Below are 57,671 nucleotides of genomic sequence, written 5' to 3'. Positions count from 1 at the left end.
GAATTAATCATTTCGATATTGTGAATGTGCAGGAGGATTTTAATTATAACGAATTTCTATATGCCGACAATTCGCATCCATACCGTACGGAAGCTATGGGAACAATTCCCTTTAGTGACGGACTTAGCACCTTGTCTAAATATCCTATCGTTGCGATCGAACGCGTAGCGTGGAAGGACTGCAGTGGCGCCGATTGTTTGACCCCCAAAGGATTTAGTTATACACGTATGGAGCTTAGTAAAGGCGTGTTCTTGGACGTCTATAACATACATGCCACAGCCCAGGATAACAAAGATGCAATTGTAGCGCGAAAGCAGAATCTTCTTCAATTTGCCGCTTATGTGAAGCAGCATTCCGAAGGGGAGGCTGTACTGATTATGGGAGACTTCAACGCCCATTATACTTTTTCTGAGGATAATATCCGTGATTTCAAAAAAGAAACGGGAATGATAGATGGTTGGGTTGAAGTTAGGAACAGGGGAGAAATACCCGAAGTTGTGTCCGGATTTAAAGCACGATTAGCTTTGGATGTTGATGAAGCCTGTGAAAGTATAGATAAAATATACTTTCGTGGCAGTTCGAAACTAAGTATGATTCCAGAAGGCTATCGGGTAGAAAAAGAACTCTTTCAAACTAAAGAGGGAGTGGCGCTTTCAGACCATTGTGCCATTTCAATGGCTTTTCGATGGGAGATAATAGAAAAGCAAGATGAGTGTTCTTCACCCGATGTGTCGCCACTCCATGCTGCGAGAGAACAAACATATGCTGACGCCAAATTATAGATAAATGACTGTACTATTAATTATTGTAGGTTTAGTAATCGCTTTCTTGTTTGTTTTTAACAACTTAAAAAACAAACTCATATCGGTTGATTTTCCTCACGAAAAACAAGAAGAGGATGCTTCGGTAATCAAGGGCGAATTTAGTGTCCTTACATATAATATAGCCGGATTACCTCAAGGAATCTCTGCCGCCAAAACCATCAGAAGAGAAGCTATCGCTGAGATTGGAGAAAAAATAAAGTCTTTTGACATCGTGAATGTGCAAGAAGATTTTAATTATAATAACTCCTTCTACTCCCGCAATGAACATGAATATAAAACCAATCATAAAGGTAAAATACCGATTGGAGACGGTTTGAATACTCTATCCCATTTTCCCATTTTATCCTATCACCGCATCCCATGGCGCCATTGTTCTGGTCCCGATTGTTGGACAGTCAAAGGCTTTAGTTTTACACAAATTCAATTGGCACCGGGGATTATTGTTGATGTTTATAATGTTCATGCAAACTCTAGTGATGTCGCTCGTGCAACGAGAGCTCGCCGAGAGAATTTTAGGCAGCTGGCGAAGTACATTAATGAACACTCTGAAGGGAAACCGTTGATAGTAATGGGCGACTTTAATGCACATTATGCATACAAACGTGATAACCTCTATGAATTCATTGAGTCGACCGGTCTGACCGATGGATGGGTGAATTTCCTACGGAAGAACGTATTCCCAGAAATCATTCCGAAATTTGTTGCACAGCATATGCTCTCGCTGAATAATGACACAGAAAGTCTAGACAAGATTTTCTTTAGAGATAGCGAGCATCTGAAATTTTTGCCTAAGGATTATCAGGTCGAAAGTGTCTTGTTTACCAATGCAAACAATCAGGCATTATCGGATCATTTAGCAGTCTCTATGCAATTCGATTGGGAATGGAGCATGGAACGTTCTGTTCCTGCACATGAGTCTAAGCCGTTAATTGAGCAAAAGGTATTGGCAACAGCCTAACGATTTCTAAGCAGCTATACATAAAAAAGGGCTATCCGATTTGGATAGCCCTTTCTATGTTTCGTTGTTTGCTTAGTCGATATATTCAAAACCAACGTAAGGAACTAATACCTCAGGAATCTTTATTCCCTTTTCTGTTTGATTATTTTCCAATAGTGTAGCAACGATACGCGGCAGTGCTAGTGCAGAACCATTCAGTGTATGTGCGAGTTGCGTTTTGCCTTCATCATTCTTGAAACGAACTTTTAAGCGATTCGCTTGATAGGTTTCAAAGTTAGACACGGAAGACACTTCCAACCATCGTTTCTGTGCAGCACTGTAAGTTTCCATATCATAAGTCATAGCCGATGTAAAGCTCATGTCGCCGCCACAAAGACGTAACACACGATACGGAAGTCCCAATTTCTGCAACAATGATTGAACATAGGTGCTCATTTCCTCTAAAGTAGCATAGGATTGATCCGGATGAACAATTTGTACTAACTCTACTTTATCAAATTGATGAAGACGATTCAACCCACGTACATGCGCTCCATAGGAACCCGCTTCACGACGAAAACATGGCGTATAACCACAATGTTTTATCGGAAAATCCTCCGCTTTTACAATTGTATCTCTATAGATATTCGTAATAGGCACTTCCGCTGTTGGAATTAAATAAAGATCATCATTTACCACATGGTACATTTGACCTTCTTTATCTGGTAACTGACCGGTAGCATATGCTGACGCTTCGTTCACCACAATCGGCACTTGAACTTCGCGGTATCCCATTTTGCTGGCTTCATCTAAGAAGAAGTTGATTAAACCTCGCTGCAATCTTGCCCCTTTACCTTTGTAAACAGGGAAACCAGCGCCAGTAACTTTGGTTCCAAGTTCGAAATCGATGATGTCATATTTTGCAGCAAGCTCCCAATGCGGTAATGCGTCTTCGGCAAGCGCAGGTTTATCACCATTTTCCAATACAACCTCATTTTCCTCAGGAGTAATTCCCTTTGGAACTAAAGTGTGAGGAAGATTTGGGAGTTGAATTAATTTATTATGTAGCTCAATTTCAACTCGTTCCAGCTCTTCTGTAAATTCTTTTAGTTGTTCCTTATATGATGCGGATTGCGATTTGATAGCTTCAGCTTCTTCTTTTTTGCCCTGGCGCATTAAATCGCCAATCTGTTTTGCCGACGAATTAGCTTCCGCAGCAATAGAGTCAGACTGGTTTTGGATTTTACGACGTTGTTCATCCAATGCTATGATCTGGTCTACCAAATCAGCGTCGTTGAAATTCTTAATAGCAAGTCTTTCAACTACCTTATCCCTGTTTTCACGGATGTAATTTAATTGCAACATATAACTTTACTTTGGTTAAAATAAAGCACAAAGATAAGAAGACCTAGGTAATTAATGAAGTCGAAATTGCGGCATGACATTTTTAGAATCCTAGCAATTTTGTATCATTGCATCATGAAAAAGCTGTTCGCTCTATTGTTGTTTATTAGCTTAACCCAATTGCTATGGCAAAATGTGTGGGCTCAGCAATCTAATATCGTAGATTTTGATGTAAAAGAAAATCTATCCCAAAACGGAAAACTCGCAATTATTGCTGTGGATAGCTTGGATAAGACTAATAACAATATACAGGGAAGCTATAAATTCACGATAAACGGCTTCCAACAAGATCTTCAATTCAATGACGGCGTAGCAGTAACGGCAAACCCGATAGAATCATCTACTTTTGTGTTTTTTAAGCACAATAGTCCTGCAAAGGAAATCGGAAAATTGTATTTTTTGCGAGTTACAGAAAAGGGTATCAGTCCTTTTAAGATTTCAGGGTTCTTGCTTATCGCACTTCCGCTACTTATCTTATTTATTGCATACAAGTTTAAGCGCTTCCTAATTACGCTTTTGATTCTTGCGGCGATCTACATGTATCTTAATTACAGTAAAGGTTTAGACGTGAAACAACTGATTGAGAGTAGTATTATGGGGCTTAAAGATTTGATTTAGAACGGCATTCCAACCCCGAAGTTATATTGCAAAAAGTTATAACGGTCGGGCTTATGGGCATCATAATAGACCTGTTTGAATTCACTTGCATTAAATAGTCTTCGGATTACCCACTGCTCCTTTCCCTTAAATTGGGGGTCCTTGACTTTCAAGCCGGCATCTAAACGAATGATAAAGTAATCCATATCTACCCGTAGACCAAAACCCGTCCCTATGGCTATTTGGGATAAGAACTTGTTGAATTTAAATTCGCCATCCAGGTTAATCGTGTTTTCTCTGAGGTTCCAGATGTTACCGGCATCAACGAACGTGGCTCCATTTAACTTGGCGCCAAAGAAATTGTTCAATAACCTGAATCGATACTCTGCATTGCTTTCGATTTTAATCTCGCCCAATTGGTCTAGATTTCTTAAGTTAACCCTCAGTTCTTCACGTACCACTTCTCGATTATAGCCTCCAGGGCCTAAAGTTCTTGCCTGCCATGCTCGTATTCCATTCATACCCCCGGCAAAGAAACTCTTTTCAAAAATCATTAATCTGGAATTATTACCATAAGGAACTGCGACTCCAGAATTGAATCGAAAAACGAACTGTTTATTTCCTCCAAGAAATTTATAGCATCGGTAGTCAACTTCACCCTTAATGTATTGTAGGAATGGGACCCCGAAAATTAGTTTTTCGCCACTTTCGTTCTGTTTGAAATTGACAACATTTCCAAGCAATCCCAGTAAGTTCCCTGAGATATCCACACCACCACGGAAATAATTGAAGGTCTCTTTGCGTGTCAATTTCGGAGAATTGAAAGTATAGGCGTATTGTGCCCCTAATCCGAAATATTGTCGGTGATTACTTTCTACATATAATTGATAGCCCTCTTCCAGTAATTGCTGTCTAAAAGCATCATTCAGTCGCCCATCTCTATACTCAATTACCACCGGCGTCAAACTGTGTAAGCTATTGCTTGATTGATACCACATGTAATTCAAACTGTTTATCCAGTATCGATTCGCGTAAGTTTGATCTTGGAAGAAGAGTTGTAGGCTCGAAGAGAATGTCGTTCGTGGAATTCCGTATCGTCCGACACTACGAACGCCAAATGGAGTTAATAGCCGCGGAAAAGAAAGGTTGACACCAAATTGTAGATCGTTGTTGAATATTTTATCCGTCAGATTGCCCGGCAACCGCGTATCGAAGAGCACCCCATAGCGCAGTTTCACCTCAATGGTTTCCGACCCGCCGAATACGTTGCGGTGGGAGAACGTATTCCCAATATTAAAACCGCTCATCCCCGAAGAGAATGTAAATTCACCTTCAATCTGATTGCTCATTGCGGAGCGAGGAATTAAGTTATAATAGACATCTAATTTCGAAGAGTCTTTTTTCTCATAATTGATCTTTACCGATCTGAATCCGTTAGTCTCATATAAACGATCATAGGAGAGTTCTTCGTTATCGCTATTGTAGATTTGTCCGCTGCGAAGATAGGCGTATCGAGCAAGCGGCCTTAATTTGAAACGTTCTGTTTCATCAGTGAAATTAATTTGGGTTAGCGTGTCGAATTCGGCGGCCTCGTTGCGCTTTAACCCCTCTTCGGGAGCTTCAATACGAAAATGAACTTCATCAATCGTGTAAATCTGATGTTTCGTTGAATCCGAAGGATCACTGATTTGCAATTTTATATCGGTGCTGAATGATTTGCTTAATGTGTCAAGTCCGACGCGCATATATTGTCGTAGATAGTCGTAATAACCATTCTCTCGCATTTGCGTATACATGTTTTCGCGTTCAGCATAGAAATCTGCAGCATCGTATTGCTTCCCCCTCTGAATGCTCGATTTCGGCACGACTTTGCTCTCATATAATTCACGGACCTTCGGGTCATTTACAGTTCGGGTAATATCATTGACCAAATAGGGAGTACCTAAGACTGCATTAAAATCAATATGTGCTTTTTTCTTGTTGATCGTTATGGAAGGCGTTACGGAAGCATTGAAATAACCTTTTGTCTGCAGATAACGTTGAATCTGGTTAGCAGAAAGTTCAACCATAGCGGAGTCGAGGATGCGCGGTGCTTCACCGACATTCTTTATCTTTTCAGTTTTATAACGTCCGTCTCTGGTATTGAACAGGTTATAAATCGTGAGATAGAGCGGAGAATTTGGTCTGATTTCATTGGCGACATACATTTGCGTATTTTCTTTCAGCTCCGGAGTAACGCCGTTTATATCGATATCAGTGACCAAGGCTTGTTGATCTTCCAAGTACTTTGCCGAACGACAGGAAGCAAAAAATAGCAACAAAAATGTTATACTTGCAAAAAATAAAATACTTCGTTTTTTAGTCATTCACCCTATGTTGTCAAAAGCACAAATCAGTCTAATCGCATCATTACAGCATAAAAAATTCCGAAATCAACAGCAGATGTTTGTTGTAGAAGGAATAAAATCAGTCTTAGAGTTTGTACACTCTAATTACAAGATACAAAAAATCTATGCTACAGCAGATGCTCTTGCAAAATTGGGTAAAATCCCTCAAAATATAAAACTCGAAGAGCTGAATGAGACCGAATTAGGTAAGATTAGTCAGTTGAAGAATCCCCAGGGCGCTTTAGCATTAGTTCAATTGCCAAATGATGCTGAACTGGATGCAAAAGCCTTGGAAACTAAACATAGCCTTGTGTTAGACGATGTGCAAGATCCAGGAAATCTAGGTACGATAATTCGTACAGCAGAATGGTTCGGTATTGAGCATATCATCTGTTCCATCGGAACGGTAGATTGTTATAACCCAAAAGTAGTACAAGCGACGATGGGCTCCCTGTCCCGTGTTAAAATCTATTATATTGATATTGAACAATTCCTTCAAGAATCATCGCTTCCTGTATTCGGCGCTTTGCTTGATGGCGAATCGATCTATGAAACGAACTTTTCTGATGCAGGATTGATTCTTATGGGAAATGAGGGTAATGGTATTCGCAAAAGCTTGTTAAGCCGAATCGACCATGCCGTTACAATACCTCGAATCGGTAAAGCAGAATCCTTAAATGTAGCGATCGCGACAACACTTTTTTGTTCAGAAGTCGCTAGGCAAGGACTTTTGAAACGATAATAAAAATGGAAGTCCCCGAAGATCAAAAATTATATACCCTCCAATTTGGCTTGCTTTGCTTAAGCTCCCTGCTGTTTTCAGCGAGCTTTAATATGATCATTCCTGAGCTACCAGACTATTTATCATCATTGGGAGGCGCGGAGCATAAAGGCCTTATCATTTCACTGTTTACACTGACTGCTGGGATTTCACGACCCTTTTCGGGACGATTAACCGACAAATGGGGACGAGTGCCCGTAATGGCAATCGGCTCAATTGTCTGTGTTTTATGTGGGTTCTTTTATCCGATTTTAACAAGTATATCCGGCTTTTTTCTCTTACGATTAGTCCACGGATTTTCTACAGGTTTTAAACCGACAGCGACCTCTGCCTATATTGCAGACATAATCCCCTCCACCCGTTGGGGCGAAGCCCTTGGGATGCATGGATTATGCTTTAGTATAGGAGGTGCGATCGGACCGGCAATCGGGTCTTACATCGCGATGGATTACGGTTTAAATAGCATGTTTTATGCATCTTCGGCTTTTGCATTCTTTTCGATCATCATCGTTATGAATATGAAAGAAACATTGAATACACGACAGCGCTTTTCCCCTAAGATGCTCAAGATATCCAGAAGCGATATTATCGAGGTCCGTGTAATTCCCGCGGCAATCGTGACTATGTTGTCATATACCGCATATGGAGTAATACTTACCTTGATTCCCGATTGGAGCGATCATCTCGGCATCGCGAATAAGGGGATGTTCTTTCTGGCTTATACGCTAGCGTCCATTGCTATTCGATTTGTGTCAGGAAAGGTTGCTGATCGATACGGAAGAATAGCCGTGATGAAAGTGGGTTTAGTCATTATCACGATTTCTATTTTTTACATAGGTTATAGCGATAACATCTTAAATTTAGTTATCGGGGCATGTTTATATGGTATAGGTACAGGAATCTTTTCACCAGCAGTAAATGCTTGGACAATTGATCTTTCCCTTCCACAATATCGGGGTAAGGCTATGGCTACCATGTACATCGCGCTTGAGGCCGGAATCGGAGCTGGCGCATTATTTGCAGGTTACATTTTCCATGATCATATAACGCGAATTCCTTATATCATGTATGCTGATGCCATCATCGTTTTCTTGGCCTTCGCGTATGTGCTTTACTGGGACAAAAAACGTAAAAACACATTCATTTACTAATAAAACTTTATGGAAAACAGCTCGCCGAAGAGACCTTATTCGTTTGAACTTGCAGCCTCATTATTTGCCACTGTCCTGATTATAGGACTGATGTATGTGACACAAGGGGTGCTATTGCCTTTGCTTTTTGCGATATTATTAGCGATTTCTCTTTTTCCGCTTGCTCGATTTTTCGAGAGACTACGTTTAGGAAAGGCTTTCTCTTCGATACTAGCGGTTATTGTCGCGATAGCGATCATCTCCGGGCTAATTTGGTTCATCGTGCATGAAAGTATTATTATCGGAAAAGATGCTAGCGCAATTACAGATAAAGTTTTGTCTGTTTTAGAGCGCGGGCAAGAGTGGATCGAGAAGCAGTTTGGAATTCAACGCTCTGAAGTAATGGAGCAACTGCGTGACCAAGGAAATAAGGCATTGGAAAATGCGGGAGGTATGGTTACTGGCATGTTTGGTTCTATCGGTAATATGCTGGCAAGCGCTATTCTAGTGCCATTATACGTGTTTTTTCTATTGTACTATAGAGATTTCTTCCGTGAATTTTTCTTCAAAGCATTCCGTAAATCACCTCAACACAAGGTAAATGAGGTCTTGAATAAAATATACGAGGTTGTGCAAAGCTATCTTGTAGGCTTGGTTACAGTAATGGGGATTGTCGCGGTGCTGAATACAGGCGGCTTGATGCTTATGGGAATCGACTATGCTTGGTTTTTCGGGTCGCTAGCCTCACTTTTAATGCTCCTGCCTTATATCGGAATTGCTATAGGATCTATACTTCCGGCATTGTTTGCTCTTGCAGTAAAAGATAATGCATGGTATGCCGTAGGCGTGGTTGCTTGGTTTCAGGTCGTTCAATTCTTAGAAGGTAACATCATCACCCCGAATATCGTTGGAAGTAAGGTTAGTATTAATCCCCTCATGGCGATTATCGGTATCTTACTTGGAGGTATGTTATTCGGGCTAGCAGGTTTAATCCTCGCTTTACCATTTATAGCAACTTTGAAAGTAATCTTCGATGCTTCACCAGGCATGTCGGCAGTTGGATTTTTAATTGGGGAGCCCGAGAAGATGCACCTCAAACGGAACTCAACGCAAGAATTGCTGATGAAATGGGGTATCGTGCGGCTTCCAAAAAACAAGAAGAAAGTTGAAATGGACGTGCAGGTGAAAACCGACGAAAAAACAAATGAGCCGAAAACGGAGATTTCCTATAAAGAAGTAAACGAATCTGAAGAGTTACCATTAGATAAAGACGATCAGACCGAAGAAAAATAACGGTTTTCCCACCTTCTTATTTCTTGAGATTTCTTTTCTCAATGTTTTTAACGATGTTTAACAGCAGATCAATCCCAGGATTTCTGCTGTTGTCATTCCAAAGCAGCGAGAGTGTCGTTCGTTGTGGGATATGCTGTAATTCAAGGAAATCGACGTGCGTATGGTAGCCTTTTTTTAAGGATGAAGGAACGATTGCAACGCCTAAACCCTGGGAGACTAAATTAAAGATACTTAATGCATTTACCGTTTTCAAAGCAACGTGAGGCTGAAATCCCTGGTCTTGGAAAATGCTCATCACAAGTTCGTAATAGGAATTACTATATTCTTTAGAAAAAAGGATAAAAGATTCATCTTTGAAATCCTGCAGATTCACTTTCTTCGATTTCCCTAAAGGATGCGTTTTAGGTACGACAAGCGCGAAATGATCCGTCAAAATCGGGATAGAGCGCAGACCGATAGGAGTATCCTTTATTCTTACAAATCCGAAATCTAGTTCATTTCTTAAAAGCATGTCTAACTGTGCTTCATTAGTGAGTTCATTTAGGGTAATATCAATGAGTGGCTGCTGCTGTTTGAGCTCGACTAACAGCTGTGGTAAAATTGCTTGGACGGCAGAACCGATGAAACCCAATTTTAGAGACGTTAGCTTCCCTTCGGCGATTTTCTCAATCTGCGTTTTAATAATTCCCATCTGGTTAAATAGCAGATCGACTTCCGTCTTGAGATATTCACCAGCGACAGTTAATGCGACGTTTCTTTTATCCCGTATAAATAGTGGCGCCCGATAATATTCTTCCAATTGTTTTATCTGTCTCGATAGTCCCGGCTGAGCAATATATAAGCGCTCCGCCGCTCGACGAAAGTGGAGCTCTTCAGCGAGTACCTTGAAATATTGCAGATGTCTTAGCTCTATTTGATAATTCATAGTTATCAGTCGATGATAAAATTGATATTACTAATTATCAAATATAGGGGCTAAATTTGGATATAAAGCATTTTATGATGAAATCATTTAATTACGGACAAGATATATTGAGCAGTGCTATTGCTGTTTCAATTGCAAAAGGTGAAACGAAAGGCATTTTAACCGAAGAAGTTACGACTGGCATAAACCGGAGTGCACAATATGTGCAGGAAATTGTTGATGCCGGAAAGGTAGTTTATGGTATCAATACGGGTTTTGGCCCCCTTTGCACGAGTTTAATCGGTGCGAATGATACGAAGAAGCTTCAGGAAAATATCCTTAAAAGCCATGCGGTAGGCGTAGGCGAGCCAATCGACGCCGAATTAAGTAAGCTGATGTTGATATTAAAAGTTCAAGCCTTGGCGAAAGGCTATTCGGGCGTTCAATTAACAACAGTCGAACGAATTATTTGGCATATTGAAAACGATGTCATACCGGTTGTTCCTAAGCAGGGTTCTGTTGGTGCATCAGGCGATTTAGCGCCACTCTCACACCTGTTTTTACCATTAATTGGACTTGGTAAGGTTTGGTATCAGGGAAAAATAAGTGCGACGCAGGATGTCTTAGATCAATATGGAATGGAGGCGATTCACTTAGGTGCTAAAGAGGGATTAGCATTAATCAATGGTACGCAGTTTATGGCGGCTCATGGCGTTAAGGCTGTAGTAGAAATGAAACGATTAATGGACAATGCCGACTTAATTGCCACCCTGATGATCGAAGGGTTAAATGGATCGATCAAACCTTTCTTTAGCGAATTACATCAGTTAAGACCATATAAGGGCAATGTATTTGTTGCTTCAACGATATTCAACTTATTAAAGGGCTCTGAGGTATTGGAGTCACATAAAAACTGTTCTCGTGTGCAAGACCCGTATTCGCTGCGTTGTATTCCGCAGGTGCATGGGGCTTCAAGGAACGCTTGGTTGCATTTTAAAGAAATCATTGAAACAGAAATCAACTCGGTGACTGACAATCCAATTATTATCAATAGTGAATTGACAATCTCAGGGGGTTCGTTCCATGGGCAGCCGATCGCTCTTCCCTTAGATTATGCAACTCTCGCGGTTTCCGAACTAGGGAATATATCTGATAGAAGGGTTTACTTATCCCTTGAAGGCGAAACCAACGGGGTTCCTAAATTACTCATGAAATCTACGGGTCTAAACTCCGGATTTATGATTCTTCAATATAGTACGGCAGCAATTGCAAGCGAAAATAAAGGACTTTGCTTCCCGGCAAGTGCGGATAGCATTCCTACTTCCTTAGGGCAAGAAGACCATGTAAGCATGGGGTCGATCTCCGGAAGGAAATTGCTGCAAGTATTGGATAACGTGGACAAGATTTTAAGTATAGAACTACTTTGTGCTGCACAGGCCAAGGATTACCATCAACCTTTGAAATCAACTGCTGTTATCGAAGCGATACATCAGCATATCAGGGAGTCAATTCCACATATTGAAGAGGATCAACCGATGACGGATCTCCTTGATGCGGCGCTGGAGCTTGTTAAATCAGGCGCACTTGTTGAGGTAGCGAATAAGGTTGCTAGTCAACATGGAGTTGAATATTTAGGAACAGGTGCTTCATATTTTGAATGTTAAACATGGAAAAGCAAGGTATATTAATTGGGCCCTTTAAGCAGTTGGTCAGTATGGCTGAACTTCCGTTAAAAGGCGCGCTGAAGGATTCGCAACTAGAAGTGATTCCGGGAGCAGGTATTTGGATAGAAGGCGAGTTGATTAAGGAAGTTTCTGATTATGATACGCTCAAACACAAGTTAAGAAACGATGTGGAGCTTATCGAATTGGATGGAGACTTTGTTGCGCTTCCAGGTTATATCGACTGCCACACGCATATTGCTTTCGGCGGCAACAGGGCCAATGATTTTGCGATGCGCAATGCTGGAAGTTCATATCTAGAAATCGCAGAAGCGGGCGGAGGTATATGGAGTACGGTGAAACATACGCGTGCATGCTCTCAAGAGGAGTTAAAACAGCTGACGATAGAGCGTGCGAATTACCTGCTTGCTCAGGGGATTACAACTGTTGAAGTGAAGAGCGGATATGGTTTAACTGTTGAAGAAGAGTTAAAAACGCTGCGCGCCATTGCCGATGCCGATCATGAAACAAAGGCTGATTTGTTGAGCACATGTTTAGCGGCTCATATGTTGCCAAAAGACTTCGAAGGAAGTGCCGAGGAATATCTCCAGATGATCGCCAAAGTATTATTCCCCATTCTTAAAGATGAGCACTTGACAACACGTGTAGATGCCTTTGTTGAAAGAAGTGCATTTTCCGCGGAGCAGGCTAAGCCATATTATGAACAAGCAAAAGCTTTAGGTTTTGACCTTACGGTTCATGCTGATCAGTTTACGACTTCAGGCTCCAAGTTGGCTGTAGAGCTGTCCGCGGTTTCAGCAGATCATTTAGAAGCTTCAACAGAAGAAGAAATTCGACTGTTGGCCGAATCCGATGTGGTCGCAGTTGCCCTGCCGGCAGCTTCCTTAGGTATAGGCTGTGCATTTACACCCGCTAGACGTCTTTTAGATGCGGGAGCATCTTTAGCCATAGCAACGGATTGGAACCCCGGATCTGCGCCGATGGGCAAACTAATCAGCAGTGCTAGTATATTAGCGAGTATGGAGAAACTGAGCAATGCTGAGGTGTTTGCCGCTATCACCTTCCGTGCTGCTCAAGCCTTAAACTTAAGTGATAGAGGGCGACTGGTAGCAGGTTTGCTCGCTGATTTCAATATCTATCAGACGGATAATTATCAAAATATAACCTATCTGCAAGGGCGCCTTGAACCATATGCTGTCTGGAAGAGAGGTCAATTAGCAAGCTCAAACAATGATTAATTATGGAAAACTTAAATTTTAAAGAAGTCTTGCTCGAGGGAATTCCGGCAGAATTGCCTCAAGCAGCGATATACGATCAGACAGTAAGCCACGCCCCAAAGCGTAAAGCCATATTGACGAAGGAAGAGGAAAAGCTAGCTATCCGTAATGCCCTGCGCTATTTTCCAAAAGAATGGCATAAGGTCTTAGCTCCTGAATTTTTAGAGGAATTACACACATACGGGCGTATTTATATGTATAGATTTCGTCCGTCATACGCCATGTATGCTCGCCCAATTGAGGAATATCCAGCAAATTCTATTCATGCGGCATCAATTATGTTGATGATTCAGAATAATCTGGATCCCGCTGTTGCACAGCATCCGCATGAGCTCATTACCTATGGAGGAAATGGTGCAGTTTTTCAGAATTGGGCGCAATATCTGCTCACGATGAAGTTTCTGGCAACGATGAATGACGATCAAACCCTGCATATGTATAGTGGCCATCCGATGGGCTTATTCCCCTCGTCCAGCTTTGCACCCCGCGTGGTGGTCAGCAATGGTATGATGATTCCGAACTATTCCAAGCCGGATGATTGGGAAAGGTACAATGCCTTAGGTGTCACCCAATACGGTCAAATGACGGCGGGTTCTTATATGTATATCGGCCCGCAAGGTATTGTTCATGGTACCACAATCACAGTAATGAATGCCTTTAGAAAGCAACTCTCAAACACCGAAACTGCGGCAGGAAAAGTGTTTTTGACCTCCGGTTTGGGAGGAATGAGCGGCGCGCAGCCAAAGGCTGGAAACATTGCTGGTTGTATTACCGTTTGTGCCGAGGTGAACCCTGCTGCTGCTCGTAAGCGTCATGAGCAAGGATGGGTAGACCTGCTCATTGAGGATATGGACGAATTGATTGCTCGTGTTAAAGCCGCAATAACGAATAAAGAAATCGTGTCAATAGCCTATTTAGGAAATATTGTTGACGTGTGGGAGCAATTCGATTTCGCCAATCTTCCGATTACCGTAGGATCGGATCAAACATCATTACATAATCCATGGTCCGGGGGATACTATCCGGTCGGGGTCAGTTTCGAAGAAGCGAATCACATGATCGCGAATGCGCCTGAAGTTTTTAAAGAAAAAGTACAAGCGTCTTTGAGAAGGCATGCCGCAGCAATAAATAAGCATGTTGCTAAAGGAACCTATTTTTTCGATTATGGTAATGCTTTCCTGCTTGAGTGCTCTCGTGCGAAAGCTGACGTCATGGCGGAGGACAATATAAATTTCCGGTATCCATCCTATGTTCAGGATATATTAGGGCCGATGTGTTTCGACTACGGATTTGGTCCATTCCGCTGGGTCTGCACCTCTGGGAAGGAGAGTGATCTTGAACTGACCGATAACTTGGCCTTACAAGTATTAGAACATTTAAAGAAGGAGGCTTCTGAAGAGATTTCTCAACAGATGGATGATAATATTAAGTGGATTAGAGATGCGAAGCAGAATAAGCTCGTCGTGGGATCACAAGCTCGCATTTTATATGCCGACGCTTTGGGCCGCACGAAAATTGCGATAGCATTTAATGATGCCGTGCGCGATGGCCGATTATCCGCTCCGGTTGTTCTCGGTCGAGATCATCACGATGTCTCAGGAACGGATTCACCGTATCGCGAAACCAGCAATATATACGATGGTTCCCGCTATACCGCAGACATGGCTATACATAATGTTATTGGCGATAGCTTCCGCGGAGCTACCTGGGTATCCATTCATAATGGAGGTGGAGTAGGATGGGGAGAGGTGATCAATGGCGGTTTTGGTATGCTGCTGGACGGCTCCGCCCAAAGCGAGGCGAAACTCCGACAAATGTTGTTCTTCGATGTTAATAATGGTATTGCACGACGTGCTTGGGCCAGAAACAAAGAAGCAAAAAGCGCTTTGGAAACGGAGTTGGCAAGAACAGCAAACTTTAAAGTAACAGAATCTGTTATGGTAGATGATCAACTTATTGATCAATTATTCAATTAATATATGGCGATACTTGATAATGCATATTATCAGCCTGGCGATCAGCAGAACTGGCAGGGAAGAATTGATGGCACAGAGCAAGCATTCCTACGTTGGCATCAGGTCGTTGATGCAATTGATTTATCTAAACAGCAATCCTTGGATGGCGCCTTTGTCATATTGGGGTTTTGCTGCGAGGAAGGAGTAAGGAGAAATCAAGGCCGAATTGGCGCAAAAGAAGGCCCAGCGGCCTTCCGAAAGGTCTTGGCTGGACTACCGGTCCATTTTTCGAATACGACGCGTCTCATCGATGCAGGAGATGTTATTTGCGCTAATGAAAAATTGGAAGAAGCACAAGGCTGTCTGCATGCTGCAGTGAATAAAATCATTTCTATGGGCGGATTTCCAGTGCTGCTTGGCGGTGGCCATGAAATCACCTACCCACATTATCTAGGTCTCCAAACAGCGACAAAACAATCTGTGGGCATCATCAACATTGATGCACACTTGGATATCCGTCCATTAATTGCGGGTAAAGGCAATTCCGGAACTGGATTCTATCAAATTGCACAGCACGTTGAAAAAGAAAATCTTCCCTTTCATTATTTAGCGATCGGAATTCAGGAAATATCCAATACAAAGGCCCTGTTCGACTATGCCGATGCCAAGGGGGTGGAAATCATACAAGCAAAGGATATCTATACCGAGAGGCTAGGAGAGATCATTGATCAGATTATAGATTTTGGAAAGAAGGTGGATCAAGTTTATTTGACGATAGACTTAGATGCATTCGCTGCATCTTATGCTCCGGGAGTTTCTGCTTTGGCATTCAACGGCATTGTACCGGACCACAATTTCCATTTGCTATTCGAAACAATCATTCAACTTTCTAATCTTGTTTCCATCGATATTGCTGAGCTGAATCCGCTCTTTGATATTGACAATAGGACGACCAAGCTTGGTGCCGATTTGCTATTCAAGCTGTTGCAGAAGTAGACAGAATTTGGGTATCTTTATACTTAAATCACATTATAGGAGGAAGCATGTCAAATATTGATTTCATCAGAGAAGAAACAGCAGCAGATATAGGTAATTTTTTAGTGGGAAGGTTATTGCCATTCCGTCAGAAACGTTCTATTGGTCCGTTTGTATTTATCGACCATATGGGACCAGCGTGTCTTGCCGATCATGAAAATTTGGATGTTGGTCTACACCCTCATATCGGATTATCGACGCTGACCTATCTGTTTGAGGGATCCATCTTTCATCGTGATAGCTTGGGCACCGCCATGGAAATAAAACCGGGAGCTGTCAATTGGATGACCGCTGGAAAAGGAGTTGTCCATTCTGAGCGTACGCCAGAATATCTACGACAAAAAGATAAGTTCTTGCATGGCCTACAAATATGGGTGGCTTTGCCCAAAGAATTAGAGTTTCAGGAGCCCGAATTCCACCATGTAGAAGCCGACGCTATCCCTGCATGGGAAGCAGATGGAGTGTCTTATAAGCTGATCGCCGGTGAGGCTTTTGGAAAAAAATCACCGGTACCTGTCCATAGCAAACTCTATATGATAGAGATCAAAACAACGAAGGATGCATTAATTGATATTCGTGGAGAATTGTATGGTGAGAGCGGTTTGTACATTCTCGAAGGAGAAATCGAAAGCAATGGCTATACCTACGGTCCGAAACAGATTCTGATCACCTTAGACGCGCACTTATGCTCGTTTGAGATGAAGGCAGGAACAACGGTTTATATCTTTGGTGGAGAACCCTTCCCAGAAGAACGATTTATCTATTGGAACTTTGTTGCCACGAGTAAAGAAATAATTGAGGAGGCGAAACAGAAATGGATAAACCATGAGTTTCCTAAAGTCCCCGGCGACGATGGCTATGTACCATTGCCGGCAGCAAGAAAATAGTAAGCAAAAAAGGGATAATCGACAGACTATCCCTTTTTTTTATCATGTTCTAAATATTTTGATCTACAATTGTATCGGGGTCTGAACCCCATTCCGACCAAGAACCATCATATACCCGGATATGGGGGTATCCTAACTCATAAGCACCTAATGCTAAAATCGATGCGGTAATGCCCGATCCACATGTAAAAATATTTTGTCCCGAAGAAAAAGATTTGTCAGCATATAGAGGGGCTATCTGCTCGTTAGACCTAAAATATGCTCCATCAAGGACCTGATCAAAAGGAATATTCTTCGATCCCGGAATATGTCCGGATTTTAGTCCCGGACGAGGTTCCGGTGCAGCACCCGAGAAGCGCCCCGCACTTCGAGCATCTGTAATATGCACGTCTGCTTCTCCGACTAGTTCCTTTAATTCATCAATTTTAATGATCCACTCGCTATTCGGCTTTGCTATAAAGTTTCCGGTCTGTTCCACTGCTGCATAAGAATCAACTGTAGGAAGATCCGCAGATTTCCATGCAGGTAGGCCTCCATTGATTACATATACTTGATCGAAGCCCATATATTTAAACATCCACCAAGCACGCGGACTGGAATATACGCCCCAACGATCATAAAGTAATATGATAGAATCTTCGTTGATACCTAGTTTTCTTGCTTCGTTCTCAAAGGTAGACGCATCAACCATCGTGTGTGGCAGGTTAATAGCTTTGTCTGAAAAAGCGTTTTCAATATCGAAAAAATGTGAATTCGGAATAAGCTCTAAATTATTATTGTCAAGCTTCTGTCCGACTTTATCAATGCTGGCATCTAGAATGATGACACGGTCAGCGTGCTCTTTGATAAAATTTTGTACTTGTTCTATGTCGATTAATGCTCTGTTCATCTTCTGATTCTTTTTACTAATGTAGGCATTAAAATCAAAAAAGCCCGATCCATTGGATCGGGCTTTAGAAGTTATTTCGAAAAATCTAATTATTTAGATTTCTTTTCGTTGTCTTCCATTTGCTCTTTTAATTGAGCTAAAACGTCAAGATCACCTAATGTTGATTTTTCAACATTGTCTTTCACTTTTCTTACTGCAGATGATGCAGCTTTAGCTTCTTTCTTACGAGCGTTGAACTCTTCAATACGAGCTTCAGCTTTAGCATCTTCCCAAATACGAGAGTGAGAGATAACTAAACGTTTGTTTTCTTTGTTGAATTCGATGATTTTGAATTCAGCAACTTCGTCAACTTTCAATGAAGAACCGTCTTCTTTTACAGAGTGTTTGTTAGGGCAGAAGCCTTCAACACCGTATTGTAAAGCTACGATATCACCTTTGTCACCAACTTTGATAACTGTACCTTCGTGAACTGAACCTTCAGTGAAGATCGTTTCGAAAGTATCCCAAGGGTTTTCTTCTAATTGTTTGTGACCTAAAGAAAGTTTGCGGTTTTCTTCGTCTAATTCTAAAACCACTACGTCTAAACGCTCACCAACTTTAGTGAATTCGTTAGGGTGGTTAACTTTCTTAGACCATGAAAGGTCAGAAATGTGAATTAATCCGTCGATTCCGTCTTCTAATTCTACGAATACACCGAAGTTAGTCATGTTCTTAACAACCGCTGATTGTTTTGAACCTACTGGGTAACGTTCAGTGATGTTTTGCCAAGGATCTGGAGTCAATTGTTTGATACCTAAGCTCATTTTACGCTCTTCGCGATCTAGAGTTAAGATAACAGCTTCGATTTCATCACCTACTTTTAAGAACTCTTGTGGAGAACGTAAGTTTTGAGACCATGACATTTCAGATACGTGGATTAAACCTTCAACACCAGGGATGATTTCTAAGAAAGCACCGTAATCAGCAACTGTTACGATTTTACCTTTTACTTTAGAACCAATTTCTAAACCTGTATCTAGAGATTCCCAAGGGTGCTCTGATAATTGTTTTAAACCTAATGCGATACGTTTTTTCTCGTCGTCGAAGTCTAATACTACAACGTTGATAGTTTGGTCTAATGCTAACACCTCTTTTGGATGCTCGATACGGCCCCAAGAGATATCAGTAATGTGAAGTAAACCGTCAACACCACCTAAGTCGATGAACACACCGAAGTCAGTGATATTTTTAACAGTACCTTCTAATACTTGACCTTTTTCTAATTTAGCAACGATCTCTGATTTTTGGTTTTCTAAATCGTCTTCGATCAATACTTTATGAGAAACAACTACGTTCTTGAACTCATGGTTGATTTTAACAACTTTGAATTCCATTGTTTTACCAACATATACGTCGTAGTCACGGATAGGCTTGATGTCGATTTGAGAACCTGGTAAGAATGCCTCAACACCTTTGATATCAACGATTAAACCACCTTTAGTGCGTGATTTAACAAAACCATCGATAATTGCATCGTTTTCCAATGCAGCATTGATTTCTTCCCAAGATTTTTGTGTTTTAGCACGTTTGCGTGATAATACTAACTGACCGTTTGCATCCTCTTGCGATTCAACAAATACGTCAACCGTATCACCAACTTTTAAGTCAGGTAAGTCACGGAACTCAGATAATGCTACAAGACCGTCTGATTTGAAACCGATGTTCAATACAACATCTTTGTTATTGATAGATACAACGATACCTTCAATAATTTCACCTTGATTAATTTGGTTAAATGTTCCAGCGTATTGCTCTTCCAATTTAACGCGCTCAGCTTCGCTATAATTACCGAAAGCTTTCTCATCAAGATCCCAGTCGAAGTCTCCTGATGGAGTACTCCAAGTGTTAGATTTAATCTCATCGATTAAATTTGAATCTGCTTCAGACTCAATCTTTTCAGTGTCTTTCACAACTTTTGTGTCAGCACCTTGTAGCTCTGCGTTTTTCGCCGCTAACTCTTTTTCTGCTTCTTGTTTTTTTGCCATTAATTAATTATCTCCTTTTCCCTACGATGTAGGGACTGCAAAGATACGAAAAACTTTTATTTACAAGAGATTAGAAGAAAAAAAATTATTTGCTATCCCTCTTGCTGGATTTCATCCGAGTCTTCAAAGATCGGATACAAGGTTTTTAAGATGACCTCCGTTAGCTTCTTTTCATTGAACGGCTTGATCAGGATGCCATCAAATTTCATCCTTCTGATTCCTTCCTGCTTCTTAACTTGTTCATTATCAGAGGATGTAGCGATTATTTTAACGCGCTCGTAGGCAGGGTTTTGACGAACCTTAACCAGCAGTTCGTCTCCGGTCATCACTGGCATATTAATATCCGTAACAATGACATCAACGGCTTTTGTTTCCATTAAGTTCAGCGCTTCCAGACCGTTGGTAGCTGTGTAAACCTGCTCGTGTAACAAGAAAAACTGCTTCAGATAGAGCAAATTTAAAGCATTATCATCTACAATTAGCCAAGAAAGATTCTTCGGAAGATCCCTAACTTGATGAATATTAAGGGTATTCTTACGGCGGAATTTTGGGCGTGGAATAGGAATTTCTACCGTAAAAGTAGTTCCCTGATTGGCTCTAGACTGAAAGGAAATCTTGCCCTTTAATAGGGTAACGATATTTTTTGTGATGTAAAGTCCCAATCCAACGCCACCTTCAACCTTATTCGTCTTATTCTCCGTATAATATTTCTTGAAGATGTTCTTTTTGAGGTTCTCGGGGATGCCATTTCCCTCATCGGATACCTTAATGACCAAATTGCTATGATTGTTCACATACATCTTGGTCGTAACTGTTCCCTGAGACGAATACTTGATCGCATTACTAACTAAGTTGCTCACCACTTGACGTACCTTTAGCTCATCCGTAAAGATAATAGTCGGTTTGCTCTCGTCTAGCGAATGGTTTAAGGTGATTTTTTTAAGACTCGCCTGATTCCTATAATTGTCGAGGATTTCCAATAGCATATCATGGAAGTCAAAATGATTCGGCTCTATGGTATCATGTTTGTCGATCTTGCTCAGATTAAGAATATCGTTGATGGTTTTCGATGTCGCTGTAATATTCGAATATGCCGTCTCTAGCAAGAGAATGTCCTTCGGTTGATAGAGGTCGTTCCGACTTCGCAACAAGTCGACAATTCCTATCATTGAGTTAATCGGTGTGCGGATTTCATGCGTTATCTCAGCGAGGATATCGGTTTTCTGCTCGGCAAGTTTAGACGCATAGATCTTTTCGTCCATCAGCATCTGTTCATAATAGTTTGTGAAGAACTGGTAATACACTAAAATACAGATAACGATAAACACAAAAGTCAAGGAAACAATAATTTGCCATTTAAAGGTGTCGGTATTTGCCAACAGCACGTTCAACTCCTGGTCAGACTTCTCTCGCTGGAATTTTATCCGTTGATCATAGACGAATCGGATTTGCTGATTGGTTTTATGGAGCAAGGTGAAGTTGTCGGCGAGCATCAATCGCTCCTTCTGGCGCAGATCCGTGAGTTGCAGTTTGATTTCATCCAGCTTGCCCTGTGCTCGCGCGTCAGACTCCGAACGGATTCTCGAAAAACTCTGATGGAGCATGTTGCGCGTATCCTGAGAGAGCAGGTCACTTCCTAAAGTTAGGGTGTCAGGCTTGGGTTGGAATATGCGTTGCAGCAAGGGTTTGCGATTGATGATAACACTCGGTGTCGATCGGCTGAGATCCGAATTGGCGATAGAATTCTCCTGTGGCAGATTGAACATCGAGTTGTTTATTGCCGTGCGGTGGAACTCGTCCAAGGTTCGCGCAGATTGCATTAGCGAATCGATATTGGCTGCGAGGTCAATATACATGGGCAGAAGTCTCGAATAATCGATCGAGTCACTGCGGTATTTTTGGTCAACAATTTCCTCTACCTCTCGGACCTTTCGCAAGGAGTCAACCGAGGCTCTCAATAGCATGAGGTTCTTATTATATTCCAGGAAATCGGTACTGTCGTAGTTGAGCGAATATTGGCGGAAGTGATTTTCGGCGTCGTTGAATTTAGTCAGAAGGGTTACAAAGCTGGTTTGGTCCGTATTGATGCTGCTATAGATTCGCTCAATTCTGGATTGAATAGACCGATATTGAATAAAAGAAGATATAAAGAAAATTAGGAATGCTACAAAAAGGCCAATAGTAGACAATAACAAGATATTTCGAATACTCTTGTTTCGCTTTGTCCTATCGACTAGATATTTGTCCTCTTGTTGCATTGTGTTTCTAAGCTAATTGTACACAAAAACAGTGGTTTGCCCTATTCAGCTTGGTTTGCTTTAAAAGAATTGTAAACTCTTGGTTTTACAATTTTAATACTTTGTTTTGAAAGTGCAATGCTCGCATTCAATTCATACCCGATAATCAATATCAGCGCATTCATATACATCCAAATCATCACCACAATAAGGGTTCCAATGGAACCGTATAACTTATTGTATGCTCCGAAATTATTAATATAAAAAGTAAATAACGAAAACGACAACATTGCCAGTAGGGTCGCCAATGTCGCACCCGGGGTAAAGAGTTTCCAACGTGATGATGATGGACCAAATTTATAGATTAGGCTTACCGTGAAAAAGTAAATCGAAAATAAAATAAGCCATTGTGCGGTCTTGATCAGGAAAGACCAAAACCACGAAAGGTCATAATCAATATGTGTTTTCAAGTAATTGATTAAAAAATTGGATCCCATGTACAAAACAATCCCGCAAATTAATGCGAAAACAATGGAAAATGAGAGTACCAGCGCAACGATACGACGCTGAAACCAGGTTCTGGATTCCTTCGACAGGGAAGACTTGTTGAAGGTCATCATCAAAGTGGTCATACCATTCGTCGCAAAGAATGTACAAAGCACAAAACCGGCCGACAATAATCCTCCGTTTTGACGGATAATAATATCCTTCAATGTATTTTCTAAAACTTGATACGCATTATCTGGCAAAGCAAGCTGTATAAGATCCATCAGCTGCTCTTGGAAATTATCGATAGGGATGTACGGAATTAACGTGAAAAGGAAGATAATACCCGGAAAAATAGCCAACATAAAGTTATAGGCTAAGGATGACGCTTTATTAATAATCGACTCGCGGGAAATCTCTTGGAAAAAGAATACAAACACCGTATATAATGGCAATTTGCCAAATCCCGGTAGGGTGGCACTCTTCGACCATTCAATCAATCGATCATAAGGCTGTAAGTGAAGAAGTGTCTGATGTACTTTTTTCATTTATTCTCCAAAAAATGGAGCCATTTTCTCTTGGAATATCGCCGGAGGTCTACACGGTCTATTACGTTCCATGTCCACAAAAACAAGCTGCGTGGACCCCGTATTTAGTAACTCGCCCTCTTCGTTAAATAGCTCATACTCAAATTTAATCCTAATGCCTGGCTTTTCCCTAATATAAATATTTATAGTGATTAAATCATCATACTTCGCCGCTTTAATATATTGGCAATGCAACTCAATGACCGGTAGCATCACGCCCATATCCTCTAGCTCCTTATAGGAGATACCCGTGCTACGCAACATTTCGGTACGTGCTACCTCGTAGTAAGCAGCATAGTTGCCGTAATATACATAGCCCATATTGTCCGTTTCGGCATAACGGACGCGGACTTGATGTTTATAGGAAAACATAATTATTTCTTGATATTTCTTGCGTCAAGCGCCTGCTGAAACTTCCTAGCATTAACTTGATGCTCAGCAACGGTCTTCGCAAAATTGTGGTAACCCGAGAAATCATCCTTTGCACACATATAAATGTACTCATGCTGATTATAATTTAATACAGCATCGATGGAAGCAATACTTGGCATCATAATCGGCCCCGGAGGCAATCCTTTATAACGGTATGTATTATAGGGATTATCAATGGTTAAATGGCGATTTAAAACTCGTCGAATAGTAAAATCATTGTTCGCAAAAATAACGGTAGGGTCAGCCTGTAATAACATACCACGCTTCAAACGATTAATGTATAAGCCGGCAATCTCTGGCATTTCATCCACGTGCAATGCTTCTCCTTTAACAATTGACGCTAATACACTCACCTCTTCAGGCGTCATGTTCAATGCTGCAGCCTTCGCCTTGCGGTCAGCATTCCAAAATTTTGCATATTCTTTCGAAAAACGGTCGATGATCTCTTCTGGTTTCGTGTTCCAATAAATCTCATACGTGTTCGGAATGAACATCAAGAAGAAGTTATCCTTATTAAATCCGTACTTCTCAGCTAAAGCTTCATTGTTCAACAGATTTAAGAACGTCGTTGAATCGGCTTCAAAGTTTTTACCCAAAGCACCTGCGAAATTCTCTTTTAAGCGCAAGTTCTGAAAACGGAAGGGAACCGCCTCCTGATAACCACCACGTAGATTACCAATAAAACGACGATTGCTCAAATCTTTCGAAAGTTTGTATCGACCCGGCTTGATTCCAGTCTGCAAATCCATTGCTCTCGCTACATAGTTGAAGTAGCTCGGGTTCTTAACAATACCCTCATCCTCAATACGTTTAATTACGCTTTCATAGGGCTCGTCGGTATGTACATAAAAGTACTCTTCGGAGGTCGCGATGCTCGGTGCTATAAATGCCCGATAGCCAATCCATGCCACAGCAAGACCCACAACTAAAATAATAATCAATATAACCTTTAAGGCGCTATTCTTCTTTCTGTTTTCTGACATGTTCTTAGTTTTGAGGCGTTGTAGGATTCACAGGAGTTGCTGGTGCAGCCGTTGGCATCGCCAAGGTCACGTGGACTGCACTTCCGATGGAGATTACATGCGTGCTGGTGTCGGGACTTTGGCTCACAATACGTGCGTTTAACGTATCGCGGGAGTTATCCGAGAAGGAGATTGAGCCTAATGTTAATCCTAAACCTGCCAATGCGAATTTCGCTTCTTCTACGGATTGTCCGACAAGATTAGGAATATCAACTTCAGAATCGCCACGTCCATTGCCTAATACCAAACTGATTCTTGACCCCTTTGGAACCATACGTCCAGGTTGGATCACCTGACCTGAGAATTTAACCTCTAAAACGACATCACGAGCGATATCGTTGATATATGTAGTGTCTGCGATTTTTAAAGAGTGGTTCTTCAAGATGGCAGATGCTTCAATAAATGTCTTGTCAACAATCTCGGGAAACGCAATTTCTGGCGCAGACTGCGTAATGATCGTCAAATAGATCGTTCTACCACCCTTAACATGGGATTTAGGATCCGGATCCTGATCGATTACTAAGCCTGGTTTGGCATCCATCTGATAGATCGAGTCAACCTCGTATTCCAACCCTGCATTGTCCAAAATCTTCAAGGCCTCATTAATATGCAATCCCTTTAAAACAGGAACTTCCTGAGAATCTCCATGTTTAGTGTATATTTTCAATCCGAAATAAACGACCACAAAAAGAACGACAATAAAAATCAAGGCGGCAATTAAGTTTTTTCGAAACGTACTCGTCCTTAAGTATAAAAAGAATTTAGACATCAATCTGTTGCTTTAAATGTTTTGCTATCACAATATTAATTCCACTTTTCAGAATCCCGGGAAATATCATCGATAATTAAGGCAAAAATATTCGTTTTTCCTCGTATCTCAAATTATATTTGCTTCTTGATAATATATTATGAAAACAAAAGTTGCTTTAGTAAAAGGTGGATATACTGGTGAAGCCGAGGTTTCATTTAAAAGTGCCGCCTTCGTATATAGTCAAATCGATAAGGACAAATATGATGTATATCCCATTACTATCTCTTTAGATAGCTGGTTTTATGAGGATGAGCAAGGGGCGAAACATGAGATCGATCGACAGGATTTTTCGCTGGAACTTGCTGGCAATAAAGTCACGTTCGACGTCGCCTTTATCATTATTCACGGTGTACCGGGAGAAGATGGCCGCTTGCAAGGATATTTCGACATGATCGGCCTGCCATATACATCTTGTACAGCTCTAACATCGGCTTTAACAATGAATAAAGGCTATACTAAAGCAATAGTACAAGATATTCCAGAGCTCAATGTCGCGAAGTCCGTGTTGTTGTTCAAAGAGCACCGTCCAGTTTCCGTCGATATGGTAACAGAAAAACTGAGCTTACCCATTTTTGTTAAACCGAATGCCGGCGGCAGCAGCATCGGCATGAGCAAAGTCTCCGAATGGAGCGCGCTGAAGCAGGCACTCGACAATGCTTACGACGCGGAAAACACAGGCTACCAGGTATTGGTGGAAGAGTTTGTAAACGGAAGGGAATTCTCCCAAGGAATCTACCGCGATGCCAAAGGTGAACTGCAGGTATTGCCGGCCACCGAAGTGAGAACAACACGAGAATTCTTCGATTACGAAGCTAAATATACCCCAGGCTTAACGGAGGAAATTACACCAGCCGACTTAAATACGGAACAAAAAGAACGCGCAGATCGATTAATCAAAGAAATCTATATCCGCCTAAATTGTAAAGGAATGGTTCGTATCGACTTCTTTATTGAAAACAATACGGATAAATTCTTCTTCATCGAAATCAATACCGTACCAGGCCAAACGGCACAATCCTTTATCCCTCAACAAGTCCGCGCATCTGGAAGAACAGAAACCGCATTTTACGGCGAGCTGATCGAAGCGGCAATGGGAGAGTAGTAGTTAGTATTGTTTAGATATTAGACATCAGATTTTAGATATTAGAAATGTAGGGCGCCCCAGTAGGCGCCCTTTTTGTAGTTTATTTTTTGAGAAAAGTTTGTTTTGAAATGAAGGAAAGGAAGGAGAGTTTGTTTTGAACCATGAAAGGAAGGATTTAAGGATTGGCAGGATCGGGTCTAATGTCTGTTGTCTGTTGTCTAATATCTAGTCTGAACCAGGAAAGGAAGGATTTAAGGAATGGCAGGATCAATGTATTCGTCACTAATAAATAGGACGCCAATGCATAGAGACGTTTCACTAAACGTCTCCAATATTACCTGAGACCGCTGATCCTGTTCATCCTTGCATCTTTCCTTTCTTGGTTCAAAACAGACATTGGACAATAGATGTTAGATATTAGACCCGATCCTGCCAATCCTTGCATCCTTCCTTTCCTGGTATTCTAGGTTTTTGACATATGCAAATTTTCTTTAATATTTTTTCTATCACGCTGCATAATGATAATCTTCCCGATACATCTCCTGTCGTCCGATCAAGGAAAACATGATCAGAATCAGCTTGAATTTCACATTGTTCAAGACCAACGGGTAAGCTTTGGTTGTGAGCTTCCGTTGCGTATATTCTCGGAGCGTCTTGTCATGTGTAATGGCAATCTTTGCCGCTTGGTTCAACTCCTGCTTGATGGCCTTGTTGGCCATATGCGAGACTCGCTTTCGACCGCGAATACTGGTCCCGGAAGTGTGCTCAAATGGTATCACACCGGCATAGACAGCGTATTTTCGGGGATCGGTAAAAGCCTTGAAATTCTCCGTATAAACGATCGTCATCCAGGCATTGACCGGGCCTATCCCTTTGACGCTTTTGAGGATCTGATAGTTCCTGTTGAGCGATTCATCGCTTTCGATGAGCTGTAAGATTTCTCGTTCTACTCTGTAGATCTCTTTCTTATAAACATCTATCATTGTTTTACTGACCTTCAGGATCGCCTTCCCTGCGTCTTTCCCGTACATCGCCTTGCGCTCAGAGCTGCTCGCTTTGTAACCGGCCATCTCTCTCACTAGACGTTTACGAAAGGAGATCAGCTGCTTAAGATCAAATATTGTAGAATTCAATTTACCGCTTGGTTCGAGCATATAAGCCTTTTCTTCCCCATACTGGGCAATCCTAAAGGAGTCTTGCTTATCGCTCTTGCCACGGACCATGCCCATCGACTTCTTGATCTCTAGACCAGATTTGCGTGTATACGAAAGACCTTTTGACTCGCAATACTGCAGGAATCTGTATTCATATCCACCAGTATATTCCATGATAAAGAAGACTTGGCTTGATACAAAACCTTTCCCTCGCATCCACTTTGCCAATTGCTTAAATCCCGAACTGTTGTTCTCGATCTTAATGAAATCATGTGTGCCCCAATGGCAGATGTCCAATGTCTTCTTAGACACGTCGACACCTAAGGTAATACGATCTTTTTTCATGATCTAAACTTTTTAATGTAAATGATTGAAAAATTGCCCGTTACCTAGTACCTTTGAAGTACCTTTGATAATAAAACTATTCTAGTTTGGCCTTAGGCAATGAATAAGGTAGGCACAGATACCAGGAAAAGTCCTCGTTGACTACTTCAAAATAATGTTCAACCTGCCTTATTCATCCTAACGCTTCCGTTAGGTAATACCTTACATCTTCTATTAAGTATTTATTCATCAATTACTCTCTGTTTAAACCAAAGGTTCAAAACAGACATTAGACAATAGATGTTAGATATTAGACCTGATCCTGTTCATCCTTGCATCCTTCCTTTCTTGGTTCAAAACAGACATTAGACAATAGATGTTAGATATTAGACCAAATCCTGCCAATCCTTGCATCCTTCCTTTCTTGGTTCAGAGACATTTTATTCATAGCTTAATCACTCCTCATTCACTCCCATATCATAGCCCTTTCGGAGCGGTTATGAAAGGGGAGTGAATGGGTTATGAAAGGGCTTTACAAGGGTTTTGAGTAAACGAAGGTTCGTATTGTCTTGAACCAGGAAAGGAAGGATGCAAGGATTATCAAGATCTGGCAGAATGCAAATAAGTTTCTACCCGATCCTGTCAATCCTCAAATCCTTCCTTTCCTGGTATTCTAGGTTTTTGACATATGCAAATTTTCTTTAATATTTTTTCTATCACGCTGCATAATGATAATCTTCCCGATACATCTCTTGTCGTCCGATCAAGGAAAACATGATCAAAATCAGCTTGAATTTCACATTGTTCAAGACCAGCGGGTAAGCTTTGGTTGTGAGCTTCCGTTGCGCATATTCTCGGAGCGTCTTGTCATGGGTAATGGCAATCTTTGCCGCTTGGTTCAACTCCTGCTTTATGGCCTTGTTGGCCATATGCGAGACTCGCTTTCGACCGCGAATACTGGTCCCGGAAGTGTGTTCAAATGGTATCACACCGGCATAGACAGCGTATTTTCGGGGATCGGTAAAGGCCTTGAAATTCTCCGTATAAACGATCGTCATCCAGGCATTGATAGGGCCTATCCCTTTAACGCTTTTGAGGATCTGATAGTTCCTGTTGAGCGATTCATCGCTTTCGATGAGCTGTAAGATTTCTCGTTCTACTTTGTAGATCTCTTTCTTACAAACATCTATCATTGTTTTACTGACCTGCTGGATCACCTTCCCGGCGTCCTTCCCGTACATCGCCTTGCGCTCAGAGCTGCTCGCTTTGTAACCGGCCATCGCTCTCACTAAACGTTTACGAAAGGAGATTAGCTGCTTAAGATCAAATATTGCAGAGTTCAATTTCCCGCTTGGTTCGAGCATATAAGCCTTTTCTTCCCCATACTGGGCAATCCTAAAGGAGTCTTGCTTATCGCTCTTGCCACGGACCATGCCCATCGACTTCTTGATCTCTAGACCAGATTTGCGTGTATACGAAAGACCTTTTGACTCGCAATACTGCAGGAATCTATATTCATATCCACCAGTATATTCCATGATGAAGAAGACCTGGCTTGATACAAAACCTTTCCCTCGCATCCACTTTGCCAATTGCTTAAATCCCGAACTGTTGTTCTCGATCTTAATGAAATCATGGGTGCCCCAATGGCAGATGTCCAATGTCTTCTTTGAAACGTCGACACCTAAGGTAATACGATCTTTTTTCATGATCTAAACTTTTTAATGTAAATGATTGAAAAATTGCCCGTTACCTAGTACCTTTGAAGTACCTTTGATAATAAAACTATTCTAGTTTGGCCTTAGGCAATGAATAAGGTAGGCACAGATACCAGGAAAAGTCCTCATTGACTACTTCAAAATAATGTTCAACCTGCCTTATTCATCCTAACGCTTCCGTTAGGTAATACCTTATATCTGCTATTAAGTATTTATTCATCAATTACTCTCTGTTTAAACCAAAGCTACTTCAAAATAATGTTCAACCTGCCTTATTCATCCTAACGCTTCCGTTAGGTAATACCTTATATCTTCTATTAAGTATTTATTCATCAATTACTCTCTGTTTAAACCAAAGGTTCAAAACAACCTTTCCTTCCGTTCATAGTTCAAAACAAAAATCCCTTCCTGTTTTAAAATAAGATTCAGTAAAATAGGCAACAACGCTCTAATATCTCACATCTAATACAATTGATTAAACAAAAACTTAAATGTTCCGTGGGTTTGTGCGCGGAAGGTGATATCGTTGCCGAAGCATACGAGTTTTCCTTTTCCGATTTTGGCGTCGAAGGCTAGGACGGCATCTTTTAGATACTTTTCGCCCCATGACCAACCGCTCTTCAGGACTTGGTCGCTATCAAACCAGATTAGCGGTTTTATTTGTTGGTCGTTGATTTTGAATAGTGCTGAGTTGCTGTAGTAAACGTCGATATCCTCGTCGTATCCCCAAGTGTCGGGGAGATTCGTTGCAACTTTTGCTTGGAGCACGGAGCCTGGAGTATAGAAATCCTCTCGTCTGAGTGGTTTATTATCTGCATCGACGAGTGCATCTGTTATTCCCAAATTGAAGTGTTTCGCGATATCAAAGCTGTTGCCAATGGATACGATTGTTCCACCTTTTTCCATAAAGTCGCGCAGGACAGGTATGGATTTCTCAGCCGTCAATCGGCCCCATCTTTCACGGTATGGCGAAGGGATATTTTCAGGTGCGGCGTTATTGAAGTTTGGCCCATAGCCTAATCCGGCACCGATTTGCAGGCGTGGGATGGAACCGCCCGGTAAGATGATAACGTCGAATTTATCATTAAGATTACCTTTATCGATATCCGGCGGGAAGACTACCGTTGCGTTATAATCGAATTGTTCCATGAGGAACCTGATCCATCCTGATGGCATACTGCCGCCATAGCTGTCCCATAAAGCGATACGCAAAGTTTTTAAGGCTTTGGCGCTTTTTGGGATCGCGTTTACTGCGGTGCTCGGGATGTTTAGTGATAAATTGTTTGTATTTGCGATATAGAAATTTCCATTGTCTTGATCTCGCCAAACCTTTTGTTTATTGTTCAATAACGAGTTGACAATTTGATAGCTATCGTTGTTTGCTGCTGGCAGGCTTAAGAACTTGCTTTTCGCTGATGCATTCTTTTCTAAGATGATTTGCTCACCGATTGGAAGTTTTTGAAAAGGTCCGCTGATATCATCGAGGAAGCGGTCGAACTTGACGTTCATAATATAGGCCAATGTCCATCCTGCGGCATCATAGGGTGGAATAGGAGGGCCTCCAGGATATTCAAAATCATCCGGGTGATCCTGTGGTTCGAACATATCAAGGATATGCGGACGGAAGGCCTGATTGGTTTTGACGATATAAGAGCCTTCCGGGTATGATTTGCCGGCAGCTGTAAAGTCGGCTGTTGCTTTCATCACTTCGATACCGTTGCCAATTAATGCATTTAAGAATTTAACGGCAGTATTAAATTCAGCTTGGTTGGCCGGGATAACGTATGCTCTAGGATCGCGAAGTGCTTTGTCTTCGTATAGCTTATTTACCAAATTGGCGTCCGGAAAGCGTTCATTTGGATTTGCTTTCCGCGCATTCTGAACGGCCTGTTCAACAATCGCGACTTTGCTAGGCGATAGGGACCAGGTGTCTTTGTTGCCCTTTTCGATCGAGTTGCGCCCCATGCGATAAATATTGTAGAGTACCTCATCTCGGTATCTCGCTGCATAACCCAATACGGCGTAATTCAAGGAGATCGAGTAGTCGATGGACTGTCTGAAATGCCAACGTTGGGGCAGCACTGGATTTTGTGTATTACTTGAAGGAATCAAGCGCGATGGAACCAATGGGATGTCATAGGGCGTCGGGTTTCCGATGATTTCTGTTAGTAGACCGATCATATTGTGGAAATAGGTCGTTGTTCTCAATCCACCATTGTACCAAGTGGAAAATACCGAGCCACCTTTGGCGGTATAGCCAGGCTTGTTTTCTGCATTTAGGCGGGAAGACATAGCGGCACCTAAGGCATCGATACCCGACATCAGAAGTGGGTCGAATACATAATTGAACGGATCGCGATAAGGGGCACCGGCAACTACGGCACCTGCAGGTGCTGTTTGGTGATGGTTGTACATTATCTGAGGAACCCACTCAACGAAGAGTTGGCGAGCCATATTTTGACTTTCCTTTAGGTTCAACATAAAGAAATCGCGGTTATTATCGTGTCCCGCGTATTTCTGATATAGAACCGGCACTAAGCTTGTCGATCTTTTTGTTGCTTCCTTTTCGCGCATATACCAATTGGAAACAAGGTCTTGTCCGTCTGGGTTTGCATGAACCAGCAGGATGATGCTGTTCTGCAGGATATGTTCTGTCTCGGCGTCGGTCGCTGAAGCTAAGAGGTAGGCCGTTTGTATAAGTTGGTGCATACCCACCACTTCGGTGGAGTGCAGACCACCGTCGATCCATACCACACTCTTTCCTTCTTTGGATAAGTTGCGGGCTTCCTGCTCCGTAATCTCTGCGCGAGCGAGCTGTGATGATATTTGCTTGTACTTTTCTAAGTCTTTTAGGTTTTCAGGAGAACTGATAATGAGCATACATTGTTCGCGTCCTTCTTCCGTTTTACCGATTGGCTGGTAGATAACACGGTCTGACTGCTCACTCAGTTTCTTAAAATATTTTTCCGTCTGTTCAAAGTTTGCAAGTTGATAATCATCGCCGATTTCGAAGCCGAAATGTGTTTTAGGCGAGCTGATCTGTTGTGCGCGAGATTGCACCGACATCCCAACAAGCAGAAGTAAAAGCCATAGGGAAGCTTTCAGATGTTTCATAATTAGAGGTTTTTTGTTATTTAAAACTAAATATAGCTAATTGGGCGGAATAGAAAAGTGTTGGCCATCAGAATCGCTTGTTTCACGAGAATATTACAAGGTAGGGAAGGGATCTTTTTCTGAAATTGTTTAGGGCAACAAAAAACTTCTATCCTTGTTTGTTGTTCAATGGAAAGATGAATGATTTGTTGGGATTAGGAGGGTCAATTTTCGTTGATTATTCGAAATTTGTATATTTGGAAGAGATGAAATTACGTAATATATGATTTTAGTTGCAGATAGTGGTTCATCACGATCAGATTGGATGTTGCATCTTCCCGATAGTAAACCCTTACAATTTCGTACCAAAGGCCTAAATCCATTTTTTGTAAACGAGAAGGAGATTGCGTCCGTTCTTGGTCAGGTCCAAGAAATTATTCCCTATATCAAAGAAATCAATGAGGTTTACTTTTTTGGCGCCGGTTGTACAACACCGGATCGCCGAGAGTTGGTTTCCAATGCATTAACGGAGATTTTTCCTAATTCTTTTATATCTGTGGAAAGTGATTTGGTGGGTTCTGCCTACGCGACTTTCGGTAATAATCAAGGCTTGATCTGTAATATAGGGACCGGCTCGGATATCAGTTTCTACAATGGCGATACGTTGGAGCAAGGGGTACATGGGATTGGATATGTGCTGGGGGATGAGGGGTCAGGTGCTTGGTTTGGTAAGCAGTTGATTACAGCATACCTGTATGAGCAGATGCCCCGAGATTTGATGCGCATTTTCAAAGAGGCACATCCGATTACAAAAGATATTATCATTAAAAATGTTTATCAACGGGATCGTCCGAATGCCTATTTAGCTTCTTTCGCTGAATTTATGGCTGCAAATAGGACACATCCTTATATTGACAACTTGCTTCGCAATGGTTTTGATGAGTTTGTCCGTACGAATGTGATGACTTACCCTGAGTTTTGGGAATATGAATGTCATTTTGTTGGGGGAATTGCTTATCATTTCGATCTTCACCTCAGAGAGGTATGTAATTTGCATGGAGTACGCATAGGAAAGATATTAAAGAACCCTATTGAGGAAATATTCCATTTCATTGTCAATAGAGAATTGAATGTTGAATTTAATTAAAACGTCATGCTAGTAAAAATGATTTTGTTGTACACCATGTTATTTCAACAGCCGAGTGTATATGATTATTCCTTCAATACCATTGATGGAAAGAAAGTGTCTTTAGCGGATTTTAAAGGAAAAGAGCTACTGATTGTGAATACGGCTTCGAAATGTGGTTTTACTAAGCAATACAAGGAATTGCAGGAACTGCACAAGCAGTATGGCGATAAACTGGTTGTGATTGGTTTTCCTTCAGACAACTTCGGTGGTCAGGAATTTGATGTTAATGAAAAGATCCAAGAGTTCTGTGAGCAGAACTATGGCGTCACCTTTTTGATTTCTGAGAAGGTTGATGTTAAGGGCGAGAAGGCACATCCGCTGTTTAAATATTTGACAAGTGCTCAGAACGAAGACTTTACAGGCGATATCAAATGGAACTTTGAGAAGTTTTTGATCAATAAAGATGGAAGGTTGACCAATAGATATCGTTCAAAAGTAACTCCTTTAGATGAGTCGATCGTGTCGAAGATCTAAATAAAAAATATAAAAGAAAAGGGGAAGCTACTACAGCTTCCCCTTTTCTTTTATAGGGTATCTTTTTATTGTTTTCCTAATAATGTTTGCCTCCAAAGGCCGTCAAGAACGTTAATTCCTAATGTTGTCTAGGGAAACATGAAAGTTTGTTTTAGGCAGATGGCTTTATGACTGTTCGTCGTTTTTATTTTCTCTGAAATAGCAAGCACGACAGCGTGGCTCGTAGCTTTCTTTTTCTCCTAGAAGGACGCGTGATTCGTTTTCAGCAAATCGATAAGAATAGGTCGCAGGCGATCCACATTGTACACATACGGCGTGTACTTTACTTACGTGCTCAGCCATGGCCATAAGGTTGGGGATGGGACCAAAAGGTCGTCCCTTAAAGTCCATGTCTAATCCAGCAACAATAACTCTGATACCACGATTGGCTAGGGTATTGCATACCTCCGGCAGTTCGTCGTCAAAGAACTGGGCCTCATCAATTCCCACGACTTTGGTATCCGAGCTTAACAATAAGATAGCGGATGAATGAGAAACCGGTGTCGAAGGGATTGCATTGCTATCATGCGATACTACTTCCTTATCTCCGTAGCGGACATCGATTTCCGGTTTGAAAATCTCTACCGGCAATTTAGCGAACTTTGCTCTTTTCAGCCTCCGGATCAATTCCTCCGTTTTCCCGGAAAACATAGAACCACAGATTACCTCTATGCTACCAACGCGTTCCTGTCTTTCATGGAAATTATGTTCTGAAAACAACATCATTTTTGAATGGATTTAATACTAAAAAGGCTTTTAAATAGTTTATAGTTGTAGACAAATTCTTAAGCCCCAATGGATGCGAATATCGAAATTTAATCTTATTTTTGGTTTAAGGATTATCAATTAATCGCTGAAACCTGTATGAATCAGTGGTTTTAATTTTAATACACTTACTTAGGAAAGACTTCCATTTTATAGAACAAAGATATAGAACAATATGGCCTATTCACAACAAGATATTTACAACAAAATTGGTGATCTACTCGTAGAAATTAACGAACAGTATGCAAGCTTGGACAAAGCAAAACTAACACAAGACTCGGTACAAGTACAGCTAATGGCGGCTCAAGCGAAGTTTTTGGCTGCTAATTTGGATGCACTTAATCAACTATCTGCTCCAGCGATTGTTGCAGCAGTACCTGAATTGCCGGGGACAGAGAATACTGTTGCAGAAGAGGAAAATACATTCACACCTGCGCCGACTTTTGACGAGCATGAGGCGGACAGTCAGCCGGTGATTGAAGAAATCCAAGAGGTAAAATCCGAAGATGTCATTGAGGAAACAGAAGTTGTTGCAGAAGCTCCCGAAGAAGTAGAAGAGGAGGAACAATCCCCAGAACAGAAAACTGAAGGTATTAAGTTTGAAGGTTTCGGCCATATCGATGATAGTGTGACAGATAATGAAACGGATCAAGAGGAAGCTGCGGTTGTTGAGAATATTGAAGACACTGTGGAGGAAGAAGAGCAAGAGGAGGAGGTAAAAGCTGTGGAAGAACGACCAGAAGAACCTGCCGCACCTGCCTATACACATACTGCCTCTTCAAACTATACTTCCGTAGAGCGCCCTACGAATAGCTTTAAAACACAAGCGCCAGTTGAAGAAAAGAAGGAAGAGGTTAGCAATGAGCCTGTAGTCAATGAAGTGGTGATCGAAGAGAAGCATGTTGAAATTAAGGAAGAGCCGAAAGAAGCGAGTCTGAACGATTTAGCGAAGCAAGCCGAACAAACTCCTAGTCGTCGCATGACGTTGAATGAGTTGATTCAGCAACAGAAGCAAGCTGGCCTAACGAATGTTAATCAGTTTCAAACATCAACAAGCAAGTCGTCCGATACCATTGTTGATCTAAAAACAGGTGTGAGCCTAAATGATAAGCTGTTGTTTATTAAAGATTTATTTAATGGCTATAGCCTAGCATATAGCGAAGCAATTGAGCTGTTAAACCGCTTTGATAATTTCGCTGAAGCCGACGCATTCCTGCAATCGAACTATGCGCTGAAGAATAATTGGGCTTCAAAACCACAGACGGTGGATAAGCTTTATGTAGTGTTGAGGAAGAAATATGTTAGTTAGATTTTAGATTTTAGACATTAGACATTAGAAATATAGGGCGCCTACTCGGCGCCTTTTTTGTTGTTTTGAACCAAGAAAGGAAGGGTGCAAGGATTGACAGGATGCTTTTTTCTGAACTAGGAAAGGAAGGATGTAAGGATTGACAGGATGCTTTTTTCTGAACCAGGAAAGGAAGGATGCGAGGATTGACAGGATCCTGCATATCTTTTTATCCTTCCTTTCCTGGTTCAAAACAAACAATAAAAAAGGCGCCGAGTAGGCGAGGGCACTGAAAAAGCCTCAACTTTCTAATGAGACTTAAAGAAATGACTGAGTATAGGTTTTCCCCTACTCGGTCATTTTTGTTCAAAGGGTTTCTGGAAGTTTGTTTTTTATGAGCTTATTGAAGGTGTAAGCGACTAGGACTTGCTATTTGAGTTTTTAGCATCCCATCTAGGCTTTTTTGAGGCAATATCTCACCTTTTTATATCAATTTCAGGATTCTTTTCAGGTTTACGGTGAAGATGGCCATTGCGCCCTGCATTTCCATATTATGGATTCCATAAGCATCAGCTCTGCCATAGCCATGGACATTCTTGAGCTCACTGTTCTTGGCCTCGATCTTATACCTTTGCTTAGACTTGCTTCGATAATAATCGGTTTGCTGGAAAGCCATCTGCTCCCTATGGAGTTCGGATTTTATGGAGACTGAATAGGATTTGGTTCTGGCCCCTTGCTTGTAACATCCTTCCCTAAGAGGACAGACCTTACATTTCTCCACATCAAAGTAATAGGTCTCCGTTTGATTTGTACCTTGTTCCTTCTTTCCCTGACGCGCCTTGCGGATGGCCAAATGTCCTGCGGGACAAACAAACATATCCGCATCTTTATTATAGTCAAACTTGTCTTTATCTTTCCTAAAGCCTTGGGTAATGGATGGATTTAATTTAGCGATGATATCAATGTTTTGTTCTTTTGCCACCTGAAGATTTTCTTTTCCCGAATACGCGGCATCACCTATTATTGTATCCACTTGCATTCCATTCTGCTGGCTGATCTCTAATAACCTAGGTAGTTCAGGGCCATCACCTTTTTCGCCTGTAGTAACGACCGCTGCTGTAATGATGCGTTCCTCAGTCATCGCCAGATGTGTTTTATAGCCAAAGAAACTGCTGTCCACTGACTTGTGTCCAAGTCTGGCCTCATCATCCTTAGAGAGCAGATAGTATTCTTTTGTGTCTTCAATGGTTTCCTTCAACAGATTCAGCTTTTCTTTCACAGCCGGTATTTCACTGATAGATTGATCTTCATCAAGGACCCTCTGTAATTCCCTGCAATAAGCAAGCTCTTGATCCAGGTCGTTGGATTCATTCTTTTGTGGTAGATTCCTCTTGTATTCCCCATCAATCTGATATATCGCTTTTCTTAATAGTTTGGAGCGTTCCCTGAGTACTGCCAATGCTGTGTGCGGATTCGATCTGGAAACGGTATGGGTCGCGTCTACGATAATAGACTTTGATTTTATAATGCCTTTTTCAAGAGCAATCGTTACGGTCCTATTGATCAACAGGTTCAACAGATCCATATCTTTTAATCGTAGTTTGCGGAATTTGGTAAGCGAACTTGAATTGATCACATCCTCCTCTGGTGCCATTTCAAGAAAATATTTGAAGGACATATCATATCTGGAACGTTCAACGACATCTACATCCGAAACGGTGTAGATCGTTTTTAACAGAAGGTATTTGAACATCTTGATAGGGCTCTCCGCTGTACGGCCATTCGTCTGGCAATACTTAGCCAAAAGCTCGTCATAGATAAAACTGAAATCGATAAGATCGTTGATTTTTCGAAGTAGATTATCTTTTGGTACGATAATATCGTACAATCCTGAATAGGAACTGAACTGTATTTTTTGTTGGGTAGAGAGCATCCTGATGTCCGTTAAAGCCTACCTTAAAATACGAAAAAGGGAGCAGAAAACTGTAGTTTTCGACTCCCTTTTTTAACCTTTTTTTCTAAGGGGACTTTTTCAGTGCCCTCGAGTAGGCGCCCTCTATTTCTAATGTCTAAAATCTAACATCTAATATCTAATATCAAATTTGATCCATTCTTCGCCTTCATGTCCAAACACAAAGTATTTCGATTGTACGATTTCTGCTAATACTTCGATATCCTGGATATAGGCAGCTTTATCTTTTGCGAATGCTGATTTTTGGATGATGTAGATTTGATTGTTTTTTACGGCTTTGCTTTCCGCGTATAATGTTTGAAGTTCCACGGGGAGCGTGCTGAGGTAATTGTTTGTTTCGTCGATAAAGATTAGGATTTCTACATCTTCTAATGGAACTGCGGATGCTATTGGCTGTGCTCCAGCAACCTTTAACAGCTCTTGCAGATAATCTTGCTGTATTGATTCATCATTGCTTATTACTTGAACGATCGGTCGACTTTCCAGAGGGATGAACTTTAGTTTATGGATGATGATATGTATTTCTTCGTCCAGTTCTTCGTATGCTGTAGGATTGTTTTTTTGTAAATCTTCCGAAATCTCGGTATAGTATGTTAATTCGTTCATCGGTACGCTATGTTAATTCACAAAGGTACTTAAGCTAAGGAAAAGAACCTAATTGCTGACGGAGAATTGGCTAATATTTTGTATTATTGGGCTTATAAACAATATTTAAGGAGATGTTCGATAAATTATTTCAAGCACAACAGAAGGCACAGGAGATTAAAGATAGATTGGATCATGTATCGGTATCCGGAGAAGCGGAGGGCGGTAAGATTCGAGTGATAGCATCGGCTAATAAGGAAATTAAGGAGATCAATATCGATCCTGAGTTCCTGAAAGACGCTGACAAGGAAGAGCTGGAGGAGCTGTTAATTGTTGCTCTAAATAAGGCTATAACGCAAGCAGAGAGTATCAGTCAGGCAGAGATGGCGGCTGCATCTCAAGATATGCTGAGCGGCTTAGGCGGATTAGGAAACCTATTTGGAAATAAATAAAAGAGAGATGATGAAACTTACCTATTACGGACAATCCTGCGTTGAATTTGATTTCAACGGCACTAAGGTCTTAGTAGATCCTTTTATTACTTATAACCCCTTGGCTTCGTCCATCAATGTTGCCGATATCAGGGCGGATTATATTTTCCTATCGCATGGTCATCAAGATCATGTTGCTGATATGGCGACCATACAAAAGCAAAGCGATGCGACCGTATGTGCTATCGTAGAAACGGCGGCTTGGGTGAGAAAACAGGGCGTAGCGGATGATAAAGTAATCGAGTATAATATTGGTGGTACACTGAAACTGCCTTTCGGAAAGGTGAAGATGGTATATGCTGTACATACGAACAGCACGCCAGATGGAGAATATGGTGGCTTTCCGGTTGGATATGTGTTTTTCGTTGATGGGAAGACTATTTATTTTGCCGGAGATACGGCATTAACAATGGAGATGAAGCTGTTAGAGCGTTTTAATATTGACTTAGCGCTGTTACCAATCGGTGGTCATTATACCATGGATGCGGAGGATGCGGTAATTGCTGCGGATTTTATAAAATGTAAGCATATTGTTGGTATTCATTACGATTCTTTTCCTCCGATTACAATCGATAAAGAAGCCACAAAATCGATATTTGATGCGGCCGGTTTAGAACTTCGATTACCGAAAATAGGAGAAACTATAACATTCTAAAATGATTTTATAAGTTAGTAGTTTCGTCAAATTATAAAAGAGAGGGTCTGTATCAAAATACAGACCCTCTCTTTTATCTTCAAAATACCTAGACGCCATAGGTCTAAATACTAAATACTCACTACTAAATACTCACTACTAAATACTAACCACTAGTTTGCAGTAGTCTTCGATCTATTGATATGGAATTGAACTAAATCATCAATAGGTGAACGAAGGATTTTACCTACTTGCATACCATATTGGTTCGCTTTTTCTTCCAATACATTTCTGAAGTTGTATCCCACAGAACCGATACAGTTGAACGTGTAAGATTGGTAATCCGGGTACTTGCTTACTAGGTTGTTAAAGAATGCTTCGAATGCATCGTCAACAATCTTGCGTGTATATTGGATATTTACGTTATTGTCGTAAACAAATTTACTGAAACTTGCGCAGAAACGGTTTGCTAACGGTTTTGTGTAAACATTATCCATGATTTCATCCGGCGTAAGTTTGTATGTTTCGTAGAAAACATCAGCTACATCTTTAGGCATTAATCCGCGGATGAAGTCTGTTAATAGTTTTTTACCGATATAGCTACCACTACCTTCATCACCTAAGATATAAGCAGCAGAATCAATGTTATGAGTGATATCTTTTCCGTCATAGATACATGTATTTGTACCTGTTCCGAGGATGGCTGCGAATCCTGCTTCGTTACCTAATAACGCGCGAGCAGCAGCTAATAAGTCATGACCAACTTCGACTTTTGCATTTGGGAACACCGCTTGGATAGCTTCCTCTACAATCTTCGCTTTCTCTTCGTTGTGAACCCCTGCGCCGTAATAATTTACCTCAGCGATTTTCTCAAAAGGAATATCATGAGGTAATCCTTTCTTAAGGGATGCAACAATGTAATCACTATCTACAAAGTATGGGTTATAACCTTCGGTGTTGAAATAGATTTTTTTATTTGAATCATCTAACAAACACCAGTTTGTCTTTGTAGATCCTCCATCTGCAATTATGATCATTATTTTTTAATTTAATTTAAAGTAACTTGTTTGTTTGTTTTACAATGGTATTTTGACTGCTTAAAATCCGAAATTAATGGATTTATCACTAAAAATAAGAATTTTTATTTGATATAATCAAGCAATTCCCCGTAAACGAAACTCAGTTTTAAAGAAAAAACCTCACAATATTTTGATTGTGAGGTTTTTATACTTTGTAATAAATTTAAAATACTTAGTGTATTTTATACAATTAGTTGCTCTTAGTGTGTGCCTTCAGACTCCACATCGTCGATATTGATTCCCTGTTTTGTCAAGAATCCTCTCACTAAAAAGGCAAATAAAATAATGTATATAAATCCGATAACCGGTACGATGTATGAGTTGTGAATGCCGATGATATCAGAAAGCTTTCCTTGGATAGGAGGGATAATACCACCACCTAAAATCATCATTACTAAGAAGGCAGATCCCTGCTCGGTGTATTTTCCTAATCCGACAATCGATAAACTGAAAATAGATCCCCACATGATGGAACAAGCTAAGCCACCTGCTAAGAATGAGTAGATTGCGACAGTACCGGAGGTCATTAAGCCGACGATCATAGCAACCAGACCGAACGTGCCAAAGATTACTAGCGTGCGTACGGGTTTATCTTTAGAGATAAAGAAGGCAATGATTTGCACCGCTACACAGATGATGTAGTAATATAAAACCGACATATCGAAGCCTGCAAGTGTATTTACGCCGATGATGATCGAAAATGCAATGATAGGGACGATAATAGTTAATAATTGCTTTTTGGAGCTGGTAAAGTTAAATGCAGCAATGGCGCCAGCCCATCTACCGATCATCATACCTCCCCAATACATGGATACATAAGGGGTGATTTGAGAGGACTGTAGATTGCCGAATTCTTCCAATGTCAATAATTCTCCGAGGTTACTCCCGATTGCAACTTCAATTCCTACATATACAAATAGGGCTAGCATACCTAATACCAACTGCGGATATTTCATTGCTCCCCATCCAATTGGGTTTTTCTGTGCTCTTGTATAAGCGAACAAAAGTCCTCCAACAACAACAACTAAAGCACCTAATAACCAGAACATACGGCTGATTTCCAGCCCGTGCGTAAGCTCTTTTGCCTTCGCAATTAAGCCGGCATCATTGCTTGCTTGTATTTGTTCCTGCAAAGCAGCGACTTCCAAAGCAGCATCTGATTTATAACTTGTAAACACTGGAACAAATGCACATAATAATAGTACAGTGATAATGATTAAAGTCGTACGCGCTTTATTCGCAGACTCCATTTGTTCAAGGTTATAACCAGCAGGCACCTTCTTCGAGAAGTTGAATAAAGCTGCCGCAAGGATGAATAAGAGTCCTACACCAATATATAAGTAAACGACTTTGTTGAGTGGAAGGCTCGCAATCTCTGAGTCGGAAACCGTTTCGAATGTGCCAAACAGGGCGTATCCGATAATTAATGGGCCAATCGTAGTACCTAAGGAGTTTACCGCTCCACCAAGGTTTACACGGGAGGCTCCTGTTTTAGGATCGCCGAGGATGACAGCAAACGGGTTTGCGGCAGTCTGCTGCAAGGAGAACCCTAGTGCCACAATAAATAGTCCGATAAGCATTCCTACATATAGGTTAACCTCGACCGCTACGATCATCGATGCAGCACCTAGTGCGGAAAAAAGTAAACCATAGACAATACTTTTTTTGTATCCCCATTTACCTACTAGGTCTTTCCCTGATAGTGTTCCGAAAATGAAGAGAAGTAGGGCGCCAATGTAATACGCGGAATAGAAAGCAAAGTCAATTAACTGGGATTGAAATTGATCTAGGTGAAAGTAGTTTTTACAAAACGGGATAAATACGCTATTTCCAGCTGCGATAAATCCCCAAAAAAAGAATACCACAATGAGGGTATAGAGTGCGGGGTAGTTTGTTTTAGTTTCTGTGTTTGTTGGGTGATTGCTCATATAGTTTAGATCTATTTTGCCATAATAATCTTACAAATAAAGAACTTTTTTTGATTTATTTAAAGTTGATATGCTTCGCTAAAACAATTTATTAGGCATATTTGTTAATCCGTGAGGAATAAGTGAAAAAAAATTACTATTTTTCTTTTGAATTTACATTACTTCTTTTTTTCTTTGTGCAGTTCTTAAAATTATCTTTCAGAAGGATATCGAAAAATCTAGATGGATTTGCCTGAGCCTTGAGGACATCACACAGATGTGGAACTGAAAGAAAAATATCAAAAAGTAAAATCCTTAAATAAATCATAAAATAAATTAATGGATATTAATGAATTGAATACGAAGCTCGTGTCTGAATTACGCGAGATTGCTAAGGTTTTAGGTATTGTGGATGCTGAAAAACTAAGAAAGCAAGAGCTAATCGATCGTATTACTGTTATAGCCGATGAGGCGCAACAAGATAGTACTGCTCCCGCAGCAGATTCTGATTCAGCAGACCATGCTTCAGGAGATCGTCCTCGCAAGCGCGTTCGTACAGTGAAATCGGCAGAGCCAATCGCTGTTACAAGAAAGCCATCTTCCACAGAAGAAACACCAAGAGTAGAACAGGCAGTTGCTACGGAAGTAGAAGTTGCTGAAGCTCCAAAACCAGCTGCTCCAGCGGAGCCTGCGCCAGCTAAATCTTCTTCGGCTGATTTCGATAATGTTATTGTCAATGAAGGCGTGTTAGAGATCATGGCTGATGGATATGGTTTCTTGAGATCATCAGATTACAACTATTTAACTTCTCCAGATGATATTTACGTTTCACAGTCGCAGATCAAATTATTTGGTTTAAAGACTGGTGATAATGTTCGCGGATGTATTCGTCCTCCGAAAGAAGGAGAGAAATACTTTCCATTGGTTCGCGTTGAAGCGATCAACGGTCAAGATCCTGCGGAAGTAAGAGACCGCGTTCCTTTTGATTATCTAACTCCATTGTTCCCGGACGAGAAATTGAACCTAGACTTAGGTCCTGGAAATTACTCAACGCGTATCATGGATTTATTTACGCCTATCGGTAAAGGCCAGCGTGGACTTATCGTAGCGCAGCCTAAAACAGGTAAAACAAACTTGTTGAAAGAGGTTGCAAATGCTATCGCGAAGAATCACCCTGAGGTTTATTTGATCATCTTATTGATTGATGAGCGTCCGGAAGAGGTTACAGATATGGCAAGATCAGTGCGTGCGGAAGTTGTATCATCGACTTTCGATGAGCCTGCAGATCGTCACGTTAAGATTGCTAACATCGTGTTAGAAAAAGCAAAACGAATGGTTGAGTGTGGCCATGATGTTGTTATTCTATTAGATTCTATCACACGTCTTGCGCGTGCTTACAATACGGTTGCTCCTGCATCAGGTAAGATCCTTTCAGGTGGTGTGGATGCGAATGCATTGCATAAACCTAAGCGTTTCTTTGGTGCTGCTCGTAATATCGAGAATGGTGGTTCATTAACTATTCTTGCAACAGCATTAACAGAGACTGGTTCTAAAATGGACGAGGTTATCTTTGAAGAATTTAAAGGTACAGGTAACATGGAATTGCAGTTGGATCGCAAGCTTTCAAACAAGCGTATCTTCCCGGCAATCGACCTTACGGCTTCAAGTACTCGTCGCGACGATCTATTAGTAGACCGCGAAGAGTTACAACGTCTATGGGTGTTAAGAAACCATTTAGCCGACATGAATTCTCAAGAAGCAATGGAATTCTTATTGACTCAAATGCGTGGAACGAAGTCTAATCAAGAATTTTTAATTAGCATGAATGGCTAAAAAGCCATTTTAAATTGATACTTTTAAGCCATCTTTTATTCAAAGATGGCTTTTTTTATTTATGAAGAAATATATTCCAAATAGTATTACCTCCCTTAATTTGTTCAGTGGTTGTATTGGTGTTGTGATGGCGCTGCAAGGCAATTACCTTTTTGCATTTTACTGTGTGTTAGCTTCCGGGATATTTGATTTCTTTGACGGGATGTCTGCAAGAGCATTGCATGTGAAGTCATTAATTGGAAAAGAGCTAGACTCTTTAGCTGATGTGATTAGCTTTGGATTTCTGCCAGGGACCATCATGTTTATGATGCTGAAAGAAAGTACAGACTCACAATATCTTCCTTATTTAGGATACGTTATGACGATTTTCTCCGCCTTGCGCTTAGCGAAATTCAATATTGACACAAGACAGACTACGGATTTTATTGGTGTGAATACGCCAATGAATACCTTTTTTATAATCTCCTTACCTTTTATTGCACAAGACTATCCGTTGTTACACAATGTTGTTCTGCTTCTAGGTATTGTAGCCGTGTGTAGTTTCTTACTGGTTTCGGAGATCAAGCTTTTCTCCATGAAGCTGAGTTCCTTAGCATGGAGCGCCAATAAGTTTAAATATCTTTTCTTGTTGCTTAGCCTTGTGCTAATTGTAATATTTAAATTCTTGGCACTCCCAATGGTATTGATCCTATATATTCTATTCTCTTATTTGCATTTTGCTTCCGAGCGGAATTATGCTTCAGCTAAAGAGGTAGAATAAGTTTCAAGTTCAAGCATCGCTGTATTAAAATCTCTTGTCAGAATGGCAAAAGCTTCCTCAATTTCTTCAATTGATGCTTTGTTTCTTGCTTTTTGTTCTAGATCCTGAAACTGTATTCTCAAGTTCGAGGCACCTATATATTCCATGGTAGGTTTGATATGATGTGCTTTCGACGCTATTTCCAGGTAATTTTTTTCATTGACTGCATTCTCCAAGGTCTCGAAATCGACCTTTCCTTGGGTTAAAAATAGAGCGACCAACTGCTTGACCATCTCCATATTATTCATCATACTACTTTTTAGTACGTCTGGGTTAATAATTTTAAAATCACTCATGTTTGGCAATATTTACATTCAGCGGATCTTTGGAATCCATTAATAGTTGTTGATTTGTTTTCTTGAAAATAGGGTGTTCGAAATTGGGGGCAATTTCAGTAAGGGGAATTAGTGTAAAATTACGTTCCTGTATATAGGGATGAGGAACCTGTAAATCAGGTTCGTGTATAATGTCAGTATTATAGTATAGAATATCGATATCTATCGTTCTAGAGCCCCAGCGCTGTGTTCTTATTCTTCCCAATACCAATTCAATCTGCTGGATTGTTTGCAATACTTTTGAGGCAGAATGTGTGGTAATAACTTCCAACACTTGATTTAGGAATATCGGTTGATCTTCAACTCCCCAAGCTTCGGATTCATAGATAGAAGATTCCTTTATAATCTTCCCGACGCGCTCTGCAATTTCAATCTTCGCATCATTCAACTGTTGTCTTGGATTCCCAATGTTTGCTCCAGTTAATAGGTAAACTATATTCATCCGATTAATATAAGAATAGTTTAAGATAATTCGAATAATACCTTATTTTTACTAGAATTAAAATCACATACAATTCTATGAAGTCTTTCTTTAAGTACGTATTAGCGACCATTACGGGTATTATTATCAGTAGTATTCTCATGTTTTTTATCCTGATTGGTATTGTTACATATATGGTGAGTTCGGTGTCTCCGACATCGGAAACCGTTACACCGAGCAATGCAGTATTGCTTGTTACATTAGATCACACGATAACTGAAAAAACAGAACCCAATCCATTTGAGGGTCTTGATATGCCAGGCTATAGCAGCATGCGCAGTATAGGGTTAAATGATATCCTTTCTCGAATTCAGGCAGCAAAGGAGGATTCCAATATCAAAGGAATTTATCTGAATGTAAAGGGTGTGAATACCGGTTTTGCAACCATGAAAGCAATCCGCGATGCTATTCAGGACTTTAAAGCGTCAGGGAAGTTTGTCGTTGCATACAGCGAAAGCTTTACTCAAAAAGCCTACTATCTAAGCTCTGTTGCTGATCAAGTATACTTACATCCCGAAGGCGGATTAGACTTTAGAGGGCTAGCGAGTTCCGTGATGTTTTTTAAAGACGCCTTAGATAAGGTAGGGGTGGATATGCAGGTTCTTAAAGTAGGGACTTATAAAAGTGCCGTTGAGCCTTATATAATGAACAGCATGAGTGAGGCTAATCGTGAGCAGGTAAATTCATATTTAGGAAGTATCTATAATACATTTGTAAATGATATCGCAACTGGCAGAAAGCTGAATGCGGACAGCATAAGAGGAATTGCCGATAACTATGCTATAAAATACCCTGAGGATGCTGTTAAACTAAAGTTTGTAGATAGCCTTTTATATAAGGATGAAATATTAGCAAAAATTAGAGAAAAGCTAGGTATCGACAGCAAGAAAGATATACCTACGATCTCCTTATTGGACTACAAAAATACGCCTTCTACGGGTAAAGGAACTGCTGATCGAGTTGCTGTTCTTTACGCCTATGGTGCTATTGTAGACGGTGAGGGTTCTACCGGAATGATTGGTGGTGATAAATTATCGAGAGATTTACGCGAATTGCGTAATGATGATAAGGTTAAGGCGGTTGTTTTACGTATGAATTCTCCGGGAGGTTCTGCATTAGCATCGGATGTTATCTGGAGAGAAGTTGAATTGACTAAAAAAGTTAAACCGGTGATTGTCTCTATGGGAGATTATGCGGCTTCAGGAGGCTATTATATCTCTGCGGCTGCGGACTCAATCTTCGCAGATCCAACAACATTAACAGGTTCCATTGGGGTGTTTGGAGTTATTCCGAGCTTCCAGAAACTCTTCAATGAGAAGCTAGGTGTTCATTTCGATGCGGTGAAAACGGGTAAGTTTGCGGACATGGATGTTGATATGGACAGACCGTTGACTGAAGAAGAAAAAAGCATTATTCAAGGAAGTGTAAATCGCGTTTACCAAGTCTTTATGAAGCGTGTTGCGGACGGTAGAAAGATGACTGTGGCTAATGTCGATAGCATCGGGCAGGGAAGAGTTTGGACAGGCGCGCAGGCTGTTGAATTGAAGCTGGTAGACCGCTTGGCGACCTTAGATGAGGCTGTGAAAGCTGCTGCTGCAAAAGCTAAATTAACGGATTACCGTGTTACAGAATACCCACGCGCGAAGGATCCATTGTCTGAAATATGGTCGGTTTCTAAAGAGAAAGTGAAAGGAATGCTTATCGATGAAGAGCTAGGCGAGTATGCTAAGTACTTAAAAGAACTTAAGCGTGTGACAACGCAATCTGGGATACAAGCACGTATACCTTATATGATTGAAATCTATTAATAGAAAATAATTGCTTTTATTAAAAATCAAGAAAATGAAAACTCATAAAAGCATGTAAAATAAGTAAAAAGGCGCTGATGAAGATTTCTCAATCAGCGCCTTTTTTATATCTTTAATCCCAAAATCAACCGGAAAGAAAAATACAATATGAAAACTATCGACGATTTAAATTTTAACGGAAAAAAAGCACTAATCAGAGTTGATTTCAACGTGCCACTTGACGAGAACTTCAATATCACTGATGATAACCGTATTCAAGGTGCTGCACCGACAATCAAAAAGATTCTTAAGGACGGAGGTTCTGTTATTTTAATGTCTCACTTAGGAAGACCAAAAGAAGGACCTACGGACAAATATTCCCTTAAACATATCGTAAAGCATCTTTCTGATGTGTTAGGCGTAGATGTGCAGTTCGCTGATGACTGCATCGGTCAAGAAGCAATTGATAAAGCAGCAGCGTTAGAATCAGGACAGGTATTATTATTAGAAAACCTACGCTTCTATAAAGAAGAGGAAAAAGGTGACCGCGACTTCGCTGAAAAGCTATCTAAGTTAGGCGATGTTTATGTAAATGATGCTTTCGGAACTGCACATAGAGCGCATGCTTCTACGGCAGTAATCGCTGAATTTTTCCCGAACAATAAATATTTCGGATACCTAATGGCTCGTGAAATAGAGAATGCAGAGAAGGTGATGAACAAGCCTGAGCGTCCATTCACAGCGATCATGGGTGGTGCCAAAGTATCTGATAAATTAGAACTTATTGAAGCGCTATTAGATAAAGTAGATAATTTGATCATCGGCGGCGGTATGGCTTATACCTTCATTAAAGCACGTGGTGGTGAAATAGGAAAGTCATTAGTCGAGTTAGACAAGCTAGATTTAGCCAATGAATTGGTTAAAAAAGCAGATGAAAAAGGTGTTAACCTTGTTTTACCAACCGATGCGCAGATCGCAGATCGTTTCGCTAATGATGCTAATGTATATGATGGTCCTAACGACGAAATCCCTGCAGATATGCAAGGTTTAGATATCGGCAAAGAGTCTTCAGAACACTTCCACGATGTTATTATGGCATCCAATACCTTATTATGGAATGGTCCAATGGGTGTGTTTGAAATGGATACATTCGCAAAAGGGACAAAAGCCGTTGCAGACGCTGTTGTAGCCGCAACAGAACGCGGAGCATTCTCCCTAATCGGTGGTGGTGACTCAGCTGCTGCAGTATCCAAATTCGGTATGACCGAGCATGTGAGCTATGTGAGTACCGGTGGTGGAGCTCTTCTAGAATACATGGAAGGCAAGACTTTACCAGGAGTTAAAGCAATCTTAGACTAGTAGTTAGTATTTAGTAGTTAGTATTTAGACCTAGGGCTGAATAGCAAGAGGATATACATAAAGAGAGAGAGCTATCATAATAATAGCTCTCTCTTTATGTATAGGCATGAGTATTTATTATCAATAATGGGATTTGTTTTGAGCATTTTCTTCGAACCAGGAAAGGAGGTAGTGTCTGTTTTTGAGCCGGGAAAGGAGGGGAAACTTGTCTTTGAACCAGGAAAGAAGGAGTGTTTGTCTTTGAACCAGGAAAGGAAGGATAAAAGGAGAAACAGGATCCTGCTCATCTATTCATCCTTCCTTTCCTGGTTCAAGACAAAACTCTAAAATCTCACATCTAACATCTCACATCTACTCCCGCCATAAATCTTAATACTAACTACTAATATGAATATGAAAAACTAAAGCTCGGCACGATCTTATTCGTTGCGCTGGCATCATTGATATAGCTTAATTTGCTTCCGATACCGAAATCAGGGAGTTTATATCGGAAGATATTGAGGTCAACAGACAGGCCTATTCCGTAGGTTTTAGGGGCGATATCGCTGTTATGCAGGTTTTGGTAATCAGCGAAGAAATAGCCGTGGAATCGCTTGATGTAAGCTAGCGATCCGATTGTCCAATCAGGGTAGGCGATAGGGAATCTATAGTTCAACATTAAGTTATTGGAGACCTTTCCGGACTTGAAATGCCCGAATGCACTGATCATTGGAATCTCGTATGAGTTATCAAATCTACCGGTATTATCTTGGTAGTTGAAGCGTGCTTGGAAGGCGTGGTTGGCGAAGAATCCGGGGAAAAAGAAGTTCGATTTTATGGCAAAAAGGTTTCCGTCGAGCTCGTTTTCGAAGGGTAAATGTCGGTAGATAATGCTGATATTTTGTCCCCAGCGCGGCACCAAATCCATGCTGCTACGACGAACATTCCTGTTGAAATAGGCAATGTAATTCATCGGAAGGATGATTTCTTCATTGAAATTCTTCAGATTATTAATGCTCAAATCGTAGTTTTTCTGGTAAGAAGTCCCCACGTTTAGACCAAAACTATAGATGTTATTTCCGCGATATAGGGAAAAAGGGAGCTGCATTTCGAAGGAATAATAATGGTCTCGGTAGTCGAATTGTATGGTTTCGGCATTAGGATTTGAAGATTTTGCGTAGCCAATTCGTCCTCTATTTTGGTATTTCGCGATGAATTTTGGATAGTATTTTTGGTAAACAAGCTCGGCAGAATAGATGCTTTTTTCGATATCCATATCATATTCGTAGCCTAATTTCAGCTGACTTGTATTCATTAAATCGTTCGCCAGCCAGAAGATTCCGGGCTTATAATTATCGAAATCTTCGAAGTTATTGGCGCTAATACTAAGGCTATGGAAGTTGAAAAAGTCACTTAGGGTATTGTATTTTTCTACTTCAAAGTCGCCATTTTCTACCTTTAGCTTGTTCGAAAATGTGCCAGAAATCTGCTGATCTGTGATCGCCGGCGCCTCGAAAACCGGCTTGATTTCCTCTTGATTTTCGTTTCTTAATTTCAATTTTGCTAGTCTGTATCCATCATTTTGGTACTCATTATAGAGTAAATTTCCGTCGGTAGAGAGGGAAGGATAGAACGCTCCGAAGGCAGAATTACTTATTCTATAAGTCTTATTTTCGCGTTTAGAGTAACGGTAAATATTGTCGATTTGGTCAAAATGTGCTTTGAAAATTAGGTCTTCTCCGGCATATATTGGACGTTCGAATTGTTGATTTGACCATGGAAAAACAAGTGAAGTAGCCTTTGTTTGAAGGTCTATTTCCATCAGATTTGTCCCTTTTTCACTCACTGCGATCGCTACAATCTTATCTTTTTTGTCGTTCAAAGCAGGCTGTTGAACCAGGATTCCCACCGGAAAATCGATAATTTTTGACTGTTCCTTAGAAATAATATCGATATAAACGAGGCTAGCGGCATTATCTTGATCCACTTGGATCGCGTATATACCGCCTTTCTCTGCGTCGATTATAGGGCTGTAAAGGCGCGAATCACGAGACAAGCTCTCCGAGAGCCCAGTCTTTATATTGTATAATCGAATAATATTGTAGGTTTGTTTGCCAAATCTGCCATCCTTTCGAATCTCATCCCAAACGATAAAATCGCCCGATTGATGGAAATATGGGGTCAGTTGATAGCCGATTTTCAACAATGTTTTCTCTTTTCCGTTGCTCCATTCTCGGAATTGTTTCACCTCTTGAGGGGATTGAAATAGGTAGAAAATGGCATCCGATCCATCCGACTGTGGAAGGAAAAGATGCGAAAAATAGCGTTGATAATTGGGTCTAATTTCCGCTTGACTTGGCAGTTTTCCGCTGTCTTCCCAAGTCGACCGAAGGTCCGAAATGGTAGCCTTATAGAGGTCATGGCTATTCATATTTGTAGCCTTCCGAAGTGCTCGATTGAAGTTGTATGGTCGGAGCAAATGCCTCCTCATATCTTCCATAATTTGACCCTTCACCGGGTAGCCAAAATGGTTGGTCAGGTAGGTGTTCATGAGGTAGCCGGTGAGGTAGTAAGAGGGGGTGATATCCCGAAAAGAGCCGAGTATGTTTTTGTCAAAAGTATATGTTTTTCCGGTCATTTCGTTGGTTCGAAGTGGCATCAAAAAGGAAGGAAGTCGCCCTCGACCGCCACTTGAAAATTGCGTTTCGATGGAGACGGCATCGCCTTCAAAGTACCAAGCCGGAAGGTGAATTCCATAGAATGCAAGAGCCAATTGCTCCAAAAATGGTCCGCTCATTTTGCCTGTCAACTTGTCAAATTGGGCTACATGTCGAAGTTCATGTTGTATCAAATTGGGTAGCCATTCTTGGTTGTCCGATGCTGGTCCTGGGGTAGAAAATGCCTCTACTTTCCGAGGTGCCAGCTGTGCAAATCCGTTCTGCTCAATATGATTTTCGTGAAGAATTATTGAAATCTTCTTCGGTTTTCTACCTAAATCTTCGCTCGCTAGTACAAGCATACTGTCGATCCTATGGGCTAGGAGCGAGGCGGAATTTCTGAATTCCTGAGGGAAGATCAGTTGGAAATTTGGACGGTTTATCTGCTCCCATTTCACGGAAGAATGGGGTTGCTCGTTGTCGATGAGCTGTCCAAAAACTGATACTGTATTTATGGTTAATGTTAATGCGGTTAAATATCTGATAATTAATTTCATATTACTGATATATTTGGCTTAAAATAATGAATACTAAAAATATTAGCATCAAAACGATATTTTAATTTAATTAATTGTTTTGTATAACAATGTTAATAATCTGATTATTAGTTTTATAAATGGTTGTAATAAAACGTCAAACATCAGTAAAAATAGACCTTAATTTTTCTTGACGCGCCTTTTGGTCTGCATCCAATAGTCTCGCTTTCATGTGCTCAACGTGTCTGATTTTCGGAAGTGAAATTACGTTTTTTTTGCAGTATTCCGCCTATTGCCAAATAATTTACCAGTTACCTAAAAGACGGTGCAGGAAGGTCGTTGCTGGAGATGTAGTTTTGCTGAACTCTCGAATTGCGTTTTGGAACGTAGTTTTTAAATGTTTCGAATTTCGAGATTATTTCTCTGGTGAGATTTTGTTTGGTTGTGACGTCAAACGAACCTTCAGAAACTCGGTTTTTTCTACGTATAATTATACTGACATTGTGGCATTGTGGTTTCTCTGTCGAGGTGCTCTTTTTTTCAATTGCTAGCCACCTTGCTACATGCCTGAAATTTAATTATATTTTTCAGGTAAAATAAACGACTTTTGCACAAACGAATTTTTGGCACCAATGTAGGAACGATAAAATAGAGGATAGGTATGGAAGAATTAGCAATGCTAGTAGCACATGTGGAGCAATTGATTGAGCGTGGAGACCAGGCGGAGCTTGCAGATTATTTAAACGAATTGAACATCTCCGATGTGGAGGAGTTAATTGACGAACTTCCTGAACATGGACCTCTGTTTTTAGAGACCTTAAGTCTCAAAAGAGCCGTTAATGTTTTCCGTATTTTGGACTTCCCAACCCAAGAGCGGATCTTCAAAAAACTAAAGGCTACAACCATCCGTGAACTCCTTAACGAGATGCCTCCCGATGACCGTACTTCCTTCTTCTCCGAGCTGACTGGCGACGTTGTAAAAAGACTCATTATTCTGTTGACTCCGGAGGAGCGAAAAGAAGCACTCTCGCTACTCGGCTATCCCGAAGATAGTGTGGGTCGTCTGATGACGCCAGACTATATCACCGTGAAAGAACATTGGACGATGCAGCGAGTGTTGGATCACATCCGCCGATATGGTGGAGCATCCGAAACGATTGATGTACTCTATGTCATCGATGCTGAAGGAAAGCTGATGGATGACGTCCGGATTAAGGACGTGCTCTTGGCGGATCCTGAAACTGTTGTTTCTGACTTAATCGATAATCGACTTATCTCACTTCGCGCAAACGACCCGCAGGAAGAAGCGGTTTCTATATTCCGGATGAACAATCGCGTTGCCCTTCCTGTTGTTGACGATCGTGACATCATGTTAGGTATCGTGACGATCGATGATATCCTTTGGGTGGCGAACGAAGAGTACTCGGAAGACATGCAACGTATCGGGGGTACCGAGGCTTTAGACGAGCCTTACTTGGATGTCTCGATTTTTCATCTTGTGAAAAAGAGAGCCGGCTGGTTGATCGTCTTGTTTCTGGGGCAACTGCTAACCGTGACGGTGCTGAATCACTACGAAGATAAACTGACCACCGTGTTGGTGATGCTGATGCCAGTGATCATGTCGAGTGGAGGGAACAGCGGATCGCAAGCATCGACGCTGATCATCCAGGCGATGGCGATGGGCGAGGTGACTTTGCGCGACTGGTGGATCGTGATGCGTCGCGAGATTTTGTCGGGTACACTGCTAGGGGTTATCCTAGGTGGACTCGGGTTTTTCCGAATCTCCGTCGAAGAAGCATTCCGTCATACCTACGGCGACCTATGGTATCTCTATGGGTGCGCGATAGGATTGTCTCTGGTGGGCGTCGTCCTTTGGGGTTCTCTTGTTGGTTCCATGCTGCCGTTCATCTTACGTCGATGTGGGGCAGACCCAGCGAGCTCCTCAGCTCCCTTCGTATCAACGATTGTCGACGTCACAGGCTTGATTATCTATTTTACTTTTGCAACGCTTATCCTCAAGGATGTGCTGTTTTAATTATTCTGATTGGTTCTGAATAACTTGCAAAAAAATGCATAAAAATATTTGCACATATCGGTCAAACTTCCGATAATTGCATCACCAAAACCGAAAGGGGCGGTTGAATTCCTGAATAGCTCAGTTGGTTAGAGCATCTGACTGTTAATCAGAGGGTCGCTGGTTCGAGCCCAGCTTCAGGAGCAAAAAAAGAAAAGGCTATCCAAATGGATGGCCTTTTCTTTTTAGATATTAGATTTGAGATATTAGACATTAGAAAGGATCATACCGAAAGTTTGGGGGGTTAAGATTTTTAAGCATTAGAAATGCAGGGCGCCCGGGAGGCGCTTTTTTTTTTGATTGTTGATCGATTTGTCTTGAACCAGGAAAGGAAGGATTTAAGGAGGAACAGGAAAGGGGAGTTTGGTTTTCACAAGAAAGGGAAGTTTGTTCTGAACCAGGAAAGGAAGGATTTAAGGATTGACAAGATCGATGTATTCCTCCGCTATAAATTGGACGCCAATACGTGCATATGATCCCGTTCAACCTTGCATCCTTCTTTTCCTGGTTAAAGACAAAATTATATTTTCAACCTGATCCTGTTCATCCTTGCATCCTTCCTTTCTTGGTTCAAAACAATACCCTTTTACCCGATCCTGATTATCCCAAAATCCTTCCTCCAATTCAAGCCATACTCTAATATCTAAAATCTGATATCTAATATCTAGCACGATTCCGCATGATTCAGATTTTTTGCCAACAAGCGTCTGTCGATATTTGTTTAGGGAAACAAGGTAGATGATGTTATGGAAAATATAGAAGAGAGAATTGCGGGTTACGATTGGGCGCAGTTGAGCGATGACTTGCATCAGAAAGGATATGCGACGGTGCCTTCGCTGCTCACTGCGGAGGAATGTGAGCAGTTGAAGTCAGGTTATGACGATTCAAGTCTTTATCGGAAGACCATTGTAATGGCGCGGTATCGGTTTGGGTTGGGGGAGTACAAGTATTTCAACTACCCATTGCCGAATCTTATACAGATGATTCGAACTAGTATTTATCCCAAATTGGCGCCTATTGCCAATACATGGTTTCGTGTCCTTAATCAGGATGTTCAATTTCCGTTAGAGCATGACGAACTTCTAAAGCGATGTCGGTTGAATGGGCAGGAGAAGGCGACGGTGTTGATCTTAAAGTATGGTCCCGGCGGTTTCAATACCCTTCATCAGGATCTGTATGGGGATGTTTATTTCCCGATGCAGCTGGTTTTGATGTTGAGCGAACCCGACGAGGACTATGAGGGCGGCGAGTTTGTACTGACGCAGCAGATACCGCGGGCGCAGTCGAAGGCCATCGTACTGAAACCTAAAAAAGGCGATGCCCTAATTTTTACCACTAATTTCAAACCCGAGAAGGGAACGAGAGGATATTATCGCGTCAATATGAAGCACGGTGTCAGCGAGCTGCGCAATGGCGAACGTTATAGTTTGGGGATTATTTTTCACGACGCAAGTACCTAAGCTATGAAGCAGCATGTCGATTTAACAGATAAAGAATTGCGCGCAGCAATCCGCGGAGGAAATATTCAATTTGGAGGAAATACTAAGTTAAAAATTTACGGGCTCCTGAGCTGCTCATCCGGAAAACGGATGAAGCGAGCTAATCGCGTGTTTTTCGAAAAGGAGGAGGAAGCACTGGCGGAAGGTTATCGCCCCTGCGGCAATTGCATGCGCTCAAGCTACCAAAAATGGAAACAGGATACGGAGAAGGGATAGCGTGAATCATTTCGAACGATTTTAAGGCGATTTAAGCGAGGTTGATGAATGAAAGCGATATTCTTGTCGCTCATTTGTTGAGTTGCGTTAAATCGCCTTAAAAGGGGTTTGTTTTGAGATAAAGGTTCCGACAGTTCGTGCCTCTTCGTTGTACGCTTCTAGTCCCGCTTAAGCAACGTTATGCCTTCGAGCAGTAATAGTTTTTAATTGCCCAATGTAAAGCCCAATCAAACCCGCTCGGAAGCGGGTTTGATTGGGCTTTACATTGGGTTTGAAAGGGCTTTGAAAGGGGACTGAGCTGTCCTATACCTGTTAGACGCTCGAATATTATTTGAAGGCTACATAGGAAGCCATGCATAGATTTTTGTGCAAAACGTCGACTTGTCGAAATCCTACTTGCTGCAGCAAGTTCAGCTGGTAGACCAGCGGCCTTGGCGAATCTTCTTTTTCGATGTAGGCAAATACATGGTCGCGGTACTCTTCGTTTTTAAGATGGATCAGGAAATTACCGTAGCGTTGCGTGTAGATGATCTCTTGCAGTTTTGGCGTGTTTTGTTGGATCATGTCAAAAATCCAGATGCTTCCTCCCGGTTTGAGGAGTCTATGGAGTCGGACGAAGGCCGTTTCCCAATCATTATCATCGCGGAGGTGATGTAATACCGCAGTAGCGATGATAACATCGTAACTGTTTTCAACGAGATCCACCGTACGGAAGTCGCCCTTGAATGTTTTCACCTCT

Annotated in this window: 46 protein-coding genes and 1 tRNA gene (2 of these 47 only partly in view); 25 read left to right on the top strand and 22 right to left on the bottom strand. The window is 41.2% G+C overall.

Annotated elements, in window-relative coordinates:
- Both DSM08_RS14610 and DSM08_RS14605 read left to right on the top strand, forming a co-directional pair.
- Positions 1-782: the 3' portion of an endonuclease/exonuclease/phosphatase family protein gene (locus DSM08_RS14610; RefSeq protein ID WP_187773873.1), read on the top strand. Its footprint begins 106 nt before the window's first position; only the last 782 of its 888 coding nucleotides appear in the window; its start codon lies beyond the left edge, outside the window; the stop codon is at positions 780-782.
- A gap of 4 nt (positions 783-786) precedes the next feature.
- Complete coding sequence (locus DSM08_RS14605; RefSeq protein ID WP_149526848.1) at positions 787-1,782, top strand: endonuclease/exonuclease/phosphatase family protein; 996 nt, start codon at positions 787-789, stop codon at positions 1,780-1,782.
- Between the two features lie 72 nt (positions 1,783-1,854).
- Here the strand turns inward: DSM08_RS14605 and serS are convergent, their stop codons facing one another.
- Positions 1,855-3,126, bottom strand: coding sequence for a serine--tRNA ligase (gene serS, locus DSM08_RS14600; protein ID WP_149526847.1), 1,272 nt, complete (start codon positions 3,124-3,126; stop codon positions 1,855-1,857).
- A gap of 114 nt (positions 3,127-3,240) precedes the next feature.
- Between serS and DSM08_RS14595 the strand changes: the two genes are divergently transcribed.
- Positions 3,241-3,783 (top strand): hypothetical protein, encoded by a 543-nt coding sequence (locus DSM08_RS14595; RefSeq protein WP_149526846.1) that lies wholly within the window; start codon positions 3,241-3,243, stop codon positions 3,781-3,783.
- On the opposite strand, the gene tamL is transcribed toward DSM08_RS14595, so the two are convergent.
- Positions 3,780-6,083, bottom strand: a complete 2,304-nt coding sequence (gene tamL / locus DSM08_RS14590; protein ID WP_246172279.1) for a translocation and assembly module lipoprotein TamL — start codon at positions 6,081-6,083, stop codon at positions 3,780-3,782. The two genes, DSM08_RS14595 and tamL, sit on opposite strands and share 4 nt — an antisense overlap.
- Before the next feature lie 52 nt (positions 6,084-6,135).
- On the opposite strand from tamL, the gene DSM08_RS14585 reads away from it, so the two are divergent.
- Genes DSM08_RS14585 through DSM08_RS14575 form a run of 3 tightly spaced genes read left to right on the top strand, consistent with a single transcriptional unit; the run spans position 6,136 to position 9,353 of the window.
- Positions 6,136-6,891 carry a TrmH family RNA methyltransferase gene (locus DSM08_RS14585; protein ID WP_149526844.1) on the top strand — a complete coding sequence of 252 codons (756 nt, stop codon included), beginning with the start codon at positions 6,136-6,138 and terminating at the stop codon, positions 6,889-6,891.
- Positions 6,892-6,896: 5 nt separating this feature from the next.
- Complete coding sequence (locus tag DSM08_RS14580; protein ID WP_149526843.1) at positions 6,897-8,081, top strand: MFS transporter; 1,185 nt, start codon at positions 6,897-6,899, stop codon at positions 8,079-8,081.
- Between the two features lie 9 nt (positions 8,082-8,090).
- The gene (locus DSM08_RS14575) at positions 8,091-9,353 is read left to right on the top strand and encodes an AI-2E family transporter (protein WP_149526842.1); all 1,263 of its coding nucleotides are present in this window, start codon (positions 8,091-8,093) and stop codon (positions 9,351-9,353) included.
- Positions 9,354-9,369: 16 nt separating this feature from the next.
- Here the strand turns inward: DSM08_RS14575 and DSM08_RS14570 are convergent, their stop codons facing one another.
- The gene (locus DSM08_RS14570) at positions 9,370-10,278 is read right to left on the bottom strand and encodes a LysR family transcriptional regulator (RefSeq protein WP_149526841.1); all 909 of its coding nucleotides are present in this window, start codon (positions 10,276-10,278) and stop codon (positions 9,370-9,372) included.
- 74 nt (positions 10,279-10,352) lie between these two features.
- Here DSM08_RS14570 and hutH point away from each other — a divergent pair, with 74 nt between their 5' ends.
- From hutH to DSM08_RS14545, 5 genes are read left to right on the top strand one after another with little or no spacing between them, the layout of a single operon-like run.
- Positions 10,353-11,921: a histidine ammonia-lyase gene (hutH, locus tag DSM08_RS14565; protein ID WP_149526840.1), complete on the top strand. Its 1,569-nt coding sequence runs from the start codon at positions 10,353-10,355 to the stop codon at positions 11,919-11,921.
- 2 nt (positions 11,922-11,923) lie between these two features.
- A complete protein-coding gene (gene hutI / locus DSM08_RS14560) occupies positions 11,924-13,177 on the top strand; it encodes an imidazolonepropionase (RefSeq protein ID WP_149526839.1) in 1,254 nt (417 codons plus the stop codon).
- 2 nt (positions 13,178-13,179) lie between these two features.
- A complete protein-coding gene (locus tag DSM08_RS14555; RefSeq protein WP_149526838.1) occupies positions 13,180-15,192 on the top strand; it encodes a urocanate hydratase in 2,013 nt (670 codons plus the stop codon).
- Positions 15,193-15,195: 3 nt separating this feature from the next.
- Positions 15,196-16,167 carry a formimidoylglutamase gene (gene hutG, locus DSM08_RS14550; protein ID WP_149526837.1) on the top strand — a complete coding sequence of 324 codons (972 nt, stop codon included), beginning with the start codon at positions 15,196-15,198 and terminating at the stop codon, positions 16,165-16,167.
- Positions 16,168-16,214: 47 nt separating this feature from the next.
- Positions 16,215-17,093, top strand: a complete 879-nt coding sequence (locus tag DSM08_RS14545; RefSeq protein WP_149526836.1) for a pirin family protein — start codon at positions 16,215-16,217, stop codon at positions 17,091-17,093.
- Positions 17,094-17,142: 49 nt separating this feature from the next.
- On the opposite strand, the gene DSM08_RS14540 is transcribed toward DSM08_RS14545, so the two are convergent.
- The 7 genes from DSM08_RS14540 to DSM08_RS14510 all read right to left on the bottom strand — a co-directional run bounded on the left by DSM08_RS14540 (position 17,143) and on the right by DSM08_RS14510 (position 25,539).
- Entirely contained in the window at positions 17,143-17,982 is an 840-nt protein-coding gene (locus DSM08_RS14540) for a sulfurtransferase (RefSeq protein WP_149526835.1), read from the bottom strand.
- Between the two features lie 89 nt (positions 17,983-18,071).
- Positions 18,072-20,006, bottom strand: a complete 1,935-nt coding sequence (gene rpsA, locus DSM08_RS14535) for a 30S ribosomal protein S1 (protein WP_149526834.1) — start codon at positions 20,004-20,006, stop codon at positions 18,072-18,074.
- Positions 20,007-20,098: 92 nt separating this feature from the next.
- Positions 20,099-22,264 (bottom strand): ATP-binding protein, encoded by a 2,166-nt coding sequence (locus tag DSM08_RS14530; protein WP_149526833.1) that lies wholly within the window; start codon positions 22,262-22,264, stop codon positions 20,099-20,101.
- Between the two features lie 41 nt (positions 22,265-22,305).
- Positions 22,306-23,277 (bottom strand): YihY/virulence factor BrkB family protein, encoded by a 972-nt coding sequence (locus DSM08_RS14525; protein WP_149526832.1) that lies wholly within the window; start codon positions 23,275-23,277, stop codon positions 22,306-22,308.
- On the bottom strand, positions 23,278-23,688 hold the full coding sequence (locus tag DSM08_RS14520) for an acyl-CoA thioesterase (protein ID WP_149526831.1): 411 nt from the start codon (positions 23,686-23,688) through the stop codon (positions 23,278-23,280). It lies immediately after the preceding gene.
- Between the two features lie 2 nt (positions 23,689-23,690).
- Entirely contained in the window at positions 23,691-24,731 is a 1,041-nt protein-coding gene (gene mltG / locus DSM08_RS14515) for an endolytic transglycosylase MltG (RefSeq protein WP_149526830.1), read from the bottom strand.
- A gap of 4 nt (positions 24,732-24,735) precedes the next feature.
- The gene (locus tag DSM08_RS14510) at positions 24,736-25,539 is read right to left on the bottom strand and encodes a PASTA domain-containing protein (RefSeq protein WP_149526829.1); all 804 of its coding nucleotides are present in this window, start codon (positions 25,537-25,539) and stop codon (positions 24,736-24,738) included.
- Positions 25,540-25,678: 139 nt separating this feature from the next.
- Between DSM08_RS14510 and DSM08_RS14505 the strand changes: the two genes are divergently transcribed.
- Positions 25,679-26,683: a D-alanine--D-alanine ligase gene (locus tag DSM08_RS14505; RefSeq protein ID WP_149526828.1), complete on the top strand. Its 1,005-nt coding sequence runs from the start codon at positions 25,679-25,681 to the stop codon at positions 26,681-26,683.
- A 488-nt stretch (positions 26,684-27,171) separates the two neighbouring features.
- On the opposite strand, the gene DSM08_RS14500 is transcribed toward DSM08_RS14505, so the two are convergent.
- The 3 genes from DSM08_RS14500 to DSM08_RS14490 form a co-directional block, all read right to left on the bottom strand.
- Positions 27,172-28,164, bottom strand: coding sequence for a transposase (locus DSM08_RS14500; protein WP_149526827.1), 993 nt, complete (start codon positions 28,162-28,164; stop codon positions 27,172-27,174).
- Between the two features lie 695 nt (positions 28,165-28,859).
- Complete coding sequence (locus DSM08_RS14495) at positions 28,860-29,852, bottom strand: transposase (protein WP_149526826.1); 993 nt, start codon at positions 29,850-29,852, stop codon at positions 28,860-28,862.
- 471 nt (positions 29,853-30,323) lie between these two features.
- Positions 30,324-32,975: a M14 family metallopeptidase gene (locus DSM08_RS14490; protein WP_149526825.1), complete on the bottom strand. Its 2,652-nt coding sequence runs from the start codon at positions 32,973-32,975 to the stop codon at positions 30,324-30,326.
- Between the two features lie 262 nt (positions 32,976-33,237).
- Between DSM08_RS14490 and DSM08_RS14485 the strand changes: the two genes are divergently transcribed.
- The gene (locus tag DSM08_RS14485) at positions 33,238-34,101 is read left to right on the top strand and encodes an N-acetylglucosamine kinase (protein ID WP_149526824.1); all 864 of its coding nucleotides are present in this window, start codon (positions 33,238-33,240) and stop codon (positions 34,099-34,101) included.
- A gap of 6 nt (positions 34,102-34,107) precedes the next feature.
- On the top strand, positions 34,108-34,617 hold the full coding sequence (locus DSM08_RS14480) for a glutathione peroxidase (protein ID WP_149526823.1): 510 nt from the start codon (positions 34,108-34,110) through the stop codon (positions 34,615-34,617).
- Positions 34,618-34,782: 165 nt separating this feature from the next.
- Here DSM08_RS14480 and DSM08_RS14475 read toward each other — a convergent pair whose 3' ends face one another.
- Positions 34,783-35,379, bottom strand: coding sequence for a thymidine kinase (locus DSM08_RS14475; protein ID WP_223110934.1), 597 nt, complete (start codon positions 35,377-35,379; stop codon positions 34,783-34,785).
- 217 nt (positions 35,380-35,596) lie between these two features.
- Here DSM08_RS14475 and DSM08_RS14470 point away from each other — a divergent pair, with 217 nt between their 5' ends.
- Positions 35,597-36,730 (top strand): hypothetical protein, encoded by a 1,134-nt coding sequence (locus DSM08_RS14470; protein WP_149526821.1) that lies wholly within the window; start codon positions 35,597-35,599, stop codon positions 36,728-36,730.
- 463 nt (positions 36,731-37,193) lie between these two features.
- On the opposite strand, the gene DSM08_RS14465 is transcribed toward DSM08_RS14470, so the two are convergent.
- Together DSM08_RS14465 and DSM08_RS14460 are read right to left on the bottom strand one after the other, a co-directional pair.
- A complete protein-coding gene (locus DSM08_RS14465; RefSeq protein ID WP_149526622.1) occupies positions 37,194-38,642 on the bottom strand; it encodes an IS1182 family transposase in 1,449 nt (482 codons plus the stop codon).
- A 150-nt stretch (positions 38,643-38,792) separates the two neighbouring features.
- A complete protein-coding gene (locus DSM08_RS14460) occupies positions 38,793-39,287 on the bottom strand; it encodes a hypothetical protein (RefSeq protein WP_149526820.1) in 495 nt (164 codons plus the stop codon).
- A gap of 113 nt (positions 39,288-39,400) precedes the next feature.
- On the opposite strand from DSM08_RS14460, the gene DSM08_RS14455 reads away from it, so the two are divergent.
- On the top strand, positions 39,401-39,718 hold the full coding sequence (locus tag DSM08_RS14455) for a YbaB/EbfC family nucleoid-associated protein (protein WP_149526819.1): 318 nt from the start codon (positions 39,401-39,403) through the stop codon (positions 39,716-39,718).
- A gap of 7 nt (positions 39,719-39,725) precedes the next feature.
- Complete coding sequence (locus DSM08_RS14450; RefSeq protein ID WP_317131782.1) at positions 39,726-40,412, top strand: metal-dependent hydrolase; 687 nt, start codon at positions 39,726-39,728, stop codon at positions 40,410-40,412.
- A 152-nt stretch (positions 40,413-40,564) separates the two neighbouring features.
- Here the strand turns inward: DSM08_RS14450 and DSM08_RS14445 are convergent, their stop codons facing one another.
- Complete coding sequence (locus DSM08_RS14445; RefSeq protein ID WP_149526818.1) at positions 40,565-41,428, bottom strand: N-acetylglucosamine kinase; 864 nt, start codon at positions 41,426-41,428, stop codon at positions 40,565-40,567.
- Between the two features lie 242 nt (positions 41,429-41,670).
- Positions 41,671-43,398, bottom strand: a complete 1,728-nt coding sequence (locus DSM08_RS14440; protein WP_149526817.1) for an MFS transporter — start codon at positions 43,396-43,398, stop codon at positions 41,671-41,673.
- A gap of 318 nt (positions 43,399-43,716) precedes the next feature.
- Here DSM08_RS14440 and rho point away from each other — a divergent pair, with 318 nt between their 5' ends.
- Together rho and DSM08_RS14430 are read left to right on the top strand one after the other, a co-directional pair.
- Positions 43,717-45,210 (top strand): transcription termination factor Rho, encoded by a 1,494-nt coding sequence (rho, locus tag DSM08_RS14435; protein WP_149526816.1) that lies wholly within the window; start codon positions 43,717-43,719, stop codon positions 45,208-45,210.
- Between the two features lie 61 nt (positions 45,211-45,271).
- On the top strand, positions 45,272-45,970 hold the full coding sequence (locus DSM08_RS14430) for a CDP-alcohol phosphatidyltransferase family protein (RefSeq protein WP_149526815.1): 699 nt from the start codon (positions 45,272-45,274) through the stop codon (positions 45,968-45,970).
- On the opposite strand, the gene DSM08_RS14425 is transcribed toward DSM08_RS14430, so the two are convergent.
- Positions 45,943-46,305: an Hpt domain-containing protein gene (locus tag DSM08_RS14425; protein WP_149526814.1), complete on the bottom strand. Its 363-nt coding sequence runs from the start codon at positions 46,303-46,305 to the stop codon at positions 45,943-45,945. The two genes, DSM08_RS14430 and DSM08_RS14425, sit on opposite strands and share 28 nt — an antisense overlap.
- Positions 46,298-46,786, bottom strand: a complete 489-nt coding sequence (gene folK, locus DSM08_RS14420; RefSeq protein ID WP_149526813.1) for a 2-amino-4-hydroxy-6-hydroxymethyldihydropteridine diphosphokinase — start codon at positions 46,784-46,786, stop codon at positions 46,298-46,300. The genes DSM08_RS14425 and folK overlap by 8 nt, the downstream gene beginning before the upstream one ends.
- A 77-nt stretch (positions 46,787-46,863) precedes the next feature.
- Between folK and sppA the strand changes: the two genes are divergently transcribed.
- The gene (gene sppA, locus DSM08_RS14415) at positions 46,864-48,633 is read left to right on the top strand and encodes a signal peptide peptidase SppA (protein WP_149526812.1); all 1,770 of its coding nucleotides are present in this window, start codon (positions 46,864-46,866) and stop codon (positions 48,631-48,633) included.
- Between the two features lie 147 nt (positions 48,634-48,780).
- The gene (locus tag DSM08_RS14410; protein ID WP_149526811.1) at positions 48,781-49,971 is read left to right on the top strand and encodes a phosphoglycerate kinase; all 1,191 of its coding nucleotides are present in this window, start codon (positions 48,781-48,783) and stop codon (positions 49,969-49,971) included.
- 382 nt (positions 49,972-50,353) lie between these two features.
- On the opposite strand, the gene DSM08_RS14405 is transcribed toward DSM08_RS14410, so the two are convergent.
- Positions 50,354-53,164 carry a TolB-like translocation protein gene (locus tag DSM08_RS14405; protein ID WP_149526810.1) on the bottom strand — a complete coding sequence of 937 codons (2,811 nt, stop codon included), beginning with the start codon at positions 53,162-53,164 and terminating at the stop codon, positions 50,354-50,356.
- Positions 53,165-53,804: 640 nt separating this feature from the next.
- Between DSM08_RS14405 and mgtE the strand changes: the two genes are divergently transcribed.
- From mgtE to DSM08_RS14385, 4 genes are all read left to right on the top strand, one after another.
- A complete protein-coding gene (gene mgtE / locus DSM08_RS14400) occupies positions 53,805-55,178 on the top strand; it encodes a magnesium transporter (RefSeq protein ID WP_149526809.1) in 1,374 nt (457 codons plus the stop codon).
- A 109-nt stretch (positions 55,179-55,287) separates the two neighbouring features.
- Positions 55,288-55,361: transfer RNA gene (locus tag DSM08_RS14395), tRNA-Asn, on the top strand.
- A gap of 602 nt (positions 55,362-55,963) precedes the next feature.
- On the top strand, positions 55,964-56,677 hold the full coding sequence (locus tag DSM08_RS14390) for a 2OG-Fe(II) oxygenase (RefSeq protein ID WP_149526808.1): 714 nt from the start codon (positions 55,964-55,966) through the stop codon (positions 56,675-56,677).
- Positions 56,678-56,680: 3 nt separating this feature from the next.
- Positions 56,681-56,932 carry an Ada metal-binding domain-containing protein gene (locus tag DSM08_RS14385; RefSeq protein ID WP_149526807.1) on the top strand — a complete coding sequence of 84 codons (252 nt, stop codon included), beginning with the start codon at positions 56,681-56,683 and terminating at the stop codon, positions 56,930-56,932.
- Positions 56,933-57,259: 327 nt separating this feature from the next.
- Here DSM08_RS14385 and DSM08_RS14380 read toward each other — a convergent pair whose 3' ends face one another.
- A protein-coding gene (locus DSM08_RS14380) for a class I SAM-dependent methyltransferase (RefSeq protein ID WP_149526806.1) crosses the window boundary here: on the bottom strand, positions 57,260-57,671 show its 3' portion. Its footprint extends 305 nt past the window's final position; only the last 412 of its 717 coding nucleotides appear in the window; its start codon lies beyond the right edge, outside the window; the stop codon is at positions 57,260-57,262.

The sequence above is a fragment of the Sphingobacterium hotanense genome (assembly GCF_008274825.1).
Classification (GTDB): domain Bacteria; phylum Bacteroidota; class Bacteroidia; order Sphingobacteriales; family Sphingobacteriaceae; genus Sphingobacterium; species Sphingobacterium hotanense.
This window is presented reverse-complemented; position numbering and strand designations above follow the sequence as displayed.

Bases quoted from the DNA above. Each gene is read 5' to 3' on its own strand.
- DSM08_RS14490 (WP_149526825.1), bottom strand. From the start codon at position 32,975: ATGAAACATCTGAAAGCTTCCCTATGGCTTTTACTTCTGCTTGTTGGG.
- DSM08_RS14470 (WP_149526821.1), top strand. From the start codon at position 35,597: ATGGCCTATTCACAACAAGATATTTACAACAAAATTGGTGATCTACTC.
- mltG (WP_149526830.1), bottom strand. From the start codon at position 24,731: ATGTCAGAAAACAGAAAGAAGAATAGCGCCTTAAAGGTTATATTGATT.
- DSM08_RS14425 (WP_149526814.1), bottom strand. From the start codon at position 46,305: ATGAGTGATTTTAAAATTATTAACCCAGACGTACTAAAAAGTAGTATG.
- DSM08_RS14430 (WP_149526815.1), top strand. From the start codon at position 45,272: ATGAAGAAATATATTCCAAATAGTATTACCTCCCTTAATTTGTTCAGT.
- rho (WP_149526816.1), top strand. From the start codon at position 43,717: ATGGATATTAATGAATTGAATACGAAGCTCGTGTCTGAATTACGCGAG.
- DSM08_RS14575 (WP_149526842.1), top strand. From the start codon at position 8,091: ATGGAAAACAGCTCGCCGAAGAGACCTTATTCGTTTGAACTTGCAGCC.
- DSM08_RS14390 (WP_149526808.1), top strand. From the start codon at position 55,964: ATGGAAAATATAGAAGAGAGAATTGCGGGTTACGATTGGGCGCAGTTG.
- DSM08_RS14520 (WP_149526831.1), bottom strand. From the start codon at position 23,688: ATGTTTTCCTATAAACATCAAGTCCGCGTCCGTTATGCCGAAACGGAC.
- DSM08_RS14595 (WP_149526846.1), top strand. From the start codon at position 3,241: ATGAAAAAGCTGTTCGCTCTATTGTTGTTTATTAGCTTAACCCAATTG.
- DSM08_RS14605 (WP_149526848.1), top strand. From the start codon at position 787: ATGACTGTACTATTAATTATTGTAGGTTTAGTAATCGCTTTCTTGTTT.
- DSM08_RS14540 (WP_149526835.1), bottom strand. From the start codon at position 17,982: ATGAACAGAGCATTAATCGACATAGAACAAGTACAAAATTTTATCAAA.
- DSM08_RS14545 (WP_149526836.1), top strand. From the start codon at position 16,215: ATGTCAAATATTGATTTCATCAGAGAAGAAACAGCAGCAGATATAGGT.
- hutG (WP_149526837.1), top strand. From the start codon at position 15,196: ATGGCGATACTTGATAATGCATATTATCAGCCTGGCGATCAGCAGAAC.
- DSM08_RS14460 (WP_149526820.1), bottom strand. From the start codon at position 39,287: ATGAACGAATTAACATACTATACCGAGATTTCGGAAGATTTACAAAAA.
- hutH (WP_149526840.1), top strand. From the start codon at position 10,353: ATGATGAAATCATTTAATTACGGACAAGATATATTGAGCAGTGCTATT.
- DSM08_RS14580 (WP_149526843.1), top strand. From the start codon at position 6,897: ATGGAAGTCCCCGAAGATCAAAAATTATATACCCTCCAATTTGGCTTG.
- DSM08_RS14510 (WP_149526829.1), bottom strand. From the start codon at position 25,539: ATGTCTAAATTCTTTTTATACTTAAGGACGAGTACGTTTCGAAAAAAC.
- sppA (WP_149526812.1), top strand. From the start codon at position 46,864: ATGAAGTCTTTCTTTAAGTACGTATTAGCGACCATTACGGGTATTATT.
- DSM08_RS14440 (WP_149526817.1), bottom strand. From the start codon at position 43,398: ATGAGCAATCACCCAACAAACACAGAAACTAAAACAAACTACCCCGCA.
- DSM08_RS14485 (WP_149526824.1), top strand. From the start codon at position 33,238: ATGATTTTAGTTGCAGATAGTGGTTCATCACGATCAGATTGGATGTTG.
- DSM08_RS14445 (WP_149526818.1), bottom strand. From the start codon at position 41,428: ATGATCATAATTGCAGATGGAGGATCTACAAAGACAAACTGGTGTTTG.
- DSM08_RS14385 (WP_149526807.1), top strand. From the start codon at position 56,681: ATGAAGCAGCATGTCGATTTAACAGATAAAGAATTGCGCGCAGCAATC.
- hutI (WP_149526839.1), top strand. From the start codon at position 11,924: ATGGAAAAGCAAGGTATATTAATTGGGCCCTTTAAGCAGTTGGTCAGT.
- DSM08_RS14480 (WP_149526823.1), top strand. From the start codon at position 34,108: ATGCTAGTAAAAATGATTTTGTTGTACACCATGTTATTTCAACAGCCG.
- DSM08_RS14525 (WP_149526832.1), bottom strand. From the start codon at position 23,277: ATGAAAAAAGTACATCAGACACTTCTTCACTTACAGCCTTATGATCGA.
- DSM08_RS14585 (WP_149526844.1), top strand. From the start codon at position 6,136: ATGTTGTCAAAAGCACAAATCAGTCTAATCGCATCATTACAGCATAAA.
- DSM08_RS14450 (WP_317131782.1), top strand. From the start codon at position 39,726: ATGATGAAACTTACCTATTACGGACAATCCTGCGTTGAATTTGATTTC.
- DSM08_RS14465 (WP_149526622.1), bottom strand. From the start codon at position 38,642: ATGCTCTCTACCCAACAAAAAATACAGTTCAGTTCCTATTCAGGATTG.
- folK (WP_149526813.1), bottom strand. From the start codon at position 46,786: ATGAATATAGTTTACCTATTAACTGGAGCAAACATTGGGAATCCAAGA.
- serS (WP_149526847.1), bottom strand. From the start codon at position 3,126: ATGTTGCAATTAAATTACATCCGTGAAAACAGGGATAAGGTAGTTGAA.
- mgtE (WP_149526809.1), top strand. From the start codon at position 53,805: ATGGAAGAATTAGCAATGCTAGTAGCACATGTGGAGCAATTGATTGAG.
- DSM08_RS14455 (WP_149526819.1), top strand. From the start codon at position 39,401: ATGTTCGATAAATTATTTCAAGCACAACAGAAGGCACAGGAGATTAAA.
- DSM08_RS14405 (WP_149526810.1), bottom strand. From the start codon at position 53,164: ATGAAATTAATTATCAGATATTTAACCGCATTAACATTAACCATAAAT.
- rpsA (WP_149526834.1), bottom strand. From the start codon at position 20,006: ATGGCAAAAAAACAAGAAGCAGAAAAAGAGTTAGCGGCGAAAAACGCA.
- DSM08_RS14555 (WP_149526838.1), top strand. From the start codon at position 13,180: ATGGAAAACTTAAATTTTAAAGAAGTCTTGCTCGAGGGAATTCCGGCA.
- DSM08_RS14530 (WP_149526833.1), bottom strand. From the start codon at position 22,264: ATGCAACAAGAGGACAAATATCTAGTCGATAGGACAAAGCGAAACAAG.
- DSM08_RS14495 (WP_149526826.1), bottom strand. From the start codon at position 29,852: ATGAAAAAAGATCGTATTACCTTAGGTGTCGACGTTTCAAAGAAGACA.
- DSM08_RS14500 (WP_149526827.1), bottom strand. From the start codon at position 28,164: ATGAAAAAAGATCGTATTACCTTAGGTGTCGACGTGTCTAAGAAGACA.
- DSM08_RS14410 (WP_149526811.1), top strand. From the start codon at position 48,781: ATGAAAACTATCGACGATTTAAATTTTAACGGAAAAAAAGCACTAATC.
- DSM08_RS14505 (WP_149526828.1), top strand. From the start codon at position 25,679: ATGAAAACAAAAGTTGCTTTAGTAAAAGGTGGATATACTGGTGAAGCC.
- DSM08_RS14570 (WP_149526841.1), bottom strand. From the start codon at position 10,278: ATGAATTATCAAATAGAGCTAAGACATCTGCAATATTTCAAGGTACTC.
- DSM08_RS14475 (WP_223110934.1), bottom strand. From the start codon at position 35,379: ATGTTGTTTTCAGAACATAATTTCCATGAAAGACAGGAACGCGTTGGT.